General features: G+C 42.9%; 57 protein-coding genes and 1 pseudogene (2 of these 58 running past the window's edge). 28 read left to right on the forward strand and 30 right to left on the reverse strand.

The genetic code is table 11. The features are described 5' to 3' along the window. A protein-coding gene (locus tag VXQ92_RS05785) for a class 1 fructose-bisphosphatase (RefSeq protein ID WP_416680816.1) crosses the window boundary here: on the reverse strand, positions 1 to 321 show its beginning. 654 nt of this gene lie to the left of the window's left edge; 321 of the gene's 975 nt are visible here — the first part of the coding sequence; it begins with the start codon at positions 319 to 321; the stop codon falls past the left edge of the window. A 183-nt stretch (positions 322 to 504) separates the two neighbouring features. Between VXQ92_RS05785 and VXQ92_RS05790 the strand changes: the two genes are divergently transcribed. Continuing rightward, a complete protein-coding gene (locus VXQ92_RS05790) occupies positions 505 to 690 on the forward strand; it encodes an NF038105 family protein (RefSeq protein WP_416680817.1) in 186 nt (61 codons plus the stop codon). A gap of 87 nt (positions 691 to 777) precedes the next feature. Here VXQ92_RS05790 and pal read toward each other — a convergent pair whose 3' ends face one another. From pal to VXQ92_RS05825, 7 genes are all read right to left on the reverse strand, one after another. Then, positions 778 to 1,350 carry a peptidoglycan-associated lipoprotein Pal gene (gene pal / locus VXQ92_RS05795; protein ID WP_064096253.1) on the reverse strand — a complete coding sequence of 191 codons (573 nt, stop codon included), beginning with the start codon at positions 1,348 to 1,350 and terminating at the stop codon, positions 778 to 780. Positions 1,351 to 1,404: 54 nt separating this feature from the next. After that, positions 1,405 to 2,688 carry a Tol-Pal system beta propeller repeat protein TolB gene (gene tolB, locus VXQ92_RS05800; RefSeq protein ID WP_416680860.1) on the reverse strand — a complete coding sequence of 428 codons (1,284 nt, stop codon included), beginning with the start codon at positions 2,686 to 2,688 and terminating at the stop codon, positions 1,405 to 1,407. 202 nt (positions 2,689 to 2,890) lie between these two features. Then, positions 2,891 to 4,201 carry a cell envelope integrity protein TolA gene (gene tolA, locus VXQ92_RS05805; RefSeq protein WP_416680818.1) on the reverse strand — a complete coding sequence of 437 codons (1,311 nt, stop codon included), beginning with the start codon at positions 4,199 to 4,201 and terminating at the stop codon, positions 2,891 to 2,893. Positions 4,202 to 4,204: 3 nt separating this feature from the next. After that, the gene (tolR, locus tag VXQ92_RS05810; RefSeq protein ID WP_064096250.1) at positions 4,205 to 4,654 is read right to left on the reverse strand and encodes a protein TolR; all 450 of its coding nucleotides are present in this window, start codon (positions 4,652 to 4,654) and stop codon (positions 4,205 to 4,207) included. Next, the gene (tolQ, locus tag VXQ92_RS05815; protein ID WP_416680819.1) at positions 4,654 to 5,352 is read right to left on the reverse strand and encodes a protein TolQ; all 699 of its coding nucleotides are present in this window, start codon (positions 5,350 to 5,352) and stop codon (positions 4,654 to 4,656) included. The genes tolR and tolQ overlap by 1 nt, the downstream gene beginning before the upstream one ends. Before the next feature lie 27 nt (positions 5,353 to 5,379). Continuing rightward, entirely contained in the window at positions 5,380 to 5,787 is a 408-nt protein-coding gene (ybgC, locus tag VXQ92_RS05820; protein WP_004645668.1) for a tol-pal system-associated acyl-CoA thioesterase, read from the reverse strand. 269 nt (positions 5,788 to 6,056) lie between these two features. Beyond that, the gene (locus VXQ92_RS05825; RefSeq protein ID WP_416680821.1) at positions 6,057 to 7,406 is read right to left on the reverse strand and encodes an amidohydrolase; all 1,350 of its coding nucleotides are present in this window, start codon (positions 7,404 to 7,406) and stop codon (positions 6,057 to 6,059) included. A gap of 373 nt (positions 7,407 to 7,779) precedes the next feature. Here VXQ92_RS05825 and VXQ92_RS05830 point away from each other — a divergent pair, with 373 nt between their 5' ends. Then, positions 7,780 to 9,009: an acetamidase/formamidase family protein gene (locus VXQ92_RS05830; protein WP_416680822.1), complete on the forward strand. Its 1,230-nt coding sequence runs from the start codon at positions 7,780 to 7,782 to the stop codon at positions 9,007 to 9,009. A gap of 141 nt (positions 9,010 to 9,150) precedes the next feature. Continuing rightward, positions 9,151 to 9,819 (forward strand): hypothetical protein, encoded by a 669-nt coding sequence (locus VXQ92_RS05835; protein WP_416680823.1) that lies wholly within the window; start codon positions 9,151 to 9,153, stop codon positions 9,817 to 9,819. A gap of 174 nt (positions 9,820 to 9,993) precedes the next feature. Here the strand turns inward: VXQ92_RS05835 and ruvB are convergent, their stop codons facing one another. From ruvB to VXQ92_RS05860, 5 genes are all read right to left on the reverse strand, one after another. Then, entirely contained in the window at positions 9,994 to 10,995 is a 1,002-nt protein-coding gene (gene ruvB / locus VXQ92_RS05840; RefSeq protein ID WP_416680824.1) for a Holliday junction branch migration DNA helicase RuvB, read from the reverse strand. Between the two features lie 233 nt (positions 10,996 to 11,228). Further along, positions 11,229 to 11,831 carry a Holliday junction branch migration protein RuvA gene (gene ruvA, locus VXQ92_RS05845; protein WP_064096246.1) on the reverse strand — a complete coding sequence of 201 codons (603 nt, stop codon included), beginning with the start codon at positions 11,829 to 11,831 and terminating at the stop codon, positions 11,229 to 11,231. Positions 11,832 to 11,946: 115 nt separating this feature from the next. Beyond that, a complete protein-coding gene (locus VXQ92_RS05850; RefSeq protein WP_005106412.1) occupies positions 11,947 to 13,287 on the reverse strand; it encodes a deoxyguanosinetriphosphate triphosphohydrolase in 1,341 nt (446 codons plus the stop codon). 194 nt (positions 13,288 to 13,481) lie between these two features. Beyond that, complete coding sequence (locus tag VXQ92_RS05855) at positions 13,482 to 13,613, reverse strand: putative transporter small subunit (protein WP_212839209.1); 132 nt, start codon at positions 13,611 to 13,613, stop codon at positions 13,482 to 13,484. 11 nt (positions 13,614 to 13,624) lie between these two features. Next, a complete protein-coding gene (locus VXQ92_RS05860) occupies positions 13,625 to 15,262 on the reverse strand; it encodes a sodium:solute symporter family transporter (RefSeq protein ID WP_416680825.1) in 1,638 nt (545 codons plus the stop codon). Between the two features lie 1,305 nt (positions 15,263 to 16,567). Here VXQ92_RS05860 and purL point away from each other — a divergent pair. The 4 genes from purL to VXQ92_RS05880 all read left to right on the forward strand — a co-directional run bounded on the left by purL (position 16,568) and on the right by VXQ92_RS05880 (position 22,334). After that, the gene (gene purL / locus VXQ92_RS05865; RefSeq protein ID WP_416680826.1) at positions 16,568 to 20,401 is read left to right on the forward strand and encodes a phosphoribosylformylglycinamidine synthase; all 3,834 of its coding nucleotides are present in this window, start codon (positions 16,568 to 16,570) and stop codon (positions 20,399 to 20,401) included. Positions 20,402 to 20,621: 220 nt separating this feature from the next. After that, positions 20,622 to 21,035, forward strand: coding sequence for a hypothetical protein (locus tag VXQ92_RS05870; protein ID WP_064096241.1), 414 nt, complete (start codon positions 20,622 to 20,624; stop codon positions 21,033 to 21,035). 279 nt (positions 21,036 to 21,314) lie between these two features. Then, positions 21,315 to 21,440, forward strand: a complete 126-nt coding sequence (locus VXQ92_RS05875; protein WP_263600637.1) for a KGW motif small protein — start codon at positions 21,315 to 21,317, stop codon at positions 21,438 to 21,440. Positions 21,441 to 21,698: 258 nt separating this feature from the next. After that, the gene (locus tag VXQ92_RS05880; RefSeq protein ID WP_416680827.1) at positions 21,699 to 22,334 is read left to right on the forward strand and encodes a hypothetical protein; all 636 of its coding nucleotides are present in this window, start codon (positions 21,699 to 21,701) and stop codon (positions 22,332 to 22,334) included. 40 nt (positions 22,335 to 22,374) lie between these two features. Here the strand turns inward: VXQ92_RS05880 and VXQ92_RS05885 are convergent. Next, positions 22,375 to 24,118 (reverse strand): annotated as a pseudogene (locus VXQ92_RS05885) (FAD-dependent oxidoreductase). Positions 24,119 to 24,282: 164 nt separating this feature from the next. Between VXQ92_RS05885 and VXQ92_RS05890 the strand changes: the two are divergent. From VXQ92_RS05890 to VXQ92_RS05900, 3 genes are all read left to right on the forward strand, one after another. Continuing rightward, positions 24,283 to 25,164 carry a LysR substrate-binding domain-containing protein gene (locus VXQ92_RS05890; protein WP_416680828.1) on the forward strand — a complete coding sequence of 294 codons (882 nt, stop codon included), beginning with the start codon at positions 24,283 to 24,285 and terminating at the stop codon, positions 25,162 to 25,164. A 17-nt stretch (positions 25,165 to 25,181) separates the two neighbouring features. Next, positions 25,182 to 25,499 (forward strand): NGG1p interacting factor NIF3, encoded by a 318-nt coding sequence (locus VXQ92_RS05895; protein ID WP_416680829.1) that lies wholly within the window; start codon positions 25,182 to 25,184, stop codon positions 25,497 to 25,499. A 138-nt stretch (positions 25,500 to 25,637) separates the two neighbouring features. Next, positions 25,638 to 27,107 (forward strand): carotenoid oxygenase family protein, encoded by a 1,470-nt coding sequence (locus VXQ92_RS05900; RefSeq protein WP_416680830.1) that lies wholly within the window; start codon positions 25,638 to 25,640, stop codon positions 27,105 to 27,107. A 238-nt stretch (positions 27,108 to 27,345) separates the two neighbouring features. On the opposite strand, the gene VXQ92_RS05905 is transcribed toward VXQ92_RS05900, so the two are convergent. Beyond that, the gene (locus VXQ92_RS05905; RefSeq protein ID WP_064102793.1) at positions 27,346 to 28,143 is read right to left on the reverse strand and encodes a nitroreductase family protein; all 798 of its coding nucleotides are present in this window, start codon (positions 28,141 to 28,143) and stop codon (positions 27,346 to 27,348) included. Positions 28,144 to 28,216: 73 nt separating this feature from the next. Then, positions 28,217 to 29,017 carry an enoyl-CoA hydratase-related protein gene (locus VXQ92_RS05910; protein ID WP_416680831.1) on the reverse strand — a complete coding sequence of 267 codons (801 nt, stop codon included), beginning with the start codon at positions 29,015 to 29,017 and terminating at the stop codon, positions 28,217 to 28,219. A gap of 102 nt (positions 29,018 to 29,119) precedes the next feature. On the opposite strand from VXQ92_RS05910, the gene VXQ92_RS05915 reads away from it, so the two are divergent. Then, on the forward strand, positions 29,120 to 29,689 hold the full coding sequence (locus VXQ92_RS05915) for a nicotinate-nicotinamide nucleotide adenylyltransferase (protein WP_064096230.1): 570 nt from the start codon (positions 29,120 to 29,122) through the stop codon (positions 29,687 to 29,689). A 2-nt stretch (positions 29,690 to 29,691) separates the two neighbouring features. Here VXQ92_RS05915 and VXQ92_RS05920 read toward each other — a convergent pair whose 3' ends face one another. Next, entirely contained in the window at positions 29,692 to 30,600 is a 909-nt protein-coding gene (locus tag VXQ92_RS05920) for a LysR family transcriptional regulator ArgP (protein WP_416680832.1), read from the reverse strand. Positions 30,601 to 30,704: 104 nt separating this feature from the next. On the opposite strand from VXQ92_RS05920, the gene VXQ92_RS05925 reads away from it, so the two are divergent. Both VXQ92_RS05925 and VXQ92_RS05930 read left to right on the forward strand, forming a co-directional pair. Then, positions 30,705 to 31,310, forward strand: a complete 606-nt coding sequence (locus VXQ92_RS05925) for a LysE/ArgO family amino acid transporter (RefSeq protein WP_416680861.1) — start codon at positions 30,705 to 30,707, stop codon at positions 31,308 to 31,310. A gap of 359 nt (positions 31,311 to 31,669) precedes the next feature. Continuing rightward, on the forward strand, positions 31,670 to 32,233 hold the full coding sequence (locus VXQ92_RS05930; protein WP_081406365.1) for a YceI family protein: 564 nt from the start codon (positions 31,670 to 31,672) through the stop codon (positions 32,231 to 32,233). A gap of 183 nt (positions 32,234 to 32,416) precedes the next feature. Here the strand turns inward: VXQ92_RS05930 and VXQ92_RS05935 are convergent, their stop codons facing one another. From VXQ92_RS05935 to dapD, 5 genes are all read right to left on the reverse strand, one after another. Next, entirely contained in the window at positions 32,417 to 32,875 is a 459-nt protein-coding gene (locus tag VXQ92_RS05935; RefSeq protein ID WP_064096227.1) for a peroxiredoxin, read from the reverse strand. A gap of 87 nt (positions 32,876 to 32,962) precedes the next feature. Further along, on the reverse strand, positions 32,963 to 33,376 hold the full coding sequence (locus VXQ92_RS05940) for a hypothetical protein (protein WP_064096226.1): 414 nt from the start codon (positions 33,374 to 33,376) through the stop codon (positions 32,963 to 32,965). A gap of 16 nt (positions 33,377 to 33,392) precedes the next feature. Next, positions 33,393 to 34,061: a 7-cyano-7-deazaguanine synthase QueC gene (queC, locus tag VXQ92_RS05945; RefSeq protein ID WP_064102789.1), complete on the reverse strand. Its 669-nt coding sequence runs from the start codon at positions 34,059 to 34,061 to the stop codon at positions 33,393 to 33,395. 33 nt (positions 34,062 to 34,094) lie between these two features. Then, the gene (queE, locus tag VXQ92_RS05950) at positions 34,095 to 34,805 is read right to left on the reverse strand and encodes a 7-carboxy-7-deazaguanine synthase QueE (RefSeq protein ID WP_064102788.1); all 711 of its coding nucleotides are present in this window, start codon (positions 34,803 to 34,805) and stop codon (positions 34,095 to 34,097) included. Positions 34,806 to 34,936: 131 nt separating this feature from the next. Next, positions 34,937 to 35,758, reverse strand: a complete 822-nt coding sequence (gene dapD / locus VXQ92_RS05955) for a 2,3,4,5-tetrahydropyridine-2,6-dicarboxylate N-succinyltransferase (RefSeq protein ID WP_064096223.1) — start codon at positions 35,756 to 35,758, stop codon at positions 34,937 to 34,939. A gap of 320 nt (positions 35,759 to 36,078) precedes the next feature. On the opposite strand from dapD, the gene carO reads away from it, so the two are divergent. Continuing rightward, complete coding sequence (gene carO / locus VXQ92_RS05960) at positions 36,079 to 36,810, forward strand: ornithine uptake porin CarO type 6 (RefSeq protein WP_064096222.1); 732 nt, start codon at positions 36,079 to 36,081, stop codon at positions 36,808 to 36,810. Positions 36,811 to 37,275: 465 nt separating this feature from the next. Here carO and VXQ92_RS05965 read toward each other — a convergent pair whose 3' ends face one another. From VXQ92_RS05965 to VXQ92_RS05995, 7 genes are all read right to left on the reverse strand, one after another. Beyond that, positions 37,276 to 38,199: a CysB family HTH-type transcriptional regulator gene (locus VXQ92_RS05965; protein ID WP_064102787.1), complete on the reverse strand. Its 924-nt coding sequence runs from the start codon at positions 38,197 to 38,199 to the stop codon at positions 37,276 to 37,278. Positions 38,200 to 38,253: 54 nt separating this feature from the next. Next, positions 38,254 to 39,315: a sulfate/molybdate ABC transporter ATP-binding protein gene (locus VXQ92_RS05970; RefSeq protein ID WP_064102786.1), complete on the reverse strand. Its 1,062-nt coding sequence runs from the start codon at positions 39,313 to 39,315 to the stop codon at positions 38,254 to 38,256. An 11-nt stretch (positions 39,316 to 39,326) separates the two neighbouring features. Beyond that, complete coding sequence (gene cysW, locus VXQ92_RS05975; RefSeq protein WP_416680833.1) at positions 39,327 to 40,220, reverse strand: sulfate ABC transporter permease subunit CysW; 894 nt, start codon at positions 40,218 to 40,220, stop codon at positions 39,327 to 39,329. Next, complete coding sequence (gene cysT / locus VXQ92_RS05980) at positions 40,217 to 41,050, reverse strand: sulfate ABC transporter permease subunit CysT (RefSeq protein WP_416680834.1); 834 nt, start codon at positions 41,048 to 41,050, stop codon at positions 40,217 to 40,219. Before cysT ends, cysW begins: the two co-directional genes overlap by 4 nt. 85 nt (positions 41,051 to 41,135) lie before the next feature. Further along, on the reverse strand, positions 41,136 to 41,741 hold the full coding sequence (locus VXQ92_RS05985; RefSeq protein ID WP_064102785.1) for an RBBP9/YdeN family alpha/beta hydrolase: 606 nt from the start codon (positions 41,739 to 41,741) through the stop codon (positions 41,136 to 41,138). A 29-nt stretch (positions 41,742 to 41,770) separates the two neighbouring features. Then, positions 41,771 to 42,784: a sulfate ABC transporter substrate-binding protein gene (locus VXQ92_RS05990; RefSeq protein ID WP_064096471.1), complete on the reverse strand. Its 1,014-nt coding sequence runs from the start codon at positions 42,782 to 42,784 to the stop codon at positions 41,771 to 41,773. Between the two features lie 175 nt (positions 42,785 to 42,959). Then, complete coding sequence (locus tag VXQ92_RS05995) at positions 42,960 to 43,967, reverse strand: sulfate ABC transporter substrate-binding protein (RefSeq protein ID WP_064096216.1); 1,008 nt, start codon at positions 43,965 to 43,967, stop codon at positions 42,960 to 42,962. 159 nt (positions 43,968 to 44,126) lie between these two features. Here VXQ92_RS05995 and pabC point away from each other — a divergent pair, with 159 nt between their 5' ends. The 4 genes from pabC to VXQ92_RS06015 all read left to right on the forward strand — a co-directional run bounded on the left by pabC (position 44,127) and on the right by VXQ92_RS06015 (position 47,114). Continuing rightward, positions 44,127 to 44,939, forward strand: a complete 813-nt coding sequence (gene pabC / locus VXQ92_RS06000; protein ID WP_416680835.1) for an aminodeoxychorismate lyase — start codon at positions 44,127 to 44,129, stop codon at positions 44,937 to 44,939. Position 44,940: 1 nt separating this feature from the next. Beyond that, positions 44,941 to 45,999 (forward strand): endolytic transglycosylase MltG, encoded by a 1,059-nt coding sequence (mltG, locus tag VXQ92_RS06005; protein ID WP_064102781.1) that lies wholly within the window; start codon positions 44,941 to 44,943, stop codon positions 45,997 to 45,999. A 2-nt stretch (positions 46,000 to 46,001) separates the two neighbouring features. Next, entirely contained in the window at positions 46,002 to 46,601 is a 600-nt protein-coding gene (tmk, locus tag VXQ92_RS06010; RefSeq protein ID WP_416680836.1) for a dTMP kinase, read from the forward strand. Positions 46,602 to 46,697: 96 nt separating this feature from the next. Beyond that, positions 46,698 to 47,114, forward strand: a complete 417-nt coding sequence (locus tag VXQ92_RS06015) for a PaaI family thioesterase (RefSeq protein WP_416680837.1) — start codon at positions 46,698 to 46,700, stop codon at positions 47,112 to 47,114. Between the two features lie 116 nt (positions 47,115 to 47,230). Here the strand turns inward: VXQ92_RS06015 and nadB are convergent, their stop codons facing one another. After that, complete coding sequence (nadB, locus tag VXQ92_RS06020) at positions 47,231 to 48,859, reverse strand: L-aspartate oxidase (protein WP_416680838.1); 1,629 nt, start codon at positions 48,857 to 48,859, stop codon at positions 47,231 to 47,233. Between the two features lie 235 nt (positions 48,860 to 49,094). On the opposite strand from nadB, the gene VXQ92_RS06025 reads away from it, so the two are divergent. From VXQ92_RS06025 to pdxJ, 10 genes are all read left to right on the forward strand, one after another. Further along, on the forward strand, positions 49,095 to 50,480 hold the full coding sequence (locus VXQ92_RS06025; protein WP_416680839.1) for a Do family serine endopeptidase: 1,386 nt from the start codon (positions 49,095 to 49,097) through the stop codon (positions 50,478 to 50,480). 120 nt (positions 50,481 to 50,600) lie between these two features. Beyond that, the gene (locus VXQ92_RS06030; protein WP_416680840.1) at positions 50,601 to 51,053 is read left to right on the forward strand and encodes an acyl-CoA thioesterase; all 453 of its coding nucleotides are present in this window, start codon (positions 50,601 to 50,603) and stop codon (positions 51,051 to 51,053) included. Positions 51,054 to 51,305: 252 nt separating this feature from the next. Continuing rightward, complete coding sequence (gene lepA, locus VXQ92_RS06035) at positions 51,306 to 53,123, forward strand: translation elongation factor 4 (RefSeq protein ID WP_004279065.1); 1,818 nt, start codon at positions 51,306 to 51,308, stop codon at positions 53,121 to 53,123. Between the two features lie 20 nt (positions 53,124 to 53,143). Then, positions 53,144 to 53,971 (forward strand): signal peptidase I, encoded by an 828-nt coding sequence (lepB, locus tag VXQ92_RS06040; RefSeq protein WP_064096208.1) that lies wholly within the window; start codon positions 53,144 to 53,146, stop codon positions 53,969 to 53,971. A gap of 24 nt (positions 53,972 to 53,995) precedes the next feature. Then, complete coding sequence (locus VXQ92_RS06045) at positions 53,996 to 54,367, forward strand: DUF4845 domain-containing protein (RefSeq protein ID WP_064102774.1); 372 nt, start codon at positions 53,996 to 53,998, stop codon at positions 54,365 to 54,367. Next, positions 54,339 to 55,037: a ribonuclease III gene (gene rnc / locus VXQ92_RS06050; RefSeq protein WP_004279062.1), complete on the forward strand. Its 699-nt coding sequence runs from the start codon at positions 54,339 to 54,341 to the stop codon at positions 55,035 to 55,037. Before VXQ92_RS06045 ends, rnc begins: the two co-directional genes overlap by 29 nt. After that, complete coding sequence (era, locus tag VXQ92_RS06055) at positions 55,037 to 56,065, forward strand: GTPase Era (RefSeq protein WP_064102773.1); 1,029 nt, start codon at positions 55,037 to 55,039, stop codon at positions 56,063 to 56,065. Before rnc ends, era begins: the two co-directional genes overlap by 1 nt. Positions 56,066 to 56,103: 38 nt before the next feature. Continuing rightward, entirely contained in the window at positions 56,104 to 56,301 is a 198-nt protein-coding gene (locus VXQ92_RS06060) for an NF038104 family lipoprotein (RefSeq protein ID WP_064102772.1), read from the forward strand. An 11-nt stretch (positions 56,302 to 56,312) separates the two neighbouring features. Next, positions 56,313 to 57,023, forward strand: coding sequence for a DNA repair protein RecO (gene recO / locus VXQ92_RS06065; RefSeq protein WP_416680841.1), 711 nt, complete (start codon positions 56,313 to 56,315; stop codon positions 57,021 to 57,023). 13 nt (positions 57,024 to 57,036) lie between these two features. Further along, positions 57,037 to 57,671: the 5' portion of a pyridoxine 5'-phosphate synthase gene (gene pdxJ / locus VXQ92_RS06070; RefSeq protein WP_416680842.1), read on the forward strand. The gene runs 91 nt beyond the window's last position; the window shows 635 of its 726 coding nt (coding positions 1–635); it begins with the start codon at positions 57,037 to 57,039; the stop codon falls past the right edge of the window.

Raw genomic sequence — 57,671 nt, forward strand, 5'->3', positions numbered from 1 at the left:
ATCGAACAATACCAGAAACTGGCCATTTTCTTGTGCCGGGGTGAATTCATCCAGTTCTTCTGAGGCTAGACCGCCCACATCTGGATGTTGCTGCAGGGCATCAATCAGATAATCATTAGAAATGACATCCAGTTTCTTTTGCTCTTCGCCTTGAACGTTTTCATGCTGTGCACTTCCCAATACACCAGCCAAAGCACCTTTTTGCAATAACTGATCGATATCTTTGCAAGTATTTGCAATCGTTTCAATAACTTGTGAAAGTTCTGGGGTGAGGTTTCCGCTTTGTTGTTGTAGAAACTGGGATAAAGTGCGGTATGACATAGGGGGGAAACTCCAAGACTTAAAATCGGGAAAAAATGATCAAAACGATATGCGGCTATATTTTAGATGAGAACGTCTGAAAAGGACAATTAAACTGGGTTATTTGTTGTGATTTTGCCCTTGCAACTCCTGTGGAAAGTGCTATGTTGAATGCAATGGAACAGTAAAAATAGGAGCACAGAGATGACAACATTGAAGTTTGATGCGACTCCAACCCCAAGTGAAGCAATTAATCTCGATGAAATTTCTGAAGACAAGATGAAAGAAGCGTGGAAGGATTACGAATCTAAACCTGAATACAAGAAATTCAATAAACACGACATGATTGAGTCGATGCAAGCTCATGAGGAAGGTGAGGAGAAGGAATAGATTATTCCTTGCACTTTCAAAATTTGCTCATAAAAAAGCACTCAAATGAGTGCTTTTTTATGAGCAAATTATTGTTGAAGCAATTATTTATTTCAACAATGGTGGAACTGCTTCATAATTGATTTCTACACGGCGATTTTCTTTCCACGCGTTTTCATCGTGGCCCGGGTTAATCGGCATTTCTTTACCATAGCTGACAGCTTCCAGCTGACCTGCATTGACCCCTGAAGTGGTCAGGAAACTTTCAACTGCTTTAGCACGACGTTCGCCAAGTGCCATGTTGTATTCGCGTGTACCACGTTCATCCGTATGACCAGTTAAGGCTACCCGTGAATTGGCATTGGCCATCAGGAACTGGGCATGTGCCTGCAAAGTACGAATATCATCATTGCTCAATTCGCTACTGTCATAGTCAAAATGAACCACACGTTTTGCCAGATAGGCCTTATTTTCTGCAGTAACACCTTTGGCTGATGCGCCCGCCAGGTTTTGTGCATTTAATGCTGCATCTTCGCTCAGACCCTGAGTGTTAACCGTAGTCGTACCGGTCGTATCCAGATTACCCGTCTGAACTTCAGCAGCAGGTTTACGGCTGGCGCAACCTGTCATGACCACAGCGGCTGCAAGCAAAGGCAATGCAAATAATTTTACTTTGTTCATTCTTCATCTCCATGAAGTTGATTATGGGTTAAAGCGGTTTTAAGTATTCAACTATTATTTTGGTGCCCAAGCGGGTTCACGAACTTCACCAGTTTCGCTTGGCAGATTCATACGGAAACGACCATCTAACGACATAATGGATAATAATCCACGATTACCTTCGCGTGTGGCATAGACCACCATCTGACCATTTGGCGAGAAGCTTGGTGATTCATCCAGGCTGGTCGGAGTCAGGATGTTGGTCACACCTGAGCTAATATCCTGTACGGCCACTTTATAATTACTGCCACTTGGGCGATGAACCAGTGCAAGTTTCTTGCCATCTGCGCTTAGAGTCGCACGGGCATTGAAGGCACCGCGGAACGTCAAACGTTTGGTACTTTCACCATTAAAATCATAACGGTAGATCTGTGGAGAACCACCACGATCTGACGTAAAAATAAAGGATTTGCCATCTGGTGAATAACGCGCTTCGGTATCAATGGCACTGTCATTGGTCATGCGTTTTAACTGGCGTGTCTCCAGATTCATCTGGTAGATCTCCGGGTTGCCGTGCATGGAAGCAGTAAACAGCATGCTCTTGCCATCTGGCGAGAAACTCGGTGCGCCGTTTAAGCCACGGAAACTGGCCAGCTTTTCACGTTGACCGGTCGCCAGATCCTGTACATAAATGGCTGGACGTTTGGTTTCAAAAGATACATAGGCAATCTTTTTCGCATCCGGTGTCCAGGCTGGTGATAAAATCGGATCACGGGAAGTCAAAATTGTTTTTGGCTGTTCACCATCCGTATCGGCAATCTGTAGGGTATAACGTTGCTCAGGGGTTGCCGGGTTACGCAGCACATAAGCAATCCGACCGCTAAAATCTCCAGGAATACCGGTTAATGCCTGATAAATGGCATCACTGATCATATGCGCTGCCTGACGGGTGCGCGAAGCCGGCACAGTCAACAGTTCATTGAGCAGATACTGTCTTTTTTCCACATCATACAGTTGATACTGAATACTAAAAGAGCCATCGGGATTGGTCTTGGAAGAACCGGTCACTACATAGGGAACACCTGCGCTTGCCCATGCTTCTGCATTCGGAGTATTCATTGCGGCAGTAGCAGGCAGATTTTTTGAAGCGCTGGTAAATCTGCCAGAACGATTCAGGTCATTTTCTACAATAGGGTAAATACTCTGGTCCTGGCTAAAAGGCACAATGGCAATTTTCGGCGCAGCTTCCGGCGCTTTGGTAATTTCCAGATGTAGCTGAGCCTGTGACTGGGTAGTAATGATTATGCCCAAGCTGGTTAGGACTGCAAGGCAGAGCAGGTGTTTGCGAGTTTTTTCCATCATTCGTTATTTACTCAAATCAACGGAGTTATTCTATAAGTGATCGGGCTACATCATCGCATGAATTGATACGAACAAAACCCAGAATTTCTCACTCAACTGTTATGACACTATGAAAAGTGAATATTGTTTAAGCTATTTCAATTGAAGTTTAACTTAAAAAATCAGCCATAACACCTGTTCTTGATGACGGCTGGTTTTTTTATTGAGCTGTAAAGGTTGAAGTAAAACTTCGTGCTTCACGGCGGGCATCCGGATCGGAAGGCATTGGATAAGGAGCAGCAGCACGTACTGCAGCTTCTACACTGGCTTTCATGTCCGGGTCACTCGAATTCACGATGACAGAAACCACAGAACCATTATCGCTTAGGGTGACACGAGCAGTCGCTTTCTGACCTGAAGAACCTACTGGCGTATCCCAGGCACGTTTGATTTTATTTTCAAAATCACGTTTTGCGGTGGATGCAATCCGTTTCGATTCCGCTTTTTTCTGTGCCGCTTCTTCAGCAGCCTGTTTGGCAGCGGATGCTTTGGCCTCTGCATCTGCCTTGGCTCGCGCATCGGCATCCGCTTTAGCTTTGGCTTCTGCATCTGCCTTACGTTTAGCGTCTGCGTCGGCTTTAGCTTTTGCAGCGGTATCCGATTTGGCCTTCGCATCAGTCTCTGCCTTACGTTTGGCATCCGCGTCAGCTTTGGCTTTAGCTGCTGCATCTGCTTTGGCTTTCGCATCAGCGTCCGCTTTACGTTTCGCCTCTGCATCATTTTTAGCCTTAGCTGCCGCGTCAGCTTTAACTTTTGCCGCTGCATCGGCTTTAGCTTTAGCGGCTGCGTCCGCTTTGGCTTTTGCATCAGCATCTGCTTTACGTTTCGCTGCTGCATCATTATTGGCTTTTGCTGCAGCATCGGCCTTACGTTTGGCCTCAGCCTCTGCTTTGGCTTTCGATGCAGCCTCTGCTTTTTTCTGTGCTTCCAGTTTGGCTTTTTGTGCAGCATCGGCTTTGCGCTGTGCATCCAGTTCAGCTTGGCGTGCAGCTTCGGCTTCCGCCTTGGATTTTTGCGCTGCCTCTGCTTTAGCTTTGGCTGCTGCCTGTTCAGCGGCTTGGGCACGTTTTGCTGCTTCAGCTGCTTGCTGCGCAGCCTTGGCTTGTGCTGCCTCTGCCGCTTTCAGTTCCTGCTTGGCTTTTTGTGTATCGACTTTTGGCGCAGGTGGAGTAACAGGTACAGCAGGGGCTGCAGTTGGAATGACAGGAGCGGGTTCTATACTAGGTTCTGCCGTTTGAGTGATTTCTTCTGCAACATTGTTATGTGCAGTCTCCTCAAATTCAGTTTCTTCACGAGTGACCGGCTTGAGCTCCTCTGGCTTGATCAGAACAGTTTTAATCTGTTTCGGTGGTTCAGGGGGTTTACTCATCCCTAGAAAAAGCAGGCCCACCAAAGCCACTGCATGGATGCCGAGCGTAAATCCAATCGCAATTGCTTTTTTTTGAAAGGGCGGTTTCTGATAATTTTTCATACTTTATTCTAGGGGTTTGGTCAGTAAACCGACCTGAGAAAGGCCAGCATCTTGCAGGCTCGACATCAAGGCCATGACCTCACCATAAGGACGGGTATTATGGCCATTGATCACGACATTCAGCACCTTGTTTTCATTTTGTGCCTGGGTTTGTGCATCAACAAGCGTACGGGTTAATTCTTCCAGTGTGACCGGACCAGTCGCCTGATTTTTATATTCTAGATAATATGAACCATCTTCTTTGAGTGTGACAATTGTCGGCGCATCCTTGGATTCGATCGGCAAACCGTTGGCCTGAGGCAAATCGACCTTGATGCCGCTGGTAATCATCGGGGCCGTGACCATAAAGATCACCAGAAGTACCAGCATGACATCGATATACGGCACCACATTCATGTCACTTTTCAGTGGCTTTTTAATACGCTGAAAGCGTCCTGAACCTTGAATCGCCATTAGTCTTTGTCCTGAGTTACGCCCACAGACTGACGTTGCAATAGCGCTACCATTTCTTCGGCAAACAGCGCACGGTCAGAGTAGACCGTTTCACCTTTGGCCGTAAAATGGTTGAAAGCCAATACCGCTGGAATAGCTGCGAACAGACCGATCGCTGTTGCAATTAGTGCTTCGGCAATACCGGGTGCGACTGTGGCTAGCGTTACCTGATCGACATCTGCCAGGCCAATAAAGGCATTCATAATGCCCCAGACTGTACCGAACAGACCGACATAAGGCGCGACCGAACCAATACTCGCCAATGCGCCCAGACCTTGTTCCAGATGACCTTGGTCACGGCTTAAACCGACACGCAGAATACGTTCTGTTCCTTCAATCGACTGGGCAGTTGGCGCATGGCGTTTTTTCAGTTTCAGGAATTCGCCCAGACCCTGATAGAAAATATCTTCAAGGCCGGTACGTTTAGAATTAAGTTGTGCATTGTTATACAGAGTATTCAGTTCAGCACCAGACCAGAAGATTTTCTGGAAATGTTCATCATCGGTCTGGGCTTTTTTATAACTCATGTAGAGCCTGGCAATCAGATACCAGCTATATATTGAGGCTAACAGCAGAGAAAGCATCACCAGTTGTACGACAGGGCTTGCTTGTAAAATAAGATCTGAAACTTGAAGAGATGATTCTAACTGAGTCGCCATAGTTGTTACGTGTGCCAATAAATTTTTTTAGTCTTGTTCCAATTCTTTTTGAATTAGTTCGCGGATTTCATCCGGGAGTCGACGTGGTCGCATCTCTGCACTGATACATGCCAACTCAACCTCACCTGATGCAAGCATGATTTCACCACGATAAATATTTTGTTGCAATACAAATGATGAAGCTTTACATGAAATAACACGTGCTGTAACAGTAATTAAGTCATCCATCAGGATCGGACGCATATATTTAACATTAATTTTATGCACCACAAAGTTGTAGTCTGTCTGATGCCAGTAATGGCTCACTCCAGCGGCACGTAACCATTCGGTACGGGTACGTTCCATATAGCGAATATGATTGGCGTGATAGACAATGCCACCCGCATCAGTATCTTCAATATAAACGCGGATATTGAATTCAAAGTGATTCGCCATAGTTTTGTTCCATGCAGATTTTCGAAATTTTTGCTTGTTTTTTTAGATGCAGGAGGAGGCTTAGAATTTGCCGGATTCCTGCCAAAAGTCAAGCAATTTAGCGGCTCAAAGTTTAGCATTGTGAGTTTTGAGACCAATGGCACAAGATGTCAAATCTGGATGAAAGTGGGTAAGTTAGGGTAGAGCGCAATTAACAGCTCATTTATGAAACAGCAGCAGATACTAAAATGCGCGAGTCTATTGAGCCGCGCATTTTTTGTAGCAGAGGATTAACTTTTATCTTTCTGTTTCCAGTTGGCCTGAACCTGCTCGGCCACTTTTGGATAGTCCAGAATAAAACGGATATGGCTTTCGACACCGGTTTTCAAGGTCACATCATCGACAATGAAATTCGGGTTGTGGTTCGGTGCGGCTTTTGCCTGATCCTGATCTGCTGGCGTGGCACCGACAAATACGAAGAGCGATGGCATAAGCTGGCCATAGTAAGCAAAGTCTTCACTGGCGCTGGCATTGTTATCTAAAACATGCAATTTATCTTCACCATGCACGCTCGCCAATGTCGGGCGCATTAATTCAGTCAAGGTTTTATCATTGGTGGTTACCGGTGCATAAGGTGCAATTTCGACTTTCACCTTGACGTCATTGGCAGCGGCATTGTGTTCCAGCATTTTTGGCAAGTCTTTTAAAATGCCCTGACGCACATCTTCACTATTGGAACGGATGGTACCGACCATATTGACCTGATCTGGAATGACGTTACCGGTGGTGCCACCCTGAATACTACCGATACTCACCACCCCCATCCCTTTGGTCAGGTCAGCTTTACGGCTGATCAGACTTTGTAAATTGGTCACCATCTGGGCAGAAGCGTAAATCGGGTCTTTACCTGCCCAAGGCATGGAACCATGTACCTGACTGCCATTGACCTGAATACGTAGATGATCGGCACTATTCAAAATCGCACCATCTTTGTAGAAGATATTGCCACTTGGCATGCCTGCCATTACATGCATCCCGAAAATCACTTCAGGTTTTGGACTGTTCAAGGCACCATCGGCAATCATTTTGCGGGAACCAATCTGATCGCCATGAGTAAAGTTATCAATATCTGCACCACCTTCTTCAGCCGGCTGGAATACAAACACCACTGTACCCGCAATTTTATCTTTATTGGCGGCCAGCACTTTGGCTGCACCCAATAACATGGCGGTATGCGCGTCATGGCCACAGGCATGCATCACATAAGATTCTTTGCCTTGATAAATCGCTTTTTGTTTACTGGCGAAAGGCACGGGTGCAGTTTCTTTAATTGGTAAGGCATCCATATCTGCACGTAAGGCCATCACAGGGCCGGGTTTTGCACCTTTTAATACACCGATTACACCGGTTTTGGCATAGCCTTTACGTACTTCAATACCGTAGGATTTTAATTCTTTTTGGACCAGTTCCGAGGTTTTGAATTCCATGTTGCCCAGTTCAGGATGCTGGTGGATATGCTGGCGTAATTTGATGGTGTGTGCTTCAGCAGCTTGTACAGAATCATCAATCCAGTCGGCCAGGCTGAACTGGCTACAGAAAAGAAGAGGGAGACAAAAGGAGATCTGCTTATACATGTTCATACTTCGGGAGAACCTTAAGAATTTTAAACGGTTAAAGTGATTCTTTAGGATGGCATACTGATCTAAATTCAAGCAAAACCCTCTAAGTATTTTTTGATACTTTAAAGGTATTCTGGATGTTAATAGCTGTTCTCAAAGAGCTTTATTTGCTCTTTTACATTGTAAAGATATGTATCCAAATTGATTTTTTATATTTATAAGGTATGAGACTAATAAAAATAACCACATGAAAAATGATTAGGAAAAAGAAAAAATGATTCCATTTATATCTATAGCCTGGATGAAGTGAAGATTTTTTAACGTCTTAAAATAATTTTGGCATTTAGATTGCATTCACTCTTCCGTAATATTTTTTATGACGGAAATTGAACACATGTTAAAACCTTTGGCTTTATCTCTGGCAGTGGCTTCAAGCTTAAGTTTTATTTCGACAAGCATATGGGCTGAAGACTTTAAAATACTAAAACAGCTGGAAAATAAACCGACATTACTCAAAAGTGGTGAATATAAAGGTCATTATTATGTGCCGAGTACCTTGAATACGATTACGTGGGGTTATCTGCCAAATAAAGATGCAAAACCTGTTTTAACTGTCCCTTCAGGTAGCACAGTTACTTTCGATACAGTTTCACATGAAGGGCTGCTAGAGGATCAGGGCCGTAATGCAGAGAAATATTTCACCTCAAAAGGTGTCAAGCCTGAGCATGTATTGGACGAAGCCAAGCTGATCACGAATTCCAAGTTAAAACATGATTTCCATAAAGATGGACCACACATTATTACCGGGCCTGTCTATGTAGAAGGGGCAATGCCGGGCGATATTCTAAAGGTAGAGATTCTAAAAGTTGAACCGCGTGTGCCTTATGGCGTGATTTCAAACCGTCATGGCAAAGGAACCTTACCCGAATTTCCGAAACGTCAGAAACATGAGCATGCATCTCCAGCCAATCCTGAGGCTTATGGCAACGTGTCCATTTTTACCCCAATTGAGAAAAATGCTGATGGCGTATGGGAAGGCGTTTTAAAAACTGAATCTGGCAAAGCGATACGTTTCCCGCTGAATCCGTTTATGGGCACGATGGGCGTTGCACCAAATACCAGTGAGCCTGTGCACTCTGTGCCGCCATCATTTTATGGCGGGAATATCGACATTAATGAATTAGGAGCAGGGGCTACGGCTTATTATCCTGTACAAGTGCCAGGTGCTTTATTCTATACAGGCGATAGTCACTTTGTACAAGGCGATGGCGAGGTGGCTTTAACTGCCTTGGAAGGATCGGCGCGTGCGACTTTAAAATTCACTTTACTTAAATCTGGCAAGGATAAAATTCCAGGTGCAGAGATTAAACAGCCGCTGGCTGAAAATGCTGAATTCTGGATTACGCCGGGTCTGGATGAAGACTTAGATGAAGCCATGCGTAAATCCACCCGTGAAGCGATCCGTTTTCTGGTCAATGAATATGGCATTTCTGAAGAAATTGCCTATGCCTACTTAAGTGCTGCGACTGACTTTGAAGTGTCACAAGTGGTCGATCGAACCAAAGGTATTCATGCCATGATTCGTAAAGCGGATTTTAAGGAGTTTAAAAAAGACGCGAAATAATTTTTGAATAAAACTTAGAAAAATAGGTTTGTGCTTTTGCCAACTGATTTAGACATGGTCAGTTGGCTTTTTCTTTTGTAAGCGGCTGAAACTGTTTAGTATGTAAGAAATAAATAATCAAATTAAAATATGTGGGGAAACGTGCAAGAACAACAAACTCAAGCTGTGGTTTTACAGCAGCCAAAAGATCAGAAAGTGTATTTAGATGTGCAACATTCAACAGATACCATAGCAATATTATCTTTCGCTTTATCTATAATTATCGCTTTAATTTTAGGCAGTTTAGCGACTTTGTTAGCTTATTGGTATGGACGGAAAAGTTTTAAATTGACAGAAATGTCTTTTAAAACTGTGGTTGAGCAAATTAAATCATCTGAAACAACTGCATTGGATTTAAACAGTAAGCTATTTAATCAACAATTAGTTCTACAGGATAGAGAGCAAAAAAACCTCCAAAAAGTACAATGGATTGATAGTTTTAGACTGCTAGCGCAGAGTTATATGTCAAAAAATATAGAGTTACTGTTTAAACTCGATAGATTTCAAGAGAAATATTTACATTTTCCCAAAAATGTAAAGATAGATGATAAAACCGAGGCAGGAAAATGTTTAGATCAAATTTCTTTGTTGATTGAAGAAAGTGTCATATTGACGAGTCATATTGCTTTATTTCTTGAATCCTATGCCCTCACAGATAATAAAATTATTCATTTTTCTGATTTTTTCAATCAAACAGCTCAAGATACCAAAAAGGAATATCTCAATATAAGCTCAAAAGAAGCTCTTACTAAATATAAAAAACAGGAATAGTTCGAGATACTGATGAAATAAGCAAGGAGCTTTATTCTGATTCTAATGAACATATTAATTCATTAGAAAATAAAGATAGGTTGGGTGTATTGGGAGTCTATAGTCGTATGATTGGTGAGGAATTTAAAATAATAATAAATGAAAAAGCAGCCTAAGCTGCTTTTATTACCACTTCTATTTCGATTCAGGTGGCGTCATCCCAAACTGCAAATACGCCATATTGGTAGCGATACGACCACGCGCAGTACGCATCACATAACCTTGCTGAATCAAGTAAGGCTCAATCACATCCTCCAACGTACCAGAATCTTCTGCCATGGCAGCAGCCAAGGCTTCAACACCGGCAGGACCACCATCAAAACGCTCAAGCAACATTGACAAGTAACGACGATCGAGTGTGTCTAAACCATTTTTATCGACTTTGAGCATATCTAAAGCACGTTGGGCCATATCCTGATTGATTTCCCCCGTTCCTTTGACCTGAGCGTAATCACGAACTCGACGTAACAATCGGTTAGCAATACGCGGTGTACCTCGTGAGCGACGGGCAATTTCCTTTGCGCCATCTCCAGTCATCGGTACATCCATCAAGTTGGCTGAACGTTTGACAATATGGGTTAAATCTTCAACCGAATAAAACTCTAAACGTTGCACGATTCCGAAACGGTCACGCAGCGGAGAGGTGAGTAGACCGGCACGTGTGGTGGCTGCTACCAAGGTAAATGGCGGTAAATCCAGTTTAATCGAACGGGCAGCCGGGCCTTCACCAATCATGATGTCGAGTTGATAATCTTCCATCGCCGGATACAGGATTTCTTCAATGACCGGTGAAAGACGGTGAATCTCGTCAATAAACAGGACATCGCCTTCTTCCAGATTCGTTAGCATGGCTGCTAAATCACCGGCACGTTCTAGTACCGGGCCAGAGGTTGACTTGAGATTGCCCCCCATTTCACGGGCAATAATATTGGCCAATGTCGTTTTACCCAGACCTGGCGGGCCAAAGATCAGCGTGTGATCGAGAGCTTCTTCACGGCCACGGGCTGCGCCAATGAAAATTTCCATTTGCTCACGGACCACCGGCTGACCGATATAGTCATCTAGGGAAGTCGGACGGATGGCACGATCAAAGTGATCTTCGGGTTTTTCAGAACCACTGATGAGACGGTCTTGCATCTTTTGAGTTAATCTCTATGGTTTATTTGAGGTGAATAAAGTCATAGCCTCAAAATGCTCTTGGAATTTCTATGCCATTAAGTCGGCATGCTCTTACTTTTGACTGGGCAAAAGTAACAAAACCCATTTGTTAAACTGATGCTACATCCTGATCGCACAGTTTAGCAGGCGACATCCATGTCGCTAGGCAGATTCTGATACTGGCATAAATTCTATATCCAGTATCTGTGCTATTACTTATTCATCGACTTTAATGCAGCGCGGATAATATCGCTGGCTTCAGTAAATTCACCTTTGGCAGCATTCACCAGTTTTTGTGCTTCAGCAGGTTTATAGCCCAACGACTGTAATGCTGCTTCCGCTTCAGCCACGGCTGAATTACTCATAAACTGAATTTGTGGTGCAGTTGAATTACTTGGTGCAGCACCTGAAGCCATGGCTTTAAAGCGGTCACGTAATTCAATCATCAGGCGTTCTGCAGTCTTTTTACCCACCCCCGGAACCTTGACCAGAGTATTGATATCTTCATGTTCAACGGTGTGGATCAGCATTTCCACACTTAAAGTGGAAAGGATACCAAGCGCCATTTTCGGACCAACGCCGTTCACCTTTAATAAGGTACGGAAAATGGTTTTTTCTTGCGCATTGATAAAGCCATAAAGTAACTGGGCATCTTCACGAACAGCCAGATGGGTCCACAGGGTAATTTTCTGGCCTTTTTGCAACTGACAGAAAGTGGTTAAAGGGGTGTCAATCTCATAACCTACGCCGTTCACATTTAATAAAACAGTCGGTGCTTCCAGCGCCAGCACTTCCCCAATCAGGCATCCAATCATTTTTTATATACTCAAATTTAATACAGGCATAGTAGTCAGCATTTTTGATAAAGGCAAAACTCTATCAGTTAAAAGCAGTGATTTTGCTGAGATTTTCATCAGGCGCTCGTTCGCATTAGAGTAACCCGGCTTTATTGCCATGCAGTTCCTGCGCCAGATTATAAGCCTGATGATCCGAGAACTTGGAGACAATATCTAGCACCTGCATAATGTTGTCATAATGATCAGCGCTAAACTGCGCACCCGAGCGTTTTAAAATAGCCATTAAACGCTGCTCTTTAAAGCTTAAAGTTTTGTGCGGCGTGGTCAGTGGAATAAAGGCATCCAGAATCGTTTGCAGACTTTGATGCGCGATAATTTCCAGACCGGCTTTTTGCGGATGTTCGAAGATCTTGTCTCGCGCCAGTTCTTTGGCCCGGTTAATGCCAATCTCAATGTCGGCACTACAATAACCCAGCAATGAGCCTTGCAATTGGCCCATCAGAATTTCCTGCTGATGTCGGGCAAAGGCTGTGGTGACTTCATCTACCAGACGTTTCATGACCCGACCACGTAAGGCGGCAATTTTTTGTTGCCAGGTGGTATTAGGCAGATTGATTTCTTCAGGTGTGCCATATTCTCCCAGCAAGTTCAGGAAAACTGGCTCGACTTCGGTGTAACTGAGCATATTCAGGCTAATACCATCTTCCAGATCAATCAGGGCATAGCAGATATCATCCGCAGCTTCTAGAAGATAGGTCAGCGGATGACGACAATAATGATATTCACCAAGCTGGATTAATCCTAGCTGTTCAGCAATTTCCTGCAAAATCTCTTTTTCAGACTGGTAACAACCAAATTTAGGACGTCGGCTGGCAGGGGTGTTGCCAGTCGGGTCAATCGCCTCAGAGAGCCACGGATATTTAAGATAGGCACCGAGCGTGGCATAGGTCAGGCGCATGCCGCCATCATAAGGATGGTAATCGATCTTGGTCAGCAGGCGCAGGCCTTGGGCATTGCCTTCAAACTGGCGTACATCGGCTTCCTGTTCAGGACTCAAATCTTTTAAAAAGTCGGTATGAGATGCATCGTCAAACCATTCCCGAATGGCGTATTCACCGGCATGCCCAAAAGGTGGATTACCGATATCATGTGCCAGACAGGCGGCCTGAATGATGGCACCGACATCAGCCGGAGAAATCCAGGCAGGTAAATTATCTTTGATTTTCTCTGCAGCCAGCATACCGAGTGAACGGCCAATACAGGAGACTTCTAGCGAATGGGTCAAACGGGTATGAATACCATCATGCTGGGTCAGTGGATGGACTTGGGTTTTGCGGTTTAATTGCCGGAAGCTTTGCGAAAAAATAATACGGTCATAATCTTTATGAAACGGGCTGCGTGCCAGTTCAGTGCTCTGCTTTTTACTACCAATCCGAACTGTCGAAAGCAGTTCTAACCAACGCATTTGAGTCATTTATCATTATTCAGTGATCCACTATTTGCATCATGCCAAAAAACTGGTTCGGGCACTAGGGCAGTGCGACATGAATTGTCATGCTGCATATGGTTATTTTAGCCAGCTGTAAAAGACTGAGAATTAAAAATTGAAACTATCAAATGAACAATAAAAAAGCAGGCTATTAAACCTGCTTTTTATACGGTAAAGAATCAGATTAGCTCTTTACCATTCTTCTTGGCCTGTTGTGTGTCTTTATAGACATTCAGGCAAATCGTGAACAGGACCAGGCTTGCCACTAATGGCCAAAAAAGTACATATAGGGTCAATAATTGACTTGTCATCTGAAATCTCCTTATTTACTTTTCTCAGATAGCTGGTGAAATTCAATCACCATCTTGTTGATTTGCTTAAAATCAAATTTTTCTTTGCTGTAGAGTAGCGTCAACACAGTACATACCAGCGCACTACTGCCATACGCTGTCAGTGAGCTTAACAAGGTGCCGTATTCACGCAAGAAGCCGATGGTCCATGGCATGAAGCCAATACTGGCCAATATGCCAACGACCAGACCCACTTTCTTGCCGAAGAAACCAAAGGTCATCAAACCCAGCACCACACCAATCCCCAGGGTCGCAACGAGTTCAAAGCCAAGTGCGATCAATCCCTGAATCGGAAGCCATTCAAAACGTACTATCAGAAAGCTGAAAAATGCCAGGCCCACTGACCAGTTAAAGGCCCGGGCATTCACCTTGTCCCAATACAGGCTGACAATCACCGGGAATACAATAGAGCCCCAAAGCGCACCCACAAAAATCAGCATCGACAAAATGTCAAATTTCAAGGTGGCAATCAAAATTCCAAGCATGGTGGCAACGATCATGGTCATACGGCCAATAAATAGCATTTTCTTTGGATCAGGGCGGTTTTTCGCAATCTGTTTGCCATAAATGTCCGTCATGACAATCGCAGACAGAGCAGACAGATCCGAGTCAGCGGTAGAAGACAGGGCTCCAATCACCATGATGAATAACAGCGCGACCATAAATGGCGAAAGATAAGTCGCTGCCATTTGTGGAATCAGGTTATTCAGGTTGCCATCAATGGGTTGAATACCTGCAAATAGTGCCAGTAATCCAAGCATGCCTAGACCAATGACAATTGCAGCATAACCAATGGTTGCAGTGATAAAACTCGGTTTGATCAGGTCTTCACGGACTGCAAACAGGCGCTGGGCAATGGTCTGATTACCAATCGCATAGGCCAATACGGCAACAAAAAATGGTGCGCCTTGTTCCAAAAAGGCTGTTTTAGAGAAAAAATCCAGCTGTTCCGGTTGCAGGTGATGAATTCCGCTTTGAAACAGGGATGGCCCACCTAAGGTAAAGAATAAGGTTGGAATAATGATCACAGCCGCGACAATCATTGCCACCAGTTGACCAAAATCGGTAAAGACTGAGGAACGGAACCCCGACCAGAGGGTATAGGACAGTACACCGATACCAGTAATCAGCACGCCATGGATAAAGCTTAAAGGAGATAAAATTTCAACCAGTGCCCCGGCAGCGGTAAAGTTCACCATCAGGCTGATCACGCTACCCACAATATTGGAACCTGCCAGAATCATCTGACTTTGATTGCCATGCCGGGCATGCATGATTTCTGCCAAAGTATGTGCATTAGGTGCCAGTTCACGAAAGCGCTTGCCAAAGGGATAGATAAATAAAATCATCAGCGCACCCCACAAACCATAGTGGAGGGCACCAGACACGCCGTATGTATATCCGGATGAAGCTGCTGCATAAAACGAGGCAGCCCAGATCCAGGTGGCGGTCATACTGGCAGCAGACATTCCAAATCCGATGGAGCCATTCGAAACCATGTAGCCATCGACATTTTCATTTTTCTGTTTAATGCGTAACGATAGTAGAAAGGTGATGCCATAGAAAAGCACCATCAATAGTACAGTTGCTGTACTAGTGAACTGAAACATACATACTCCTTAAGCGGGTCACCTTTTGTTTTTGAAAGTTAAATCATTGGTGACAGATTAAGGCTCTAAAATAGACAGAGCAGTGAAGCTATAGAACATCAAAAAGTGAGTGTCCGAATATAGAATTTATATTCATCTCTACAGCAGAAAGGAAAAACCATTGCCAGGCCCGGAATTTGGACGTTTTCTCAGCAATGGAGCAAGAGCCTAACATAAAATCATCAAATTTACTGATGAAGTATCTATTTTGTAAGATTTCTGGCTGATATAGAGATGTAAGCTCGTTACTCTTACCTTTGAATAAAAAAATATTTTTTTGTCATTTTTTTAGCAATTACAAATATTTATTTTAAAATTTTTGAGTTAAATAAAAACTGAGAATACGGATTAAATAAAAAAGGTAACAAAATTTTATTATTAATCATTTCTTCATTATTTTTTTAGATAGTCCTCATAATTACTGGTAAATTTTTTCATAAATACGAGTGGTGTTTTGCTATTTATATTGTGCTTTTTACGCATAATAGAACTAATGAATAAGTGATGAAATTTCAAAATATTGGATATGATGGGGTAATTTTATCGATATAATCTTTGGTCTTTTAGATCAGTAAATTTTACTTAATTATGATCTAAGAAGATAAACATCAAATATGAAAAAATAAAAGGATCAAATAAGGAATTTTATTTTTATTCTTTTAGAAGATGAGAATAGATGTTCGGTTTTTGTTCTGAAGATTATGTTAAATTAAAATACCACTCAGTATTAATTATTCGTTTATAGAGGGTGGTAATTTGCCTCTAGTGCCCTAATGGAGGAGATGGGCAGAGAACTGTTCCTTGTAGTGCAGAACGGCAGAAGACCTTTAACCAATTTTCTAATCTTGAGGGTGAAAGGTGAGAGTCAATCAAAATAATTAAAAACAGCGTGCAAAAATAGAACTTCATGAAAAACCTGGTTCTTAAGTATTTTATTCTGTTTTATACAGGAGTTTTGGCAAGTTATAGCCATACAATCTGAACAAGAATTTGTCATGATTGTTGTTGAAAAATAATACAATTTTTATATATAAAATTATTCTGAACTGGTTTTGATTTTTCTTTAAAAAAATGTGATAACCTGTGCGACTACATTCAATTTTCCTGACTGAAAATAAACAAAATTTTTTAAAAGTCCAGGGTATTTCAGCTATAGTTTTCTGATTTGGCATCTAGCCGATTTCCTTATTTCACAGTAGAATATGCGCTCTCTCAAGTCACATTGTGGCATGGTTGTTCAGACCATCCCGTGGAGCCAAAATCAGCATGTTTATCGTTGCCGGTGCACCCGCACATTCTTCTTTTAAGAAAACTCAACTATTATCGCGTTTGACGTCAATTAGTTCTGTTCAATCAATTGAAAGTCAATGGGTCTACCTCTTTGACCAAGCGCTCAGCGAGCAACAACAGCAATCAGCTTTACAGCTTCTCAACGATGGTCAATCTTTTGAATTGCACCAGGCTGCAAGTGATGAAATTCAGATTTTAGTCACACCGCGCGTCGGAACCATCTCTCCTTGGTCCTCTAAAGCGACGGATATTTTCAAAAACTGTAATACGCCGGTTCATCGTTTAGAACGCGGCGTTTTATTTACTTTGAAAGGCACAAAAGAGCTTTCCAAAGAGGCTCTACAGGTCCTGCACGACCGTATGACCGAAAGCGTATTCAACGCGATTGAAGATGCAGCGGTATTATTTGTGGAAACGGCGCCCAAACCATTGAACTCCATTGATATTCTGGGGGAAGGTAAAGAAGCGCTGGTTAAAGCCAATAATGAATTTGGTTTCGCATTATCAATGGACGAAATTGATTACCTGACTGAAGCTTTCATCAAGCTGGGTCGTAATCCGAATGACATTGAACTGATGATGTTTGCACAAGCCAACTCTGAGCATTGCCGTCATAAAATCTTCGGTTCAGAATGGACAATTGATGGTGAAGTTCAGCCATTGTCATTGTTCCAGATGATCAAAAATACGTATAAAGAATCACCAACAGACGTATTGTCAGCTTATAAAGACAACGCTTCAGTGATTGTGGGTTTTGATACGCAACGTTTCTATCCAACCCTGGAAAATAGTGGACAACACGTTTATAAGTACAAGAGTCAGGCTGCACATATCCTGATGAAGGTAGAGACGCATAATCACCCGACTGCGATTGCACCATTTGCCGGTGCTGCGACAGGTTCAGGCGGTGAAATCCGTGATGAAGGCGCAACTGGTCGGGGTGGTAAACCAAAAGCAGGTTTAACAGGTTTCACTGTTTCTAACCTGAATATTCCAGGCTTTGAACAGCCTTGGGAAGAAAACTACGGCAAACCATCTCGTATGGCATCTCCACTTCAAATTATGATTGAAGGCCCATTGGGTGGTGCAGCGTTTAACAACGAATTTGGTCGTCCTGCATTAAACGGTTACTTCCGTACCTTTGAACAAAACGTCAATGGCGATGTTAAAGGTTTCCATAAGCCAATCATGATTGCCGGTGGTTACGGGAATATCCGTCCGGATCACGTTGAAAAAGATCCGATTCAGCCGGGCGATTTATTGATCGTTCTTGGTGGTCCAGCCATGCTTATTGGTTTAGGCGGTGGTGCAGCGTCTTCTGTAGACAGCGGTAAATTGGGCGAGAACCTGGACTTTGCTTCGGTACAACGTGAAAATCCGGAAATGGAACGCCGTTGCCAAGAAGTGATTGATACCTGCTGGCGCATGGAAGATCACAACCCAATCGTGTCGGTGCATGATGTAGGCGCGGGTGGTATTTCCAATGCCATGCCTGAACTGGTGAATGACCACGAGCTTGGTGCAGTGCTGGATCTGCGTAAGATTCCATCGCTTGAGCCAGGTATGTCTCCAATGGAAATCTGGTCAAACGAAGCGCAAGAACGTTATGTTTTGGCGATTCGTCCATCTTCTTTAGAATTATTTGAATCGATCTGTGCGCGTGAACGTTGTCCGTTTGCAGTACTGGGTGAAGCGACTGAAGCACGTCATTTAACCGTTGAAGATCCATTGTTCGGCAACAAGCCGGTGGATATGCCAATGCAGGTGATGCTTGGTGGTACGCCACGTATGAGTCGTTCATATGAAACGATTGAACGCAAAGGCGATGACTTTGACGCGGCTAAAGTCACTGATCTGAAAGATGCAATCTACCGTGTTATCAAGAATCCAACTGTTGCTTCTAAATCGTTCCTGATCACCATTGGTGACCGTTCAATTACCGGTATGGTTGCGCGTGACCAGATGGTTGGTCGCTGGCAGGTTCCTGTCGCGGATGCTGCTGTGACTACAACAAGCTTGGTGGGTTACACCGGTGAAGCAATGGCAATGGGTGAACGTCCACCAGTAGCCTTGTTGAATCCTGCTGCGTCTGCACGTTTATCAGTTGCTGAATCGATCTCGAACATCATGTCTGCGAAGATTGAAAAAATCAGCGATATCAAACTGTCTGCAAACTGGATGGCGGCTGCCGGTCAACAAGGTGAAGACCAGGCATTATTCGAAGGCGTAAAAGCTATCGGTATGGAAATGTGTCCGGCTCTGGGTATTGCAATTCCGGTGGGTAAAGACTCATTGTCTATGCGTACCACCTGGAATGACGAAGGTGAAGACAAATCTGTGACTTCTCCAATGTCAGGCGTGATTACTGCATTTGCACCAGTAACTGATGTACGCAAGACATTGACGCCTGAACTGAAAGATATTGTATCTGTACTGGTTCGTATTGATCTGTCTAAAGGTCAGTTCCGTTTAGGCGGTTCGATTCTGGCGCAGGTATACAAAGCGATTGGTTCGGTTACGCCTGATGTGGATAGCTTCGATGACTTCAAAGCATTCTTCGCATTGGTTCAAGACTGGAACAACCGTGGCTTGATCAAGGCATACCATGACATCGGTGATGGTGGTTTGGTTGCGACTGTTGCAGAAATGATGTTCGCTTCACGTCTTGGTGTCGCACTAGAAGATCAATCAACTGAAAGCTTATTCGCTGAAGAAATCGGTGCAGTGCTGCAAATCTCGAAAGCAGATTGGGATGCATTACAAGCTGAAGTTGCAGCATCTACGCTTAAAGATGCAATTACAGTGGTGGGTACTGTAAATAACTCTGACCAGTTGTTTGTAAATGGTCTGGTACTTGAACGTAGCAATCTACAGGTGGCCTGGACTGAAGTATCACATCAAATCCAGCGCCTGCGTGACAATGTGGAAACGGCGGATCAGGAATTTGCTTTAATTACTGATAAAGCACACCAAGGTATTATTGCTCAACCGACATTCGACCTAAACGAACCTGTTGAAGCGCCTTTCATTAATTTGCGTCGTCCAAATATGGCAATTCTGCGTGAGCAGGGCGTGAATGGTCATGTAGAAATGGCCGCAGCTTTCGACAAAGTGGGCTTCAATACGGTTGACGTACATATGAGTGACTTGCTGGCAGGTCGTATCAGTCTGGATGATTTTGAAGGCTTGGTAACTTGTGGTGGTTTCTCGTATGGTGACGTGCTGGGTGCAGGCGGCGGCTGGGCAAAATCAGTCTTATTCAATGCCAAGTTACGTGACCAGTTTGAGAAATTCTTTAACCGTCAGGAAACTTTCTCATTAGGTATCTGTAATGGTTGCCAGATGTTGTCCCAATTGGCTCCACTGATTCCGGGTGCTGAACACTGGCCTCGTTTCTACCGTAATAAGTCAGAAGTATTTGAAGCACGTGCAGTCAACGTACGTGTAGAAAAATCGAATTCTGTCTTGTTGCAAGATATGCAGGGTTCGATTCTACCGATCGCTGTAGCGCATGGTGAAGGTCGTGCAGTTGCAACTGCGGAAAACTTTGCTGCACTGAATGCATCGAATCAGGTCGTTTTACGTTATGTCGATAGCCATGGCAATGCAACTGAACAGTATCCATTGAACCCGAACGGTTCACCAGAAGGTATTACTGGTGTAACGTCGCAGGATGGTCGTGCAACGATTATGATGCCACATCCGGAACGTAACTTCCGAGCGATTCAGCATTCTTGGAAACCGGAAGACTGGGATCAGGATGGTGCCTGGTTACGTATGTTCCGTAATGCACGTAAGTTTATTGGTTAATCCATTTTAAATTTCAAGAAAGGGTCGCAAAAGCGGCCCTTTTTATTGGAATATCCGCTTTCAGAGAAAGCTGAATGATTTATTAATTATTCTACTGAATATATATAGATAGGTTACAAATTAACCATAAGACTATCAAAAATCATAAATATAAAAAGGCATGAGAAGAGTAAGCTATTTGTTAAAACTCGAAAAATTAAAAACCCTGAGGGTCCACAAGATGAAAAGAATAAATCTGTTTTGTTTAACAGCGACTTGTGTATTTCTAGCTGCTTGTGCGATGACACCCGAGCAAAAAGCGGAGCGTGCACAAGAAAAAGCGAAAAAACGTTTAGCCTTACAAGTACAAATGGCTCAGCAATGTGATCCTGTAGCAGCTAAACTTATGTCTCAGCTACCTACCATTAGCCAGCTACCTCCAGCACAACGTACCCAATTTGACCAGCAATATGAGGCGCGTGTAAATAATCCAACTTTCCAGTCATGTTATAACATGGCGTTTAAGGCATATAACGAGCAGCAGCAACTGAATCTGGCAGAATTGGAATGGGATACTGATGCAGGCTGGTTTAATAATTCACCATTTAACTGTGAATTCCCGCGTCCAGAAGGACCATTTTGGCGGGCCTGTTAATACTTTACTTAGGTAAGATGATCTAGTAGAAATACTTATAGCTGGATAATATAAAGATTTTTATTTAGACTAGCTTCATGAATTGCCACCTTTGGGTGGCTTTTTGTTTTTTAAATATTTTGATTTTTTAATTTTATTTCTCCTGCTGATCTGGTTTGAATTTTGCTTTCATATGATAGATAAAGTGTTAAGGTATATTTTATGCACAACTTTATTGCACTATAAAAGAAAGATGGAATAGATCGGTTCAGTATCAATTCTCAAGTATGAGGTGATGACATGATAAAGACATTTAGAATAATGGATAGGGCGACAATGCGTCAGAAAGGTTGGTGGTTGTTTGGCTTTGTTGTTAGCCTACAAATATTGTTTGTACTCGGCAGTTGTTTGATGCAGGGTTCTTGATATTTAGATTTAGAAAAAGCCACCGAGAGGTGGCTTTTTACGTATGGTGTGTAGATAGAATTGTTACTTTGAAGGATGAGAAATATATTTCGTAAAGTAACCAAAATTCTTTGTCAGACTGATGGAACGTCCATGTCTTACAGTCTGACGGGCGATATCCATATCGTAATGTAGGTAATTAGATTTAATCTTTGAAAATAAGGTATATTTATAATTTGTTATAAGTGTTTGAACTAAAATAAATTTAGGTTGATTAAATTGAAGAAAAATATCGTTTGGGGACTTATTGTTGCCATTTTGGGTATGGGGAGTAGTTTATGGCTTCTTATCGATCTTGAGAAACTTTCAGGAGCTGAGTTTGTTACTTTATCTCTAGGATTTGCCGCAATAGGATTAATAATAGCTTTTGCTGCTGAGGTCCAGGAGTTCTCAATTGTAGGGAATGGAGTTAAGTTAAAAGAATTAAGAAAAGGTCGTACAGAGTTATTTCGCATTTTAATTCAAACAAGCACTGAATTGTCAGGAGGGTTAGCAGGTCCTTCAAAGGTAGAAAGTAGAGCTAAAAAGTTTATTCATATCTTTAAAGAAGTTGAAAAATTTGATTGTATAAAAGAATTAAAAGCTGATTTAGAAAAATCTTTACAAGTAATAGTGATTGCTCAGTATAATAAATTAAGCTTTATTCATAAAAAACAAAAAGAATTTAATAATGAGTTTACTGATTGTGAAAAAGCGACTTACTTATATATTGCCTTGAGTGATGATGTAATTAGAGATAGTTACACAAATAGAAGACCAGAGCCAGATTTTCAAACTGAGAAAGATGACATTATCAAAGCGATAGATGTATATGCTGAACTTTATGAGATAAAACTTAAGTTAGATGAGGCTTGAATATAAAAAAGACCATCTTTCGATGGTCTTTTTTATCAAATTAAACAGTTAATTGAACCAGCTTTAATACCGCTTTCAACGTATGTTCATAATCAAAAGCATCATTAGTATTGTCCTGATAACGCCAAGCTACATAACCATCTGGACGAACCAGGATTGCACCAGATTCATGAATTTCAGACTTTGCATTCCAGGTGCCATACACATCACGATAGTCACGTGAACCAATCTGAATCACATCCAGATATGGCAGTTTCAATGCTTCAGCCGCCTGTTTCCAGCCTTTGCCAGATAAACCCGTCAGGAGAGTAAAACGACCTTTACCAGTAATATCTAGCGTGGACTGCTTTTGACCTTTGGCATTGATCAGCCAGGTATGCGGCACTTTGGCATCCGGGCGCGTTGTTGCTTGCAAATAAAGCTGCTCATCTTTTTCAAAAGCTTCAGGCTCAGATTCTGCAATCACCGCATTTGAATTATAGCGCTGGTTCAGCTCTACACCTTGGGCATTAAATTCGAAGTTTTTAATTTCCAAAGCTTCAAACAGTTTTTTGCGGATTTCAGCACCTTGCTCAGTTTCAGCAAAAATACGTTCCAGCATTTGTTTTTGTGTAGTTACACCATTGTCAAAACCAAAGACTTCTTTCAGGTATTTATAATCAAAACGTGACTGGTTCGCTCGCGCCACAATCTGCTTACCCACCGGTGCACGTTCAGCCGTATAGGAATCCAGCAGGGCAGGCACAGCCCAGCCTTTCACAGCATATGCCAGTTTCCAGCCCAGATTAAAGGCATCCTGCATACAGGTATTTGAACCTAATCCGCTTGAAGGTGGATGACGGTGCACTGCATCACCTCCGCAGAATACACGGCCTTTAGAATATTCAGTTGCCCAGGTCTGGTTCACATACCAGTATGACAGTTTCTGAATCTCGACTTCTTCAACTTCAGTACCGACGAAGGCATTCAGGCGGGCACGTACCTGTTCCTCAGTCACTTGTGGTTCGCCTTTGGAAATGTCAAAGCCCCAACCCATAATCCATTCATTCCATGGCGTAATAGCACGTAACAATCCCATACCGAGGTCGCCAAAGCTGGCTTCAGGATTGACAATCCATTGCAGAATAGCAGGGCGGTGTTGCACGTATTGAGAAAGATCAGCTTTAAAGGTCACATACACTGTGCCGGCTCGTGCCATTATACCTTCAAGAGGTAAATCAAGCTGTTCCAGCACACGGGATTTTGCCCCATCCATTCCCACCAGATATTTCGCTCTCAAGCTAAATTCAGTGTTGGTAATCCGGTTGAGGAAAGTGGCTGTCACGCCAGCTTCGTCCTGCACATGCGACAGATATTCAGTATTAAAATTATAAATCGCACCACGCTCAGCAGCATTCTTAACCAGCAAGGCTTCCATTTTGGGCTGGATCAAATCAACTAAAGGACATGGGCTACCTTTTATATAATCGCCATGACGTTCATCGCCCGTACCCCAGGCACTTAAACGGGCAATTTCTTCACCGACCAGACTGGTGGTAATCAGGCTTTCACCCATCTGCTCCCAAGGTGTAGCGATCTCTTTGACCTGCTCTTCAATACCTAAATCACGTAATACCTCCATGGCACGTTGATTGGTAATATGTGCACGTGGGCTATTGGCCAACCAGCTAAAACTGGGTAAATAGCTGTACTTTGATGCCATAATTGGCCAGGGCCAGACCTAATGTTGAACCTGCAGGACCGGTACCAATCACCAAAACATCGGTGTCATATTGCTGTGCCATTACATACTCCATGAATGTCGCTATTACATGAACAATCTATCTATTAGCTGAGGAGTCTAGGCAAAATTCAGCGCAGGCTATAGAGCTATTCATATAAACTATCTGCCTATAGATATTTTCACTGCATATACAAATATGACGTGGTGTTTTGGATAGAGTAAGATATGGAACTTCGACATTTACGCTATTTTATCACTGTGGCGCAGCAACAAAGTTTTACCAAGGCTGCCGAAAAACTGTTTACCGCCCAGCCGTCCTTAAGCCAGCAAATTAAGGATCTGGAGCAGGAAGTAGGCGTCATGCTGTTTGATCGTTCATCCAGAAAAGTCAAACTCACCGATGAAGGGCAGGCTTTTCAGATCTATGCCGAAAAAGCACTGGAAAATGCCAAACTGGCAGTGGCAGCAGCACGCCAGGTCGCACAGCAGAAAAATAATCAGATTCATATTGGTTTTCTGAATGTGGCAGAAATCAAAGTCATGCCTCAGATATTGGCGCAGCTTAAAAAAAACATGCCGGACTTAAAAATCCATCTGCATAGCCTGACCTGTATGGAACAGATTCAGCGGCTAAAAAATGCTGAACTGGATTTGTGTATTACCCGCTTTCATCTGGACCATCCAGATTTTGAGAATATTCATTTATTAACCGAGCAAATTTATCTGATAGCCGCTCAGCACTTACATTCTACAGATCGAATCCTGAAATTACAGGAACTAAAAAACCATAATGTAATTATGTGCGAGCAGAATGCTTCACCCGTATTTTATGAAAAGCTGGATAAACTACTCTGCATTGATCAGCTTGAGCATGAACAGGTTTTATGGGTGACCAATGTGTTGCAACATATCAATCTGACCAATATGGGGATGGGCTTTAGTTTTGCACCTGAATATTTACTTCGTTTTATGAATGATCATGTAAAAGTGATCCAGACTGACCAGGTGCTACCAAAACTGGATTTATATGCAACATTTAACAAGAACTCTCAAAATCCTGCATTGAAGATGATTGCCCAAGCCCTTAACAATATGAGTAATATCTGAATTTCAGGAAAAAATACATGTTAAAGCTGATTTATTACGTACCAGACGAAAACCTGGAAGATACCAAGAATGCGATATTTGCAGCAGGAGGCGGCGGCATTGGGGAATATACAAATTGTGCCTGGCAGGTTTTAGGAACCGGACAGTTTAAGCCGCAGAAAGGTGCAGATCCTCATATTGGTGAAGTCGGCCAACTGGAACAGGTAGAAGAATGGCGGGTAGAAATTCTGGTGCCGGATGAAAAGGCGGTCGAAGTGGCCAAAGCACTGAAAGACAGCCATCCTTACGAAGAGCCGGCCTTTGAATTTATTCAGCTTCTGGATATCAAAGTCTAAAGTTACATTATTACTGCTTTATCGGCGTGTTCGACTTGACGCGCCGTTAGTCCAGATTCAAAAAATGGCCAAACTGCTTTTGTTATTATCATTTCTGCCAGAATAATCCATAGAAAAAATACAATAAGGAAAATAATAATGTCATGGCTTAAACCGCTGAGCAGCGTCTGGAAAAATACGCTCAGTAAATCCATTCAATACGGTACAGAAATCCTGCATAGCCGTATTCCGTATTCGCCGGACAATCCCTATCTGGAAGGTATATTTGCACCCGAGCGGCAGGAACATTTTTCTATAAACTTGAAAGTTGAAGGGCAGATTCCTGCAGAACTGGATGGCGCACTGATGCGGATTGGTCCGAATCCTATTAACGTCAAAAACCCACGCAACTATCACTGGTTTACGGGCGATGGCATGTTGCATGCGCTCAGACTGAAGGGTGGTGAGGCACATTGGTATAAAAGCAGTTATATCGGTTCCGCCAGTGTGCAGGAAAAACTTCACCGGCCACAGATTCCCGGCAAAACCCGGAGTGTCGCAGATGCTGTCAACACCAATGTCATCAGCTTCGCCGGGAAAATCTGGGCACTGGTTGAAGCAGGAGCATACCCAGTTGAATTGAATGCTGCACTGGAATCAAGACGGCATCATTTATTTGAAGATGATCAGGATATGCCATTTACTGCCCATCCGCATATTGATCCTGAAACCGGCGATATTCATGCGGTTTGTTATGATGCTTTAAGTCAGAATAAAGTTTTTTATCTGCAGATAGATTCAAAAGGTAAATTGAAACATCAGGTCGAGATTCCAGTGAAACATGGTCCAATGATTCATGATTGTGCCATTACCAAATCTCAGGTGCTGATTCTGGACCTGAATGTAAATTTCTCGGTTCGCAGTGCTTTAAAAGGTTCAATGCTGCCATATCAATGGAATCCAAAACGGCAGGCGCGTATTGGCATATTGCCATTTGGTGGTAAGGCAATTGATATTCGCTGGTATAAGATTGATCCCTGTTTTATTTTCCATACCATAAACGCTTATGATCTGAATTCCGGTAATGTGGTGATGGATGCAGTCGTGCACTCCAAAGCATTGGTCAGTTCGATTCAGGGGCCGATTGAAGATCAGGATATTCGGCTGGAGCGGTTCATTTTTGAACACGGCACTGGAAAAGTGGCTCGGACGATATTATCCGGGACGAAACAGGAGTTTCCACGGATCAATGATGCTTATACGAGGCGGAAGCATCGGTATATTTATAGTATTTCCTTTGGCGAGTTTGATGATCCTTATCATGTCAGCAGTAATATGCTCTTGGGTCATGATCTGGAAACTGGCCATTCAGAAAGCTATTCCTTTGGTGAGAACTGGGTGACAGGCGAAGTGATATTTGTCGCGCGGGAAGGTGCTCAAGCTGAAAATGATGGCTGGCTCATGTCTTATATCCATGCTCTAGATGGAAGTCCATCCAGAGTGGTGATTCTGGATGCACAGCATATGATGGCAGGACCGATTGCAACCATTTATTTACCTGTACGTGTACCCGTCGGATTTCATTGTAACTGGATTGATTATCGGAAACTAAGAATTAACTATTCTTAGGTTTGAGCTTAAAAACTTGAAACTTTGTCTTGGTGATTAAAAGGCATTAACTTAGAAAGCTCGAATAAGATTCATATCTGATGGTAGGCGGATATTACTTTGAGGAATGAGAAATATATTCGCTAAGGCAATCAAAATCTGTTGTTAGGCAGAAGACTCGTCCCTGAATCTCAGCCTAACATTGACCTCTATACCGCTAATCATAGAGCAGATGAAAGATTTAAATTTGAGATACTGCTTACATCTTCTGAATAAACAGTTCACGATCAAAACGATACTGCGGGAAGAATACGCCATCTTTGGCACGTTCACCTGCACCAATCACCATGACCGGATACTGTTCGCCATTTAATTCAAGAATTTCACGAACCATCGGCTCATCAAAACCTTCCATCATACAGCTATCAAAACCGTAAGCACGTAAAGCCAAGACCAGATTTTCACAAGCCAGTGCCGTCGTTTTGGTTGCCCACAGTTTTGCATCAGCCGGACTGAAAGCAGAGACTGGCATTTGCTTGTCCAGTGTACGTGCAACTTTGAAAGCGACTTTCTTAAAGTTGCCGAAGGCATTCAGATAGCCCGTTTTATAGTTGTATGGAATATATTTATAGTATTTTCTAATCGCTGGTGGTGCTTCTGGGAATGGAAATTCATTCACATTACGCTTTGCCATTTCATCAATACGGTCGGTACGTGCCACGCAAACAATCAGCTCGGAAGCAGTTTTTGCTGCCAGTTGACCCATGCAGGCTTTAACCAGACGTTTTTTCCTGCCCGGATTTTGTACCACATAAAAAGTCCAGGGCTGCAGATTGGACGAGTTCGGTGCCAATAGTGCCAGATCCAGACAGGCATCCAGAACCTCATCAGGAATTGGTTTCTTGGTAAATTTACGTACTGAACGGCGGCTTTCAATGACTTTGCGAAAATTTTCTACATCTATATCCTGAGGAGCTGGTTCGTAATAGCGTTTTTTGTCAGGATTGACGCTATCAGACGTTTGATGAGATTTATCATTCAAATTTTCAGTAGACATATTCTTTATTCTGGCAAGTAAAGGTATCAAGAAGGCAGTTTAAACTACCTCATTGACATCCTGAGTTTGAAAATTAGTTGAATTGTGTGAAATCAGGTTTCCGTTTTTGCATAAAAGCCTGAACTGCTTCCATCATTTCGGCTGAACCAACACGGTTCATAAAGATTTCTGCCTCATGATCAATCCATTCAACAATTTCATCCAGATTATGTTTCATCAAAGCTTTGCTCTGCTTCAGAGAAGCCAATGGTAAAGCTGCCAGAGTTTGTGCCTGTTTTTGTGTAGTAGCATAGGCATCTTCTTCGATACTGTTCACCAGACCTGCGCTCAGTGCTTTTTCACTATTGAATTTTTGTGCAGTCAGCAATAATTCAGCTGCTTTATGATAGCCTGCTTGTTGAATCAGTAATTTGCTTGACGCGCCTTCAGGCGATAGACCCAGACTGACAAATGGAATCTGGAACAGGGCTGTATGGTCACTATAAACCAGATCACAATGCAGTAAGATCGTCACCCCAATCCCGATCGCAACTCCACGCACAGCAGCAATTAAAGGCTTGGAAAATTTTGCGGCAGCTTTTAATAAAACAAATGGAGGGCCATCCTGCGGACGAATCTGGTCCTTATTGGCTGCAGATTTCATGAAATCCTGCATATCATTGCCTGCACTAAAGTCAGCGTCCTGACCGCGTAAAACAACTACACGCACTTCAGGTGCCTGATCAGCTTCATCCAGGGCTTTCGCAATCCATAAATAAAGCTCGCTATATAAGGCATTTTTAGCTTCCGGGCGATTGATGGCCAAAGTGAGTACACCATGTTCTAAATTCGCATTCAAATGCTCATGAGGTTGTTGAATACAGCTCAGTGTCATCGTACTATCCTTGCTTTAAACTTGATTTGATTTTATGGGAATTATTATGTCGCATATTTATTGGAGCGGCACAACTCATGAGTCATAAAAAACTGATCCCTTATGAACTATACATTTGATTATCTGGTTTTCATTGGCCGCTTTCAGCCTTTTCATCTGGCGCACATGCAAACCATTAAGATCGCCTTGCAGCACAGTCAGAATGTGATTTTGGCTCTTGGTTCTGCACAAAATGAACGTAATATCAAGAATCCATTTTTGGCTTCGGAGCGTGAAGCCATGATCCTGTCAAATTTTAGTGCTGAAGATCAGGCGCGCATCAAATTTGTAGAAGTCATAGATGTTTATAATGATGAAAAATGGCAAAAACTGGTGAAATCGCTGGTGAATCAGGTCATTGAACCGGATGCCAAAGTCGGGCTGATTGGGCATTTTAAAGATGATTCTTCCTATTATTTAAAATTTTTCCCAGAATGGGAAATGGTCGAACTTGACAGTCTTGAAGGAGCCCTATCTGCCACGCCGATGCGTGAAGCTTATTATCGTGGCGAAATTCAACGGGATAAATTCCCACAAGGCACGATTGAATTTTTAGAGCGTTTCCAGCATACAGCGACCTATCAACAGCTCAGTGAAAAATTCGCCCGGAATGATAAAACCAATCTGGTTTAAAACTACAAGTTCAATACTGGTTGATTCATGGCAGCTTGAGCATGCTGCCTTAAACATTCACCTAAAATCTCCAGAGCAGGAGACTGTTCTTTCCAGTGATGCCAATACAGGGGGACTTCGATGCGTAATTCCCTTGAAAGCTCAAGCAGTTGACCTGATGCCAGCAAATCTCGGACCTGATAGTCCGGTAACCAGCCATAGCCCAGTCCCATCACAATTGCATCAAAAAATGCGTGGGTCGATGGGATGAAAAAGTGAGGGTATTGAGCAGGATTCAGGCCAAACTCTTGCTGGATAAACTGGGTATGCAACTGGTCTTTTTCATTAAAAAGAATAGCAGGAGCAAGACGTAGCGTATTCCGATGTAAGCCTTGATGAAACCAGTTTCGGGAAAATTCAGGCGTGGCAACGAGACGGTATTGCATTTCTCCGATCAATTCGGCCCGGCAACCCTTCATTGCCTTGGCTTCAGTACTCAAACAGGCATTGACGAGGCCTGCTTCTAACAGATGATGAGTCTGTGATTGGTCATCCACCTGAAAATGCAACACAATTTTATGCCGGATCAGCTGGTCTTGTAAGGTCGGTAACAGCCAGGTCGCGAGCGAATCAGCATTGGTGGCAATATTCAGACAGTAGAAACCCTCTTGTTGCAGCTGTCCACCCAGATCCTGCATCAGATTCTGTTCTAGTAGGCGTTGATGCTGTAAATAATGCAATAAAGTTTGCCCGGATTGAGTCACGCGGCAAGGCCGATCTCTGACCAACAGCAGATGTCCCAATTGTTTTTCCAGACTTTGAACACGAAGAGTAACTGCTGAGGCAGTAATATTTAACTGCTCCGCTGCAAGATCAAAACTTCCGGTTTTTGCAACTGCATAAAAAGCATCACATTGTTTCGCATTCAGCATCTTTCTTATCTAAAAAATATTTAATTAATTTGATATTAACTTAGTTTTAATTAATCTTGCCGATTTTATTGAATAATGCATTTCTTTAAAAAAAGGGGAAGATGATGTTCAGTTATATGGTGAGTGGGTTTGCTGTAGGAATGAGCCTGATTGTGAGTATTGGTGCACAAAATGCCTTTGTTCTAAAACAAGGTTTAAAACAGCAGCATGTGTTCTGGGTCTGTGTAATTTGTGCTTTATCTGATTCTATTTTAATTTTGCTAGGTGTCTTTGGATTCGCGCGTGTCATCGAGCATTACCCGCATATTGTTATGTTTTCTAAATATATTGGTGCAGGATTTCTGTTTTATTATGGTTTGCAACATGCGATTAGTGCATTTAAATCGACAGAGGTGTTGGCATTGAGTGATCAGGCAACAGAACATTTTGTACAGGTGCTAATGATCTGCCTAGCTTTTACCTGGCTGAATCCGCATGTTTACTTAGACACCGTAATCCTGATCGGATCTATTTCAACCCAGTACAGTCTAGGGAAAGGGTGGTTTACGCTAGGCGCAGTCCTTGCTTCTTGGTTTTTCTTTTTTTGTTTGGGATATGGCGCAAAAATATTGACGCCATGGTTTCAACATCCAAAAGCATGGAAAATTCTGGACGCTATTATTGCCTGTACTATGTGGGCGATCGCATTGTCATTAATAGTCAGCATTTGATTTAGTTATAGCCTTGAGAAACTGTTTCGGAATGAAGCCAGCGTATTATTTAAGATATTTATCAATGATTTTTAATATTTTATTCAGCTGGAAATAGCAAATTCTCTGTTCAATATAAGGTAGTTAGAACAGCAAGTTATAAGATCAAAACAATTCTCTGCTGGACAGACACGACTCCTGAGGAAAGAAATCAGGACGATTATTCTGTCCATTAGTCATGAATGATTTTACAAAAACTTCAAAAAACTGATATAAAAATAACGAAACCATGTGGGAACACACAACAAGAAAATTTAATTTCAGATTAAGCCGTTGACTTAAATCCGATTAATAAGAAATTAAACAAGGTGGATTTAAAATTGAAAACAATAATAAAAACCGGGCTTCTTAGCTTGGCGATCTGTCTAGCTTTAATCAGTCAGTCTTTTGCAAGATCATGGACCCTAACCCCCAAAAGCGATGTAGGGTTTGAGATCAAGTCCATGGGACTTACTATGGTTAAAGCCAAGTTTAATCAGGTTCAATCCACGATGCAGTTTGATGCCAATGCACCGCAAAACGCCTCAACCCATCTGGTCATGGATGTAGAAAGTTTAAGTTTTAGTAAACCTGTATTTAAAAATATGATTTTGGGCGAAGACCTGTTTTATGTAGCAAAATACAAGACTGTAATTTTTAAAAGTATTCAGTTTAAAGACCTAGGCAATGGCAAATACAAGGTATTAGGACATTTAACCTTGCGTGGTGTAACCAAGCCCGTGATTTTTGAGACAACTTTTAAGCCCAGTATGTCGGATGCCAACTTATTGGATGTTCAGGCATCTGCCGTGATTAATCGCAGTGATTTTGGTATGAAAAAGGGAATTGCAGGTATAGGAGACAAAGTGAATCTTCATCTTTCAGGTCAATGTGAAGTCAATTAAGAAAGTATTCACTTATATGTCATCATGCCTGATGATCCTGCATCATAAAATTTTTAGAATGCTGCGTGCTTATCATTTTCAGATTTAAATCTTTATCAGGTAAATATAAAATATATGCTGCTATATAAAACCATTAAAAAAGCTCGAATATTCGAGCTTTTATGCCTAGGTCTTAGCAGTTAATCAGGCTGCTTGTAAGGCTTTCAAGTCTTCCAGAACTTGTTCTGTATGGCCAGCTGCCTTGACCTTACGGTATTCTTTGACCAGTTGGCCGTTATGGAAAATAAAAGTTGAACGCTCAACTCCCATCACCTGTTTACCATACATATTCTTTTCTTTGATTACATCAAAGTGATGACACAACACTTCTTCTTTATCACTGATCAGGTTAATGCTGAGATTTTGCTTTTCAGTAAAATTCTGATGGGCTTTCACCGAATCACGGGATACCCCGAGAACTGTAGTATTTAAAGCCTCGAACTGCTCTTTTAAACAGGAAAAGCCAACTGCCTGAGTGGTGCAGCCCGGCGTAGAATCTTTAGGATAAAAGTAGATGACTAGCCATTCTGTATCTAGCTTGGTTAAATTGATCTCGCCTGTGGTCGCAGGAAAATTCTGATCAATTAAACTAATTTCAGACATAAAAACTCCTGTTTTATTTAAATTTTTTCAAAAAAATAAGCCACATTATAGTGGCTTATTTCATTAAAGAATAAGAAAAATTAGATCTTATTTCTTTGGTGCAGCTTGAGCTGATTTCATTGCTTCTTCAGTCAAAGTTTTCAGTTTACCGGTTAACTGTGGACCAAAACACGCTTGAAGATCTTTATTCTGCTTTTGTACAAAAGCTAAACTACCTGGGCTTTTTTTCTGGTTAATGGTACTTTGAATTTCCCATTTTTGCGCATTGGTTAATTTACCATCTGCTTCAACCGCACAAGTACAATATTTACTGACTTCAGCAGAAGTTAATTTCTTGCTTTTGCCAGTTTCATCTTTACAAACATTGATCAATGCAGCTTTCACATTGGTGCTTTTATAAGCTTGTTGTAATTTGTCATCAGCTGCTTGAGCTGTAGTGGTGAACATCGCAGCAGCTGAAACAATTGCTGAAAGTACAATGCCTGATTTTAAATTCTTCATAAACTCTACCTTGTTATTACGGTATATAACGTGTCGGGTCTTCAACACCTGCGTCCGCAAAACCCTGTTTACGTAAACGACAACTGTCACATTTACCACAGGCACGTCCTTGGTCATCTGCTTGATAGCATGACACCGTTTGACTGTAGTCTACGCCATGTTCCATACCTAAGCGAATAATATTTGCTTTGGATAAATGTAACAAAGGTGTTTCAAACTTGAGAGCTTGGCCCTCTACACCAACCTTGGTTGCAAGACGGGCCATGTTGGCAAATGCCTCGATAAATTCCGGACGGCAATCCGGATAACCGGAGTAATCGACCGCATTAATCCCGATCACAATTGCTTCAGCTTTGAAGACTTCTGCTGCAGCTAAAGCATATGACAAGAAGATGGTATTACGTGCAGGAACGTAAGTAATCGGAATGCCGGCCTGTTCGTGATCAGGTACCTCAATACTATGATCGGTAAGGGCTGAGCCCCCCAGATTACCCAGATCAATATTGATCACTCGATGTTCTACACCCGCACGTTCAGTTAACGCTTTTGCTGCATCCAGCTCGGTGGTTGAACGTTGACCATAGCGAAAACTGAGTGCGATACATTCATAGCGTGCCTGTGCCCAAGCCAGACATGTGGTTGAGTCTAAACCGCCAGATAACAGGACAATGGCGCGAGGGCGCATAAGCTGATTCTCCAAATAATACTTTACAAAAAATTAACGACCAGTTTCATCATTCCATAACAACTTGTGCAGTTGTAACTGGAAACGAACAGGGAGATGGTCTTCTAAAATCCATTGAGCTAAGTCACGTGCCAATTGTGGTAAATGAACTGCACCTTTTTCTACCGCAAATGCAGGCGAAAACCAAACTGTACTGACTTTCTCTTGAAGTTGATACTGTTCAAGCTGCTGCTTTGACCATTCATAATCCTCACGATTGCAAATGACAAACTTGATTTGATCATGTGCAGTTAAATGATCGAGATTAGCAAGCAAATTTCGTGCAACTTCACCTGAAGTGGGTGTTTTTAAGTCGAGGACTTTGGAAACACGTGAATCCACCTTGGACACATCTAAAGCCCCACTGGTTTCAAGTGAAACCTGACATCCTAAATCTGCCAGTCGCTGCATCAGGGGCAGGGCATTGGGCTGTGCCAGAGGTTCGCCACCAGTCACACAGACATAAGGTGTTTTAAAATCAAGCGTAGTCTGGATAATATCTTCCAGAGACTGACGCTCGCCACCTTCAAAGGAATAGGTGGTGTCACAGTAGCTACAACGTAGTGGACAACCGGTTAAACGGATAAATACCGTTGGCAGTCCTGCGGCATTGGCTTCACCTTGTAATGAATAGAAAATCTCCGTAATGCGTAAACCCGCAGACGGATCAGAAACTGGGATTGCAGAAGATCGAAGCGTATTCATAACAAAATTAACCAATGAAAAATAAATAACCGGGTATAAAAATAAAAATCCCTACGATTATTACTAATCGTAGAGACGAGGAGCGGTTGGAGCTCCGATGAACACAAATGTGTCCTCTAAGTTAAGACATCTTAGTCTTCGCGTAATAGATCGTTCAAGCTTGTTTTAGAACGAGTTTGTGCATCAACTTTTTTCACGATAATGGCAGCATACAGGCTGTAAGTACCACATTTAGATGGAAGGCTACCCGCAACAACAACCGAACCTGCTGGTACGCGACCATAATGGATTTCGCCAGTTGCGCGGTCATAAATCTTGGTCGACTGGCCAATGAATACACCCATTGAAATTACCGAGCCTTCTTCCACGATTACGCCTTCCACGATTTCAGAGCGTGCACCGATAAAGCAGTTATCTTCAATAATGGTTGGATTTGCTTGAAGTGGCTCAAGAACACCACCAATGCCCACACCACCTGACAAGTGTACATTTTTACCAATTTGCGCACATGAACCGACAGTTGCCCAGGTATCTACCATTGTGCCTTCATCGACATAAGCACCGATGTTGACATAAGAAGGCATCAAGATCACACCTTTAGCCTGGAAAGAACCCTTACGTGCTACTGCAGGCGGTACAACACGTACACCCGCTGCCTTGAATTGTTCTTCAGACCAGCCTGAGAATTTAGTATCTACTTTGTCATAGAAACGAAGATCACAAGCTTCCATTGGTTTGTTGTCGTTTAATTTAAATGATAACAATACTGCTTTTTTAATCCATTGATGAACAACCCATTCACCATCGATTTTTTCAGCAACACGTAAAGTACCATTGTCTAGACCAGCAATTACTTCCTCAACTGCTTGACGAATTTCAGCAGAGCAATCTGCAGCTGTAAAATTTGCACGGTCTTCAAACGCCTGTTCAATGATTGTTGAAAGCTGCGACATGATCTTCCTTCCAGAAAAAAATTTTCTAGATTTTACACTATATTGCAGGAAAAATAGTTGAAAGCACCAAAAATAGGTGAAAAATAACCAAAACTATAGAAGAGGTAAAATTATTAAAGTGATAATTATTATTTTCCATAAAATTAAAGTGTAGGAGAAGTGTTAGAAAAGACTTGCTTCTAAACAAGAAAAATTAATTTGTATCAAAAAATAACAAAAGATTAGCAAAATGTGAATAAAAAATATTTTTTAAGTCCTTTATATTGAGCCTATCACGAATAACTAATGATCAAAAATAAGTTCTTTTGAGGAGAGGAATAATGAAACCTTTGAATAATATTTTAGCAGTATCTATTTTAGCTATAGCCGCTAGTTCTGCTATGGCCGCAGATGAAATTATCGTAACAGATGAGGGCGTTACTGAATTCTCTTTCTTTAAACCAGCTTCTGTTCGTGCTGAAGTAGGTACTACCGGTTACGGTGGTGCAATTTCCTGGAGTGCTAACCCATATGTAGGCGTCACTTTAGGTTATAACGGTGGTGATATTTCTTGGTCTGATGATTTATCTATCAATGGAACAAAGTATGATTTGGATCTGGATAACAACCTGACTTACTTGAATGCTGAAATTCGTCCTTGGGCGAACTGGTTCTATATGGCAGCAGGGGTAGCATATACTGATAATGATTATGGTTTAACTCGCAGTATTGGTGGAGGTAACACTTTAAGTATTGATAACAATGATTATCAGCTTGCTCCAGGTGCTACTGAAGGTCGTGTGGATGGTAAACTATCATATAAAAACAGTATTGCACCTTACGTAGGCATTGGTTTTTCACCAGCCATTACCAACCGTTGGGGTATATTTGGTGAAGTTGGTGCCTATTACAATGGTAACCCAGAAGTTAATTTAACAGCTACTGGTCTTGCGCCTGTAACAGGTTCCCCTAGTGTAGCGGAAGCAATTCAGAACGAAGAACGCAAAATTCGCGAAGATAACAAGTATGAATGGTTCCCGGTAGCGAAACTCGGTGTAAGCTTCCGCTTCTAAGATTTGACCTTAAAAAAAACGAGCTTCGGCTCGTTTTTTTATGCATTTTTAAAAGTATTTTTAAAATCTTAAACTGGTTTTAAGTCTAGGACCCTCTCATAAAAAGCTATGTATAAATCTATAAGCCGTGTAATAGGCCTATGTGGTATAAACGCAAACTTTAAAATTTTTATTAGATTGACCTGTTACTACATCCTAAGTTGCTTGCATCTGTTAGAGAGGTACTACTCTAATATTTGAACTGGTATCTGGATTGAATGTTGCCCTCGGAGTTCCCGTTCCAGAATTTTATAACAAAGGTTTGATCGAATGGTTATACCTGACAGCTGATTTCAGGTTCAAACCAAGCAAAGGGAACTTCAGCTGTAATGAATTTTTCAAAATTAATATTTTTAATGTGTGTCTATATAAAAATAAAAAAGAGGCCACTTAGCCTCTTTGATCAAAAACTGAAAATCATGCACTCTATTCGTCTGGATAAGCCACTTTTTTCAGAGCTTTAATATCCGCATCTGGCGAGCAGAGTGAAATAAACTCGTAGCCATAACCACGCAGTAAATGACCTTTACGTACTGCAATCCAGGTGGTATTTACTCCGAAAATATCAGTTTTAATCTGTCTTAAACGGTAATCACGCTCAGGGTCATAAGCCACATCGTTAACGATGCCGACGCCCATATTCATTTCTACATAGGTCTTGATCACATCAGCATCAAGAGCAGACATCACAATATCTACATCAAAACCGGCCTCTTCAAAAGCGGTGTCAATCTTAGAGCGACCGGTAAAACCACCATGGTAGGTAATGATCGGATAATTTGCCAAGTCTTCGATAGTGACTTTTTCTTTCTGGGTCAGAGGATGATTCTGTGGGGTAATAATACTGTGCTGCCAGTTATAGTAAGGCACACTGGCCAGATTATCTTCAGTGGTGAGTGCTTCAGTTGCAATACCGATATCCGCCTGACCTTGCAGCAGCATTTCCGTGATTTCAACCGGGCTTGCCTGTTGTAAAATCAGGTGAACTTTGGGGAATTCTTTTTTAAACTGACTGACAATCGGCGGCAGCACATAACGTGCCTGCGTATGCGTGGTCGCTATGGTCAAGGTGCCTTCATCGACTTTGTTAAAATCATCAGCCAGACGTTTGATATTGTCAGCATCAACCAGCATGCGTTCCACAATCCCTAAAAGTGCCTGACCTGGCTCGGTTAAGCCTAACAAACGTTTACCCTTACGGATAAAGAGCTGCACCCCGAGTTCATCTTCCAGATCTTTAATGTGCTTACTTACCCCAGACTGTGAGGTATAAAGTGCAGCTGAAGCTTCAGTTAAGTTAAAGTTCTGTCTAACTGTTTCTCGTATAATTCTTAATTGTTGAAAATTCATGATTTTCTTTACCCTTTAAGAGGATGGGGTATTTTAAAACCCCATCTTTTGATCTTAAGCGACCTGGTTTTCAAATAAATGCAAGTTAACTGCACTTAACCACACGGTTTGATTTGGGCGGAATTGATGCGCTCTCGCTTCATCAGGTGTGAGTAAAATTTCAATCAGGTTGCCTTGTCGATCATTCAGTTCTGCAACCACTTTGCCAGCAATCCACAATTCACGAATAAAGGTGGCCTGAATTGCATTGTCATGTGGCTGTGCATGAATGCGTAAGTCATCTGGACGTGCGAATAAAATAACTTCGCCTTGAGCAGCATTTTTTGCACCCTCAAACTGGATGCGGTCTTCACCAAGCTGGATGAGGCCGCCATGATTCTGACCTTCAAAACGATTTGCCTGACCCAAAAAGTCAAATACAAATGGCGTTTTCGGTGTTTCATAGACTTCACGTGGTGAACCGATTTGCTCCACATCACCTTTGTTCATCACTACGATCTGATCCGCAACTTCAAGTGCTTCTTCCTGATCATGAGTTACAAAGATCGATGTAATATGCAGTTCATCATGCAGGGTACGTAACCAGCGACGTAGCTCTTTACGGACTTTGGCATCCAGTGCACCAAAAGGTTCATCCAGTAATAATACACGTGGTTCAACTGCCAGAGCACGTGCCAGTGCAATACGTTGACGCTGACCCCCAGAAAGCTGGGCTGGATAACGATCGGCCAGGAAACCGAGCTGAACCAAGTCGAGTAAACGTGTCACACGTTTTTTAATTTCCGCTTCTGATGGACGGGTTTTACGTGGGCGCACACGCAGGCCAAAGGCAATATTGTCAAATACCGTCATATGGCGGAACAGGGCATAGTGCTGGAATACGAAGCCGACTTCACGCTCCCGTACATGCACATTGGTAGCATCTTCGCCCTCAAGAATGACCTGACCGCCATCTGCCGATTCCAGACCAGCAATAATACGTAGCAGGGTGGTTTTACCACAGCCTGATGGACCCAGTAGAGCCACTAACTGACCATCCGGGAAATCTAGTGAAATGTTTTTCAGTGCATGGAATGCACCAAAGTGTTTTTCAATATTTTTAACTTGAATACTCATGTGGGCATTCCTTAAGAAACTGTTAAATCATCATTACGTTTGTCTTGTTTTTCCTGGCGCAGTTCTACCCAGGTTTTTAGAACCAAGGTTACAATTGCGAGGAGAGCCAGAAGTGAAGACACGGCAAACGCAGCACTGAAAGTATATTCGTTATAGAGAATCTCGACGTGGAGCGGCAAGGTATTGGTTTCGCCGCGGATATGACCAGAAACCACCGATACTGCACCAAACTCACCCATAGCACGTGCATTACATAGAATTACACCGTAGATTAGGCCCCACTTGATGTTTGGCAGGGTCACCTTCCAGAAAGTCTGCCAGCCAGAAGCACCGAGTACAATTGCTGCCTCTTCTTCTTCAGTACCTTGTGCTTCCATTAACGGAATCAGCTCACGGGCAACAAAAGGTACGGTAATGAAGACGGTTGCCAGAACAATCGCAGGCACCGCGTACAGGATCTTGATGTCATTGTCCATCAGCCAGGAACCCATCCAGCCTTGGGTACCAAAAATCAGTACCAGCATTAACCCGGCAATTACGGGTGAAACCGAGAAAGGCATATCGATCAGGGTGGTGAGGAATGACTTGCCACGGAAATTAAACTTGGCCACTGACCATGCAGCAGCAACACCAAATACGACATTGAGTGGTACTGCGATTGCAGCAGTCAACAAGGTGAGTTTCACTGCCGACAAGGTATCCGGATGTACCAGAGCCTGGGTATAAACACCTATTCCCTGTTTGAAAGCTTCTACAAAAACCAGAATCAGCGGCAGAATCAGGCAACTCAAAAAGAAAATCAGTGCAATGGTAATCAGGGTATAACGTACCCAGGTTGGCTCACGGGTTGCATCGCGGGATTGCAGCTTTTCAGCCAGTACATTGCTGTTGGTATTTAAACTCATCGTGCAGTTCTCCCGGTACGGCGGCTTGCCCAGGCTTGCAGTAAGTTAATCAGAAACAGCAAGACAAAAGAAATCAGCAACATCACTACTGCAATTGTGGTTGCACCTGCATAGTCATATTCTTCCAGGCGAGAAATAATCATTAAGGGGGCAATTTCTGTTTCAAAAGGCTGGTTACCAGCAATAAATATCACGGAGCCATATTCACCAACACCACGGGCGAAGGCCAAAGCGAAGCCAGTGATCAGCGCAGGCAGAAGGATTGGAAAAATCACTTTGGTGATAATCTGAAAACGGTTGGCACCCAGTGCAGAAGCCGCTTCTTCCAGTTCAGTTTCCAGATCACTCAGTACCGGTTGGACGGTACGCACTACAAAAGGCAGACCAATAAAGATCAGCGCTAATGTAATACCAATCGGGGTATAGGCGACTTTAATACCCAGCGGTTCTAGATATTGACCAATCCAGCCGGTCGGTGCATATAAAGAGGTCAGGGCAATACCCGCAACCGCGGTGGGTAAGGCAAATGGCAAATCTACCAAAGCATCGACAAGACGCTTGCCCGGAAAGCTGTAACGTACCAGACACCAGGCCAGTAACAGGCCAAATACTACATTTACCAGTGCGGCAAAAATCGCTGCGCTGAAACTGAGTTGCAGTGATTTTTGGATACGTTCAGAGCTCAGGATCTCCCATAAGCCTTCCCAGCCAATGCCTAGTGATTTAATAAAAACAGCAGACAGGGGGATCAGAACGATTAATGACAAATACGCTAGGGTAAAGCCTAGAGAAAGACCAAATCCTGGCAGCACTCGGGATCGCTGCGACATGATTACTCCTCAAAAGAGAGAATGCTGGTTAAAAATAACCAGCGAAATTAGAAAATAAATTTGGCACAAGCATAGTTTGCAGCGACTAAAATGCAAATTTAAAATAATACTTGCTATCATCAACTTTGCTGATATATGGCATAGCGTTTTCTGAAATTAAATATTGTTCAATTTCAGGAAAAGGACCGAAACCTGAAGCGACATTGACATGACCGACTGCACCCAGATTAACCGGTTTGATTTTCCAGGCCTGGGCCAGTAAGTGCGCATCTTCAAAGCTTAACCATGGATCATTTTCACTGATTAATAATTTGGTAGGTACTTGAAGCTTGAGCTGTTGAAAATAGGCGCTGTAGTCTGTTTGACTATCAAGCGCAAAACCATTTTCCCCAAAGCGTGCCGGATTAGCCGGCGCCACCAATAGCAGATTTTTTACTTTTGCATTGAGTTCCGGATGTTGGGCAAGGGCAGCTACACTGGTCAGACAGCCAAAGCTGTGCGCCACAATCTGCACGTCCTCTGGAATAGCTTGCAGCATATTGACAAATTCAATGATCCATTTCTGCAAAACCGGATGATTCCAATCCTTTTGTTGCACACGAGAGCATCGAGTTAGCCGTTGTTGTAACCATGTTTGCCAGTGATTGTATTCGCTACCACCGACACCTGGAACAATAAGCGTATGGGTCATATCAATGCTCCTCAGAGACCAGCTGTGAATTACTTCGCGCTGTTTGCCTTTACAATTTGATCAAACACGCCACCATTTTCAAAATGTGTTTTCTGGACTTTATCCCAGCCCCCAAATTCCTGATCAATGGTGACAAGTTTTAATGGCTTAAATACCTGGCTGTATTTGGCCAGAACTTTGGCAGTACGTGGACGATAGAAGTTACGTGCCGAAATTTCCTGACCAAGGGGGGAATACAGGAAGTTTAAATAACCCTGAGCCAGGTATTTGTTGCCTTTTTTAGCAGCATTTTTTTCTACAATCGCAACCGGCGGCTCAGCCAGAATCGACAGTGATGGGGTTACAATTTCAAACTTGCCCGGCTGTTCACGAAGGGCAAGATGCGCCTCATTTTCCCAAGCCAGTAAAACATCCCCAATCCCGCGTTCAGCAAAAGTCGTGGTTGAGCCACGTGCTCCAGAATCTAGCACTTTGGTATTTTTATAGATTTTACGGACAAATTCTTGCGCAGTTTTATCGTTTCCACCTGCCTGATGCTTGGCCCAAGCCCATGCAGCCAGATAATTCCAGCGCGCACCGCCTGAGGTTTTCGGGTTTGGCGTAATGATCGCTACACCGGGTTTAACCAGATCTCCCCAGTCTTTAATCCCTTTGGGATTGTTTTTGCGCACCAGGAAAACGATAGTTGAAGTATAGGGTGTCGAGTTATTGGGTAAATTCTTTTGCCAGTCTGCAGGTAACAGTTTGGCTTTCGCTTCCAGTACATCAATATCAGCGGCCAGAGCTAATGTCACGACATCGGCATCCAGTCCATCAATTACCGCGCGAGCCTGTTTGCCTGAACCGCCATGCGATTGCTTAAAATTGATTTTTTGACCGGTACGGCTTTCCCAGTATTTGCCAAAATTCTTATTTACATCTTCATACAGTTCACGGGTCGGATCATAGGATACATTGAGAAAATCACGTGCTGCTGCACCAAATGAGGTTACCGAGATAACAGCTGCTAAAACCCCAAGTTTTAATGTATTTGAAATGCTCATCTGGACTGAATCTCTGATATGTTCTGTAACATAAGTGCAGAATAAACTCATTCTTTATGCATAAAAAATAATTAAAAATGAATTTTATATGAAAAAAAGAGATAAATAACCTCTTAAGTGTTTGAAATAAGAATGGCCTTACGAATAAAGGCCATAATGAACTGCATTTAAAGTATTATTTTGCGTGATTGGCTTTAACAATCTGGTCAAACACACCGCCATTGTCAAAATGCTGTTTCTGAACTTTGGTCCAGCCACCAAACTCTTTATCAATGGTTACCAGCTTCAATGGCTTGAATACATTATTGTGCTGCTTCAGGACATTCGCATTACGTGGACGGTAAAAGTTTTTCGCCGCCACAGTTTGCCCAGCAGGTGAATAGAGGTAATTTAAATAGGCTTTGGCGAGGTTTTCATTACCGTCTTTTTTTGCATTTTTTTCTACAATCGCCACCGGTGGTTCAGCCAGAATAGACAGAGAAGGGGTAATAATCTCAAATTTACCCGGTTGTTCACGGACAGCTAAATGCGCTTCGTTTTCCCAGGCCAGTAATACATCCCCAATCCCACGTTCAGCAAAAGTCGTTGTGGCACCGCGTGCTCCAGAATCCAGTACTTTGGTCTGTTTATAGATTTGACGCACAAAGTCTTGTGCTTTAGCATCATTGCCACCTTTTTGATGTTTGGCCCATGCCCAGGCAGCCAGATAATTCCAGCGTGCACCACCTGAAGTTTTTGGGTTCGGGGTAATAATGTCTACGCCCGGTTTAACCAGATCTCCCCAGTCTTTGATCCCTTTTGGATTGCCTTTATGTACAAGGAAAACGATAGTTGAAGTATAGGGTGTCGAATTCTGCGGGAATTTCTTTTGCCAGTCTTTAGGCAGCAAACCTCGTTCTGCAATCTCATCAATATCTGCTGCCAGTGCCAATGTCACAACATCGGCATCCAGTCCGTCAATCACGGCACGTGCCTGTTTGCCTGAACCACCATGTGACTGTTTATAGTTAATATCCTGACCGGTGGTTTTTTTCCAGTATGCGCTGAATTCCTTATTGAAATTATCATATAATTCACGAGTCGGGTCATATGAAACGTTTAGGAAATCTTTTGCAGAGACACTAAAAGCGCTTGCTGATACCAGTGCTGCCAATACCCCAATTTTTAATTTACGAATGCTCATTTTTGCCTCAAGTTTTTTAGCTTTTGTTAGATGAGGCAAGAATAGCTTGAGTTTTTTTGCATAAAAAATAATTAAAAAAGAATTGGATGTGAGTAAAAGAGATATATAGGTGAAGCCTGGATATTACTGCTCAATTTATATTTTAGAGACCGTAAAAATATGCTGTATTTAAAAAATGCCCAACGTGTCAGTCATATAGAGGTGCTGGATCGTGGCTTTCATTATGGTGATGGTTGTTTTACTACGGCCCGGATTCGACATAACCGGATTGAATTGTATGATCGTCATTTGACACGTTTGCAAAACAGCAATCAGAGCTTAAGCCTGAATGCCAATCTCGATCTGATCACGGAAAGTTTACAGCTTCTCGGGGAATCAGAGGGTAAGCTGAACGGGACATTAAAGATTGTGCTCAGTCGTGGAGTGGGTCAGCGCGGTTATAGTTTGCCGGATCATCCAGCAGATCTCTGGCTGTTTTATTATCCTCAAGACATACAGGATTTTAAGTTTGAACAGATTCAAAGTGGCGTATTGCAGCGGGCAGTGGGATTGACCATGCCCAGTCTGGTTGGACTGAAAACCCTGAACCGCCTGGAGCAGGTTTTACTGAAACAGGAAGCAGATCAACGCGGCTGGCCTGAGGCAATAGTGACAGATGTACAAGGTGGCATTGTCGAAGGGGTGAGCAGTAATTGTTTCATTCTTATAAAGAATACATGGATTACGCCGGAACTCCGTTATAATGGCGTCTTCGGTGTCATGCGTGCAGAAATTCTACAACGTATGCAAGATCAGGGTATTGTCTGTGAACAACGATATATGGGTATGGATGAAATTTCCCATATTCGGAGTCTGTTTTTCTGCAATGCACTCAGCCCGATGAAAATTGTCACACAATTTGAGCAGCGCGCCTTGGATGGCAATGCTTGTATTGAACTTTTTAACCGTCTTCGATTAAACCAGATGTCTTAATATGTCAGCTTCCAAACCTAAAGCCAAAAAGAACAATAAGGTGAGATCTTCCTCATCTTTCAAAGGAATTGTTTTAGTACTGATTGGTATTGCTTTGATCCTGGGGTTAATCCTAAAGAGCAGTTTGTGGAAAGATTATCCTGTTGAAGGAAAAAAACAGCTGCTCGCGATTGAATCTGGTCAAACCTATTCCGGTTTCATTGATCGCCTGGCCAAAGAAGATCAGGTGAGTTTTCCGATCATCCTTAAACTGTATCAGCGCATCATGATTCATGACACCATGAAAGCGGGCGTGTATGAAGTACGTCAAGGCATGAGTATTCGTCAGGTATTGGAAATGATTTCCAATGCAGACAATGCCCAGATGAGCCGGATTCTGGTGATTGAAGGCACAACATTTAAACAGCTGGTCGATATCCTGAAAAAAAATGATCTGGTTACCAAGGAAGTGCTGCATCTGCCTACTGCGCAATTACTGAAAGAACTCAATATTACGTATTCACATCCCGAAGGGTTGTTTGCACCGGATACTTACTTCTTTGCCAAAGGTGAAACAGACCGCAAGATTCTGACCAATCTGTATCAGCGACAGATGAAAATACTGGATGAAGCGTGGGCAAAACGCGCGGCTGATCTACCGTATCAGAATAAATATGACGCGCTGATTATGGCATCAATTATTGAAAAAGAGACCAGTATTGACCGTGAGCTGGAACAGGTTTCCGGGGTGTTTATACGGCGTTTAAAAAACGGTATGCGTTTACAGACTGATCCAACGGTAATTTACGGAATGGGTGACAGCTATAACGGTAATATTACCCGCAAGGATTTACGCACACCGACGCCGTATAATACCTATACCATTTCAGGTTTGCCGCCAACACCAATTGCCTTGCCAAGCAAGAAAGCCATTGAAGCAGCCATGCATCCAGATAATTCTGAGAATCTGTACTTTGTAGCGACCGGCGATGGTGGACATAAATTCACCACCAATCTGAATGATCACAATAAAGCAGTGCAGGAATATCTGACGATTTTACGTTCGAAAAGTAAGGAATGAGTATGTTTATTAGCTTTGAAGGCACAGAAGGTGTGGGTAAAACTACGCTCATTCGTTCGATCTATGCAGATTTTATCGCGCAGGGCAAGGACGTTATTCTCACTCGCGAACCGGGCGGAACACCAATGGCCGAGCAGATTCGTTCGCTATTGCTGACAGTGAATCATGAAGAAACCATGGCGCATGATACCGAGTTGCTGTTGATGTATGCAGCGCGTGCCCAGCATCTGGCACAAGTGATTCTGCCTGCATTAGAAGCCGGAAAGATTGTGCTGTGTGACCGTTTTAGCGATGCCAGCTTTGCCTATCAATGCGCGGGTAGGGGCCTGAGTGAAACCAAGTTGCAGGTACTGAATACCCACTTTGTTGCACGTATGCCAGACATTACCTTCTGGTTAGAAGCCCCTATTGAGCTGGGAATGAACCGTGCACGTGAACGTGGGGCACTGGATCGTTTTGAACAGGAGAAAGTCACTTTCTTTGAGAAAGTGAGGGCAGGTTATGAAAGCTTGTGGCAACGTTATCCAGAACGCATCAAACGTCTGGATGCGACCCAAACCCCTGAACAGGTATTTGAGCAGGCCTTAAGTTATCTAAAATAAGCTGAGTCTTAAAATACTTTTTTTATTTGAGTTTTCTCTAGGGTGATTCGTGAAAAATCTTCTATATTAAGATGAATATAGAAGATTTTTTATAATATGAGAACGACTAAAACTGAAATAGAACAATTTTTACAACAAGAGTTTCCACAAAGCCTGGAGAAGTGCCGGATTGAGGAAATTTCTCCGCGTGGAGCTACTTTGCTGTATCAGGTGAGATCAGAGGAATTGCGTCCAGGCGGCACCGTTTCTGGTCCAACCATGATGACCTTGGCAGATTTTGCTCTTTATGTTGCGATTCTGGGTGAAATTGGATTGGTCGGTTTGGCCGTGACCACTAACTTGAATATCAATTTCTTACGTAAGCCTTCAGGTGGAACCGATATACGCGGAGAATGTAAGCTGATCAAGGTCGGTAAGGCGCTAATTGTGGGAGAAGTCTGGATTTATTCGATAGATCATGAAGAACCTGTGGCGCATGTGACCGGAACATATTCAATTCCACCAAAACGTTAAATATTTGAAAGTTAGAAGACTAGCTATAAATAAAATAGCCTAAGCTAAATTGAAGCAAATAAAAATTTAAAAATAATAGGAGATATGCTGCCGATCAGCATATCTTCCCAGATTATTTAAATATTGACCAGTGGGGTTTCTACTTCAAAATTTGGTGGGGTGAGTACAGTTTTGCGTAGTTCAGGCAGTAGCGCTGGATAATCGAGCGTGAAATGCAGACCACGAGATTCTTTGCGGTGCATGGCACAGCGTACAATCATCTCGGAAACCAGTACCAGATTACGAAGCTCGATCAGGTTTTTACTGACCTGATAATCCTGGTAGTACTCGGTGATTTCTTTTTTTAGCATTTCAATACGATGCAAGGCACGTTCCAGACGCTTCGTGGTACGTACAATCCCGACATAATTCCACATGGTTTGCCGTAACTCATCCCAGTTTTGCAGAATTACCACATCTTCATCCGGATTAGTGACCTGGGAATCATCCCAAGCTGGTACTGCAGGAAAGCTATAGGCAGGATTGAAATGAGTTTGGATATGTTCGGCCGCACTCATACCATAAACAAAGCATTCTAAAAGTGAGTTACTGGCCATACGGTTAGCACCATGTAGACCGGTATAAGAGGTTTCCCCAATTGCATAGAGTCCGGCAATATCAGTCTGACTGTTTTCATCAACTACGACACCACCGCAGGTGTAATGGGCTGCCGGAACAACTGGAATCATGTCCTTGGTAATGTCGATCCCTAGTTCAAGTAAACGGGCGTACAGGGTAGGGAAATGTTCTTTGACAAAGCTTTCATCTTTATGGGTAATGTCCAGCCAGACATGCCGAATACCAAGACGCTTGATTTCATAGTCGATGGCACGTGCCACAATATCACGCGGTGCGAGTTCGGCGCGTTCGTCAAAACGCAGCATAAAGCGTTCGCCATCAGGCAGGCGTAGATAAGCGCCTTCGCCGCGCATTGCTTCAGTAATCAGGAAAGAACGTGCTTGCGGATGATAAAGGCAGGTCGGATGAAACTGGTTAAATTCCATATTGGCGACCCGGCAGCCGGCACGATAAGCCATCGCAATACCATCACCCGTAGCAATATCCGGATTTGAAGTATATAAATAAGCTTTCATGGCACCGCCACAGGCTAGGGCGGTAAATGGGGCCAAGAAGGTATGCACTTTTTCAGTTTGTTCATCCAGGGCATATAAACCCAGAGCACGATTATTACCGTCTAACCCCAGCTTTTGTGAACAGATCAGGTCAATCGCAATATAATTTTCAAAGATTTTAATATTCTGTTTTTCTTGAGCCCGTTGTACCAGGGTAGTGGAAATCGCCCGACCCGTGGCATCGGCAGCATGAATAATTCGGCGCTGTGAATGACCACCTTCACGGGTAAGATGTAACTGTTCCTGTTCGTCGAGGGTAAATTGCACGCCGTGTTTCAGCAAAAAATCAACTGACGGTTTCCCACCTTCTACTGTCTGTTTTACCGCTTCCATTTCACACAGCTGCGCACCTGCAATCATGGTGTCATCAATATGCTGTTCAATTGAGTCCATTTCATCCAGGACTGCGGCTACCCCGCCTTGCGCATAAAAGGTACTGGCATCTGTTAGGGTAGATTTCGCTAAGACTGCAATATTAAAATGGTCTGGGAGCGATAAGGCTAAACTTAAACCGGCACCGCCGCTGCCCACAATAATGACGTCAAATTGATGGGTAAGAGATGAATGAGACATGTCCATCAGCTAATTTTAAAAAAGTTTGGTAATAACAGCGCTTTTTTGTGCAAAAGGCAAGCATTGAAGTGCTCATTTATTGATGAAAAAAATTAATCAAAGTCTTAACTTAGGGTTTTGATAATGAGATATTGTCCAGAGCGACGTTTTGAAACATTTTATTACTTAAACTTTACAGTGTTTGTGATAAAACCTATTTACATAAATTTATCAACAATTTGAGTGAATAATTTATATGAAAATTCTAGACTTAAAAAAAGGATTATTTGCAGCGACCCTCACCATGAGTGCTGCACAGTTGCAGGCGGTCACGCCGGTTGATTTTTCAAATCTGGTGGAGCAGGTTAGTCCTGCTGTAGTTAGTGTCAATGTCGTTAAGAAAATGAGCGAAGAAGAGCTCTTACAACAACAAGTTCCGGAAATTCTGCGCCGCTTTTTTGGCAATCAGGTGATTATTCCGCAGCAGCGTATGCCACAGGAAAAGACAGGCTATGGCAGTGCATTCTTTATCAGCAAGGATGGTTATCTGCTGACCAATCATCATGTGGTTGAGGATGCTTCCAAAGTCACCATTACCCTGAATGACCGTCGTGAAATTGATGCCACTGTTGTCGGTAGTGATGCACGAACTGACGTAGCTTTGCTTAAAGTTAATGGCTCGAATTTTCCAGAATTACGCACAGGAGATGTCGGACGCTTACGTGTTGGTGAGCCTGTTCTTGCCATTGGTTCGCCATTTGGCTTTGATTATTCCGCTTCTGCTGGAATTGTCAGTGCCAAAATGCGCAACATGATGGGTGAAACTGCAGTCCCTTTTATCCAGACCGATGTAGCTCTAAACCCAGGTAATTCCGGTGGCCCTCTGTTTAACCAGCGTGGTGAAGTAGTTGGTGTTAACTCACGGATCTTTAGTGGAACCGGTGGGTATATGGGTTTGTCCTTCTCGATCCCGATTGATGTGGCGATGGAAGTTGCGGATCAATTGAAGAAGAACGGCAAAGTGACGCGTTCATATCTGGGGGTGAGTTTGCAGGATATCGACCGTAATCTGGCTGAGTCTTATAACCTGCCTAAGCCTGAAGGTTCTCTGGTGACTCAGGTTGCGCCAAATTCACCGGCTGCACGTGCAGGTCTGCGTGCCAGTGATGTCATTTTAAAATACAACGGTACCCCAATTTCACGTACCAGTGAATTGTTGAACTATCTGAACCGTACTGCACCCCAGCAGCAGGTACAGCTTGAAATTTTACGTGATGATAAACGTCGTAGTCTTTCAGCGACTTTAAGTGCGGCACCAGATGATACGCCAGCAAAAGCAGGCACGCAGACTCAGCCGAACAAAGGGCCAGTAATCGGAGTTTCAATTCGTGATCTTAGTCCGGCAGAGCTGGCGCAGTTAGAAATTAAAGGTGGGGTTGTGATTCAGGATGTACGACCAGGTGGTATTGCGGCACAGGCACGAATTATGCCGAATGATGTGATCACGCAAATTAATAACCAGAAAGTACTGAATTCCAATCAGTTTGTGCAAGAGGTGTCTGAACTGAAAAAGGGTAGCATCGCGCGCGTGACCTTGATCCGTCAGGGTCAGCTTGCTGTGGTTGGCATGCGTATCTCATAAAATTGCTAGATTTTCATGAAAGACCGCTTGTATAAGCGGTTTTTTATTTTTTGCAATTTACCCCAGCGATAAATTCGGTAGACTCTATAACCTTAAAATCATGGAAAGGATAACAGCGAAGTGAGCGGTATTTTTGATCTTGATTTAAAGGTTCAAGCCAAACATATTGATGGATTAGGTCATGTGAACAATGTGATCTATGTGCAATGGATGCAGGATGTCGCATCAGCTCATATTGAAAAACTGGGCTTGGGATTAAAGCAATATGTGGAACTGAAACATGCCATGGTCGCGGTTGAGCATCAGGTGCAATACCGTAAGGCGGCTTTTGAAGGCGATGAGATTATTCTGCGCACCTGGCTGAATGATCTTAATGCCCTGTATTCCTTTAGACAATACGCATTTTATCGGCTCCAGGATCAGACCCTGTTGTTTACCGGCAGTACCCAGTGGGCCTGTATTGAAATGGCCACAGGGCGCCCAAAACGCATGTCACCGACATTTACCCAGGCATATCAGCCACTTTCAGAACATATAAATCCTTTTGATTTTTCCACTTTATATCTGGATTGAAAAGATTAAGCTCTCTAGCCTGATCAGGGTATCGGTCTAGCATTGAGGAGTAAATGGAGGTGGCAGTGATCTTCTACGTATCGTGTTGATTGAGATTTCGCTTGACTGTGGCGTACATAAGGTGAGGGATAAAGGAAAAAATATAATTCTTTTTCTAGATCACCATTCTGCTATAATCCTTCGCAATTTCTATTCGGCTTTTGTTATGTAATATTTTTAAATTACATAGCGCGTTTTTTCTCAAGGTAACCCATGGCGCAAGCTAAAAAATCTGTTGATATTAAAAACATTCGTAACTTCTCGATTATTGCGCACATTGACCATGGTAAATCGACCCTAGCGGATCGCTTTATTCAAACTTGTGGCGGCTTGCAAGATCGTGAAATGCAGGCTCAAGTCCTTGACTCAATGGAGCTTGAGCGCGAACGTGGGATTACCATTAAAGCCACTTCGGTAACCTTGTACTATACTCATCCCAACGGTCAAGAGTATCAGTTGAACTTTATTGATACACCGGGACACGTTGACTTCTCGTATGAAGTATCACGCTCGCTCGCTGCCTGTGAAGGTGCATTGCTGGTGGTAGATGCAGCGCAGGGCGTAGAAGCACAGTCGGTTGCCAACTGCTATACCGCAATTGAACAAGGTCTGGAAGTACTTCCGGTACTGAACAAGATCGACTTGCCGCAAGCTGAGCCTGAACGTGTTATTCAGGAAATTGAAGATATTATCGGAATTGAAGCCACAGAAGCGCCGACCTGTTCTGCAAAAACAGGTTTGGGTATTGAGGGTGTGCTTGAAACACTGGTCAATGTAATTCCTGCACCGGAAGGTGATCGTGAAGCACCATTGCAAGCCCTGATTGTAGATTCATGGTTTGATAACTACCTGGGTGTCGTTTCTCTGGTACGCGTCAAGCAGGGTCGTGTGCGTAAAGGCGACAAGATGTTGATTAAATCAACAGGTCAAACGCACATCATTACTTCTGTGGGGATCTTTAACCCGAAACATACTGAAACAGGTATGTTGGAAGCGGGTGAAGTTGGTTTTGTCATTGCCGGTATCAAAGATATTTTCGGTGCGCCAGTCGGTGATACGATTACCTTGGCAACCACACCTGAAGTGGCAACATTGCCGGGCTTCAAAAAGGTGAAACCGCAGGTTTATGCTGGTCTATTCCCGATTGATGCCAGCGATTTTGAACCTTTCCGTGAAGCTTTGCATAAGCTACAAATCAATGACTCGGCCTTGTTCTTTGAACCTGAAAGTTCAGATGCACTGGGTTTCGGTTTCCGTTGTGGCTTCTTGGGTATGTTGCACATGGAGATCGTACAGGAACGTCTGGAACGTGAGTACGATCTTGACCTAATTTCTTCTGCGCCAACCGTAATTTATGAAGCGGTGATGAAGAATGGCCAGACAATTTATATCGACAGCCCATCCAAAATGCCAGATGGTTCAACGGTTGAAGATTTACGTGAACCGATTGCTGAATGTCATATCCTTGTGCCGCAAGAATACCTAGGTAACGTCATGACATTGTGTGTTGAGCGCCGTGGTGTGCAAAAAGACATGAAGTTTATGGCGAATCAGGTTTCCATTACTTTCGAAATTCCAATGGCCGAAGTGGTCATGGACTTCTTTGATAAATTGAAGTCATGTTCACGTGGTTTTGCCTCACTCGACTATAACTTTGTCCGTTTTGAAAGCTCATCTTTAGTCAAAGTAGATGTCTTGATCAATGGTGAAAAAGTCGATGCCTTGGCGATGATCTGTCACCGTAACGATGCACGCCATCGTGGTATTGCATTGGTTGAAAAGATGAAAGACTTGATTCCACGTCAAATGTTTGATGTGGCGATTCAGGCGGCAATTGGGGCGCAAATCATTGCCCGTTCTACTGTAAAAGCCATGCGTAAAAACGTATTGGCGAAATGTTATGGTGGTGACGTGTCACGTAAGAAAAAACTTCTGTCTAAACAGAAAGAAGGTAAGAAGCGCATGAAACAGGTGGGTAGTGTAGAAATCCCGCAAGAAGCGTTCTTAGCCGTATTAAAAGTCGAACGCTAAAATAATAAGGATATAAGCCCATGGATTTTGATTTTAATTTGATTCTTGTGCCTGCGACTCTGTTTTTTGTCGCAGTATGGTTGCTAGACAAGTTTGTCTTGAAACAAAGGCAAACCCGGGGCAAGGGTAACGAGAATTTCATTATCACTTGGGCTTATGATTTTTGGCCGGTACTTGCCATTGTGCTAATCCTGCGTTCATTTTTATATGAGCCTTTTAATATTCCATCCGATTCGATGGTGCCGACCCTGGAAACTGGCGACTTTATTCTGGTGAACAAGTTCGACTATGGCATCAAACTGCCTATTGTGAATACCAAAATTATTGATACTGGTAGTCCAGAACGTGGTGATGTCGCGGTGTTCCGTTATCCGCCTCAACCTTCCATCAGCTATATCAAACGAATTGTCGGCTTGCCAGGTGATCATATTGTTTATGATCATGGTCAGCTGAGTATTAATGGAAAAAAAGTAGCAAAAGTTCCGGTTGAGTTTAGCCGCGAAAAAGACCGTTTAGATACACCGACAGCTATTTATCATAAAGAAACCCTGGGTGAACATACTTTTACCATGCGTGAGCTGGAAGGGGTTAATGTTGCTCGTCAGGCACCTTATATTAACTATCTGGAAAATGGTAAATATTCAGGTGAAAATGGTTTATATTGGGAAGTAACAGTGCCAGAAGGTCACTACTTCGCGATGGGGGATAATCGCGATCAGAGTGCTGACAGTCGTTTCTGGGGGCTTGTTCCGGAAGAAAACTTAACAGGTCGTGCATTCTATATCTGGATGCATAAAGAACCTGGCTTTAAATTGCCATCGTTTAGTCGAAACGGAACAATTGATTAATTGTTTCAAGCAGGAAAATAAAAAATGAGACATCAACAAGGTGCTTCTTATATTGGGGTTTTAATTGCAATCGTGGGCTTTGCATTTCTTGCAAAAGTGGCGATTGCGGTTTGGGGGCCATACTTTGATGATCGTATGGTCGATGGTGAGATTGAGGCGCTGTTAAAAAGTGCTCCAGCCAATATAACGCCAGAACAATTCCGCCAACAGATGGGTCAGCGTTTAGCAATGAATAATATTCGTGATCTGACCTTTGATGGAATTGCCAAAGTCATCAATACTGATGGTTTACAGGTGCACAAGAATTATGAAGTTCGTAAGAATTTCCTAATGAATATCGATTTAGTGATGAAGTTTGAGAAAGAGTTTGATCAAAGCACAGTCAAAGCTAAATGATGAACGTCTTGCCAAACGAATCGGCTATCAGTTTAAACAGGCTGATTTGCTGAAACTGGCATTGACTCATCGTTCAGTCAGTCATAAACACAACTACGAACGCCTGGAATTTCTGGGCGATTCGCTTTTAGGGATGATCATTGCGAATTATCTTTTTAATGCCTATCCAAGCGAAAATGAAGGCCGGTTGACGCGTATGCGTGCCACCTTGGTTCGTCAGGAAGCATTAGGGAAAATCGCCAATGATTTAAAGCTGAGCCAGAATTTAATTCTGAGTACCGGTGAATTGAAATCTGGTGGTCATCATCGTGAGTCTATACTGGCAGATACGGTAGAAGCTATTATTGGCGCGATCTATGTCGACTGCGGTGATCTCACCGTGCTAGAACCGATTGTGTTAAAATGGTACGAACCCTATTTAGACCATATTGAGCCGACAGACCAGCTTAAAGACCCTAAATCCCGCTTACAAGAGTATTTACAAGCACGTAAGAAACCTCTCCCGGTTTACGAGGTTGTGGATATTCAAGGTGATGCACCCAATCAGCATTTTAAAGTGGAATGCCAGATTGCGGGATTACCGACTATGCAAGGCGAAGGTGCGAGCCGGCGTTTTGCTGAACAAGCCGTTGCGGCGGATATTTTGAAACTTTTGGAGCATAAGTCTTAATGACTACTCATTCCGATCACATTGATGCTGATCACGAGTCGCAAAGCGACAGTCACGACCTGGTAAATCAATTTTTTAGCGCACAAGGCACCGAAATCCCATCGGACTATCGCAGTGGTTTTGTTGCCATTGTAGGTCGTCCAAACGTGGGTAAATCCACATTGATGAACCATATTTTGGGACAGAAACTTTCGATTACTTCACGTAAGCCACAAACCACACGTCATAAAATTGTGGGAATTGATTCACGTGAAAAATCTCAGGCAGTATTTGTCGATACGCCAGGGATGCATAAAAAAGAAGTACGTGCCATCAATAAAATGATGAACCGTGCAGCGCACTCTGCACTGCGTGATGTTAATCTGGTGCTATTTGTAGTAGATGCCCAGAAATGGACACCGAATGATGACCTGGTTCTGGAAAAGCTGAAAAACGCTGAAATGCCAGTGATTCTGGTGATCAACAAGCTGGACACCTTTGAAAACAAGAACGAAGCTTTGCCGCTTATTCGTGAACGCGAAAAGCTGATGAACTTTGCGGAAATCGTGCCGGTATCTGCGCTTCGTGGTGCCAATCTTGAACATTTACGTGACACGATTGCCAAGTATCTTCCATTCCAGCCACCACTGTATTCGCTGGATCAACTGACCGATCGTTCAGAGCGTTTCCTGGCATCTGAAATTATCCGTGAAAAGATCATGCGTCAGTTGGGTGAGGAGCTTCCGTACGATTTGACCGTTCAGATAGAGTCATTTAAAACTGAAGAACCGGTCTTGAATGAAAAAACCGGTCGTATGAAAGCCGCCTGTACCTATATTGATGCCACGATTTTTGTCGATCGCCCGAGCCAGAAAGCGATTGTGATTGGTGAGAAAGGTGTCAAACTGAAAAAAATCGGTATGGATGCGCGTCTCGATATGGAAAAAATGTTCGAACAGAAAATCATGCTGACGCTTTGGGTGAAAGTTAAAGGTGGCTGGTCTGATGATGAGCGTGCATTAAAAAGTTTAGGTTATAGTGATATCTAAGCGATAAAAATTTGTAAGACCCTTTAAGGAATGCCGTGATGATAAAAGTGTTAGCAGTCGTTACATGTATTGTATTTCTGCAAGGCTGCATTCATAAAGTAGTCACGGTTCCTGTCAAAGTGGCTTATAAAACCACAAAAGTCGCAGTCAAAGGCACTGCGGCTGTTGTGGGTGCCGTCATTCCTGATGGGGATGATGAAGAAGATGAGAAAAAATCAAAAAAGAATAAAGATTAAAGAAGTAATCTATGCGTAATGAAGTACTGCATGGATATTTAATTCATCATCGCAAATATCGCGATCGCAGCCATATCGTATATTTATTTACCCAGGAATATGGTCGTATCGACGGGATTTTAAGGCAGACACCGCCGCCCCAATATCAGCCCATTCGTTTGCAAGCCTCAGGTAAGTCAGAACTCAAAAATTTTACGAAGCTGGAAATTGTTAATCAGCCCATTTTCTTTTTCGGGGATGCATTCTTTTCAGGATTTTATCTGAATGAGATTCTGCTGCGGCTTTGCCCACTTGAAGTCGAAATGCCGCAGACTTATGCCAAATATGGCGAAACTCTAGTGGCTTTGCAGCAGCTTTCTAATCAAACCGATCCGAATACTTATCTCAAGCAGATCTTGCGTCAGTTTGAACATGTCTTATTAGAAGAACTGGGTTATGCGCTAGACTTCTCAGTCGATGCCAATCAGGCAGTTATCGATCCTCAACAACATTACTATTTTCAGCTGAATGATGGTTTTATGCCCTCTGCCAAAGTCTCACGTTCGACCATGTCGGGACAGCAGATTTTAACTATGTTGAGCCATGAAAATGGTAGGGATTTTAATCCAGAACAGTTACAATTATTGACGAAGCTTTATCGACAGGTCATCACTGCCTTACTCGGTGATCGACCACTCAAAAGTCGGCAATTGTGGATCCAAAATTCTCAATCTCAATCGTAGTTAGGAAAATGTTATGGCTGCATTACTTGGTGTTAATATTGACCATGTCGCAACTTTAAGACAAGCACGTGGTACGACGTACCCAGACCCAGTCAATGCTGCATTGATCTGCGAACAGGCGGGGGCAGAAGGCATTACCCTGCATTTGCGCGAAGACCGTCGTCATATTCAGGATGATGATGTACGTCGTATGCGTCCGGTATTGACCACGCATATGAATCTGGAAATGGCGGTCACGGATGAAATGGTTGCTTTTGCTAAGGAAATTCAACCGCAGCATGTCTGTTTCGTGCCTGAAAAGCGCCAAGAAGTCACTACTGAAGGTGGGCTGGATGTGGTTGGTCATTTTGATGATGTGAAAAAAGCCACTCAAGAACTGACTGCGATTGGCTGTGATGTGTCGTTATTTATTGATGCAGACATTGCCCAGATCGATGCTGCGGTTGCTTGCGGTGCACCGACGATTGAGATTCACACAGGCGCCTATGCCGATGCAGAAACTCCAGAAGCGCAACAAGCGGAACTTGAACGCATTGTGAAAGGTGCTGAATATGCTGTATCTAAAGGTCTGGTGGTGAATGCAGGTCATGGTTTAAATCTGGATAATGTCGCACCAATTGCTGCAATTCCCCAAATTCATGAATTAAA

The sequence above is a fragment of the Acinetobacter sp. 228 genome (genome assembly GCF_048147885.1).

What these genes read in the sequence shown, in the direction of transcription:
- VXQ92_RS05790 (WP_416680817.1), top strand. Translation starts at nt 505, where the DNA reads ATGACAACATTGAAGTTTGATGCGACTCCAACCCCAAGTGAAGCAATT.
- pal (WP_064096253.1), bottom strand. Translation starts at nt 1,350, where the DNA reads ATGAACAAAGTAAAATTATTTGCATTGCCTTTGCTTGCAGCCGCTGTG.
- tolB (WP_416680860.1), bottom strand. Translation starts at nt 2,688, where the DNA reads ATGGAAAAAACTCGCAAACACCTGCTCTGCCTTGCAGTCCTAACCAGC.
- tolA (WP_416680818.1), bottom strand. Translation starts at nt 4,201, where the DNA reads ATGAAAAATTATCAGAAACCGCCCTTTCAAAAAAAAGCAATTGCGATT.
- tolR (WP_064096250.1), bottom strand. Translation starts at nt 4,654, where the DNA reads ATGGCGATTCAAGGTTCAGGACGCTTTCAGCGTATTAAAAAGCCACTG.
- tolQ (WP_416680819.1), bottom strand. Translation starts at nt 5,352, where the DNA reads ATGGCGACTCAGTTAGAATCATCTCTTCAAGTTTCAGATCTTATTTTA.
- ybgC (WP_004645668.1), bottom strand. Translation starts at nt 5,787, where the DNA reads ATGGCGAATCACTTTGAATTCAATATCCGCGTTTATATTGAAGATACT.
- VXQ92_RS05825 (WP_416680821.1), bottom strand. Translation starts at nt 7,406, where the DNA reads ATGAACATGTATAAGCAGATCTCCTTTTGTCTCCCTCTTCTTTTCTGT.
- VXQ92_RS05830 (WP_416680822.1), top strand. Translation starts at nt 7,780, where the DNA reads ATGTTAAAACCTTTGGCTTTATCTCTGGCAGTGGCTTCAAGCTTAAGT.
- ruvB (WP_416680824.1), bottom strand. Translation starts at nt 10,995, where the DNA reads ATGCAAGACCGTCTCATCAGTGGTTCTGAAAAACCCGAAGATCACTTT.
- ruvA (WP_064096246.1), bottom strand. Translation starts at nt 11,831, where the DNA reads ATGATTGGATGCCTGATTGGGGAAGTGCTGGCGCTGGAAGCACCGACT.
- VXQ92_RS05850 (WP_005106412.1), bottom strand. Translation starts at nt 13,287, where the DNA reads ATGACTCAAATGCGTTGGTTAGAACTGCTTTCGACAGTTCGGATTGGT.
- VXQ92_RS05855 (WP_212839209.1), bottom strand. Translation starts at nt 13,613, where the DNA reads ATGACAAGTCAATTATTGACCCTATATGTACTTTTTTGGCCATTAGTG.
- VXQ92_RS05860 (WP_416680825.1), bottom strand. Translation starts at nt 15,262, where the DNA reads ATGTTTCAGTTCACTAGTACAGCAACTGTACTATTGATGGTGCTTTTC.
- purL (WP_416680826.1), top strand. Translation starts at nt 16,568, where the DNA reads ATGTTTATCGTTGCCGGTGCACCCGCACATTCTTCTTTTAAGAAAACT.
- VXQ92_RS05870 (WP_064096241.1), top strand. Translation starts at nt 20,622, where the DNA reads ATGAAAAGAATAAATCTGTTTTGTTTAACAGCGACTTGTGTATTTCTA.
- VXQ92_RS05875 (WP_263600637.1), top strand. Translation starts at nt 21,315, where the DNA reads ATGATAAAGACATTTAGAATAATGGATAGGGCGACAATGCGTCAGAAA.
- VXQ92_RS05890 (WP_416680828.1), top strand. Translation starts at nt 24,283, where the DNA reads ATGGAACTTCGACATTTACGCTATTTTATCACTGTGGCGCAGCAACAA.
- VXQ92_RS05895 (WP_416680829.1), top strand. Translation starts at nt 25,182, where the DNA reads ATGTTAAAGCTGATTTATTACGTACCAGACGAAAACCTGGAAGATACC.
- VXQ92_RS05900 (WP_416680830.1), top strand. Translation starts at nt 25,638, where the DNA reads ATGTCATGGCTTAAACCGCTGAGCAGCGTCTGGAAAAATACGCTCAGT.
- VXQ92_RS05905 (WP_064102793.1), bottom strand. Translation starts at nt 28,143, where the DNA reads ATGTCTACTGAAAATTTGAATGATAAATCTCATCAAACGTCTGATAGC.
- VXQ92_RS05910 (WP_416680831.1), bottom strand. Translation starts at nt 29,017, where the DNA reads ATGACACTGAGCTGTATTCAACAACCTCATGAGCATTTGAATGCGAAT.
- VXQ92_RS05915 (WP_064096230.1), top strand. Translation starts at nt 29,120, where the DNA reads ATGAACTATACATTTGATTATCTGGTTTTCATTGGCCGCTTTCAGCCT.
- VXQ92_RS05920 (WP_416680832.1), bottom strand. Translation starts at nt 30,600, where the DNA reads ATGCTGAATGCGAAACAATGTGATGCTTTTTATGCAGTTGCAAAAACC.
- VXQ92_RS05925 (WP_416680861.1), top strand. Translation starts at nt 30,705, where the DNA reads ATGTTCAGTTATATGGTGAGTGGGTTTGCTGTAGGAATGAGCCTGATT.
- VXQ92_RS05935 (WP_064096227.1), bottom strand. Translation starts at nt 32,875, where the DNA reads ATGTCTGAAATTAGTTTAATTGATCAGAATTTTCCTGCGACCACAGGC.
- VXQ92_RS05940 (WP_064096226.1), bottom strand. Translation starts at nt 33,376, where the DNA reads ATGAAGAATTTAAAATCAGGCATTGTACTTTCAGCAATTGTTTCAGCT.
- queC (WP_064102789.1), bottom strand. Translation starts at nt 34,061, where the DNA reads ATGCGCCCTCGCGCCATTGTCCTGTTATCTGGCGGTTTAGACTCAACC.
- queE (WP_064102788.1), bottom strand. Translation starts at nt 34,805, where the DNA reads ATGAATACGCTTCGATCTTCTGCAATCCCAGTTTCTGATCCGTCTGCG.
- dapD (WP_064096223.1), bottom strand. Translation starts at nt 35,758, where the DNA reads ATGTCGCAGCTTTCAACAATCATTGAACAGGCGTTTGAAGACCGTGCA.
- carO (WP_064096222.1), top strand. Translation starts at nt 36,079, where the DNA reads ATGAAACCTTTGAATAATATTTTAGCAGTATCTATTTTAGCTATAGCC.
- VXQ92_RS05965 (WP_064102787.1), bottom strand. Translation starts at nt 38,199, where the DNA reads ATGAATTTTCAACAATTAAGAATTATACGAGAAACAGTTAGACAGAAC.
- VXQ92_RS05970 (WP_064102786.1), bottom strand. Translation starts at nt 39,315, where the DNA reads ATGAGTATTCAAGTTAAAAATATTGAAAAACACTTTGGTGCATTCCAT.
- cysW (WP_416680833.1), bottom strand. Translation starts at nt 40,220, where the DNA reads ATGAGTTTAAATACCAACAGCAATGTACTGGCTGAAAAGCTGCAATCC.
- cysT (WP_416680834.1), bottom strand. Translation starts at nt 41,050, where the DNA reads ATGTCGCAGCGATCCCGAGTGCTGCCAGGATTTGGTCTTTCTCTAGGC.
- VXQ92_RS05985 (WP_064102785.1), bottom strand. Translation starts at nt 41,741, where the DNA reads ATGACCCATACGCTTATTGTTCCAGGTGTCGGTGGTAGCGAATACAAT.
- VXQ92_RS05990 (WP_064096471.1), bottom strand. Translation starts at nt 42,784, where the DNA reads ATGAGCATTTCAAATACATTAAAACTTGGGGTTTTAGCAGCTGTTATC.
- VXQ92_RS05995 (WP_064096216.1), bottom strand. Translation starts at nt 43,967, where the DNA reads ATGAGCATTCGTAAATTAAAAATTGGGGTATTGGCAGCACTGGTATCA.
- pabC (WP_416680835.1), top strand. Translation starts at nt 44,127, where the DNA reads ATGCTGTATTTAAAAAATGCCCAACGTGTCAGTCATATAGAGGTGCTG.
- mltG (WP_064102781.1), top strand. Translation starts at nt 44,941, where the DNA reads ATGTCAGCTTCCAAACCTAAAGCCAAAAAGAACAATAAGGTGAGATCT.
- tmk (WP_416680836.1), top strand. Translation starts at nt 46,002, where the DNA reads ATGTTTATTAGCTTTGAAGGCACAGAAGGTGTGGGTAAAACTACGCTC.
- VXQ92_RS06015 (WP_416680837.1), top strand. Translation starts at nt 46,698, where the DNA reads ATGAGAACGACTAAAACTGAAATAGAACAATTTTTACAACAAGAGTTT.
- nadB (WP_416680838.1), bottom strand. Translation starts at nt 48,859, where the DNA reads ATGTCTCATTCATCTCTTACCCATCAATTTGACGTCATTATTGTGGGC.
- VXQ92_RS06025 (WP_416680839.1), top strand. Translation starts at nt 49,095, where the DNA reads ATGAAAATTCTAGACTTAAAAAAAGGATTATTTGCAGCGACCCTCACC.
- lepA (WP_004279065.1), top strand. Translation starts at nt 51,306, where the DNA reads ATGGCGCAAGCTAAAAAATCTGTTGATATTAAAAACATTCGTAACTTC.
- lepB (WP_064096208.1), top strand. Translation starts at nt 53,144, where the DNA reads ATGGATTTTGATTTTAATTTGATTCTTGTGCCTGCGACTCTGTTTTTT.
- VXQ92_RS06045 (WP_064102774.1), top strand. Translation starts at nt 53,996, where the DNA reads ATGAGACATCAACAAGGTGCTTCTTATATTGGGGTTTTAATTGCAATC.
- era (WP_064102773.1), top strand. Translation starts at nt 55,037, where the DNA reads ATGACTACTCATTCCGATCACATTGATGCTGATCACGAGTCGCAAAGC.
- VXQ92_RS06060 (WP_064102772.1), top strand. Translation starts at nt 56,104, where the DNA reads ATGATAAAAGTGTTAGCAGTCGTTACATGTATTGTATTTCTGCAAGGC.
- recO (WP_416680841.1), top strand. Translation starts at nt 56,313, where the DNA reads ATGCGTAATGAAGTACTGCATGGATATTTAATTCATCATCGCAAATAT.